Origin of the sequence: Streptosporangium sp. NPDC006930 (assembly GCF_040635605.1) — a bacterium.
In the GTDB taxonomy this organism is placed as follows: domain Bacteria; phylum Actinomycetota; class Actinomycetes; order Streptosporangiales; family Streptosporangiaceae; genus Streptosporangium.
The window spans coordinates 336,791-394,130 of sequence record NZ_JBEYID010000005.1 but is presented as its reverse complement, the minus strand read 5'-3'; the positions used below and the strand labels follow the sequence as shown (position 1 = coordinate 394,130).

Genomic DNA, 57,340 nt, shown 5'->3' with positions numbered 1-57,340 from the left:
GGAGCGGCTTCTCGTTAAGCCGCTCGCGCGACGTCGCGAAGGGCAAGCCCTGCCCTGAGAATGTTGGTCGCCGCGTTCACGTCGGCGTGTGCGGCATGCCCGCACGATACGCACCGGAACTCGGCTTGGGTGAGGCGGTTCTCCTTCGCAACGTGGCCGCAACGGGCGCAGGTGCGGGAGGTGTTGGCGGGGTTCACCGCGATCAGCTCTCGACCGGCGCTTTCAGCCTTGTCCGCGAGGATCGTCAGGAACACCCCCCAGCCCGCGTCCAAGATGCTCCGGTTCAGCCCGGCTTTCTGCGCGACATTGGTGCCGGGCGCCTGGAGCGTGCCCGACGCCGAGCGGGTCAGGTTCGCGATCCGCAGGTCCTCGCAGGCGATGACGTCGTGGTCGCGGACCAGCGTGAGGGCGGCCTTGTGCGCGCCGTCCAGGCGTTGACGGCGGACCTTGCCGTGCAGGGCGGCGACGCGGGCCACCGCCTTGCGGCGCCGCGTGGAGCCGCGTTTCTTGCGGGAGAGGTCGCGCTGGGCGGCGGCGAGACGGTCGGCGGAGGCGGCCAGGTGGCGCGGGTTGGCCAGGTGCTCACCCTCGCTGGTGGTGACCAGCGACGCCACCCCCAGATCGATCCCGACGGCAGTGCCGGTGGCGGGCAGGGGTTCGGCGGGCACATCGTCACACGACAAGATCACGTACCAGCGGGAGCCCTCCCGCTTGACGCCGATCGTCTTGACGGTGCCGCGCACGGCGCGGTGCCGGTGGACGCGGACGTGGCCGACGCCCTGCAGGCGGACGTAGGTGGCGGTGGGGTGTTCGGGCTGGGAGTCCCAGCGGCAGCCGTCGCCGTCTTTGGGCCATTCGACGGTGTTGAGGCGTCCGTTGCCCTTGAAGCGGGGAAAGCCCGGCGTGCGCCCGGCCTTGACGCGGGTGAAGAACGCCTGAAACGCCTTGTCCAGGCGGCGCAGGGTGGCCTGCTGGGAGGAGAACGACCACCGGCCCTGCCCTTCCGCGTCGTCGGCGCGGATGTGCTTGAGGTCGGCGGACTGGTCGCCGTAGCGGATGCTCACCTTCGCTTTGGCGTAGGCGGTGCGGCGGTGCTCCAGTGCGGCGTTGTACAAGGCACGGTGATCGTCCAGGCAGGCGGTCAGCGCGGCGGCCTGTTTGCTCGTGGGGCGCAGCAGGAACTTGAACGATCTGCGCACCACACCGCCCCCTGGCTCGAACCTTTGTTCCCACCGTATCGAATACCGGAAAGAGGAGACGCGGAATGCGTGAACCCGTCAGGCCACTACACGCTCGGGCCTTAGCGGCCCTCCCGCTCCCGATTCCCCTGTCGCCTGAAGACGACGGCCCCCTCGGGAGGAACTGATGGCCGTCGTTCTCGGTCCCAACCGCTACGGCAAGGCGGAGACCCGCCTGGTCCGCGTCGTCAGGGACGGCGGCGTCCACCACATCAAGGACGTCACCGTCGGCTCGGCGCTGTCGGGCGCGATGGAGGAGGTCCACCTCACCGGCGACAACGCCGCCGTCCTGCCGACCGACACGCAGAAGAACACCGTGTACGCCTTCGCCAGGAAGTACGGCGTGGCCGAGATCGAGGACTTCGCGATCCTGCTGGCCCGTCACTACGTGGAGTCGCAGCCCACCGTCCACCACGCCCGCGTGGAGATCGAGGAGCACTTCTGGGACCGCATCCCGGTCTCGGGGGAGGCCGAAGAGAAGGGCGGGCGGCACTCCTTCGTCCGCTCGGGAAGGGAGACGCGCACCTGCGTCGTCCACCACGACCGCGACGGCACCACCAGTGTGGTCTCCGGGCTGAGGGACCTGACGGTGCTCAACTCGACCGACTCGGAGTTCTCCGGCTTCATCCAGGACGAGTACACCACCCTCGCCCCCACCAAGGATCGCGTCCTGGCCACCGCCGTCTCGGCGCGCTGGCGGCACCTGCCGGGGGTGGCCGGGCAGGGGACGGCGTACGGGGAGTCGTACGACGAGGTGCACCGCCACCTGCTCGGGGCGTTCGCCGAGACCTACAGCCTGTCGCTGCAGCAGACCCTTTACGCGATGGGCGAGCGGGTACTGAACGCCAGAGAGGAGGTCTGCGAGGTGCGCCTGGCGATGCCCAACAAACACCACTTCCTGGTTGACCTCACCCCGTTCGGGCTGGACAACCCCAACGAGGTGTTCTACGCGGCCGACCGTCCCTACGGGCTGATCGAGGGCGACGTGCTCCGCGACGACGCCCCCGACGCCCGCTTCGCCTGGGAGTGACGACCATGGAATTCCTGCGACCCGCCACCTGGGCGGAGGCACTGGCCGCCAAGGCCGACCTGCCGGAGGCCGTGCCCATCCAGGGCGGCACCGACATGATGGTCGAGCTCAACTTCGACGTGCGCCGGCCCGCCGCGCTGCTCGACCTGAACCGGATCACCGAGCTCGCGGCGTGGAGCGAGGAGCCGGACGGCAGGCTCAGGATCGGCGCGGGCGTGACGTACGCCCGACTGATCGGCGAGCTGGGCGACCGGCTCCCCGGCCTGGCGCAGGCCTCCCGCACGGTCGGCTCGCCGCAGATTCGCAACCGCGGCACCGTGGGGGGCAACCTCGGCGCCGCCTCGCCCGCGGGGGACAGTCACCCGCCGCTCCTGGCCGGCGACGCGGTCGTGGAGGTCGAGTCCGAGGCCAGGGGGGTGCGGATGATTCCGGCCGACGAGTTCTACCTCGGGGTCAAGCGCAGCGCGCTGGAGGCCGACGAGCTGATCCGGGCGTTCTGGACGAGTCCCGCGAGCGGCCCCCAGTACTTCTCCAAGGTCGGCACCCGCAACGCCATGGTGATCGCGGTCTGCTCGTTCGCGATCGCGCTGCACCCCGGCGAGCGCCGGGTCGGCACCGGCATCGGCTCGGCCGCCCCGACCCCCCGCCGCGCCGTCGCCGCCGAGGAGTTCCTCGCCGCCGAGCTCGACTGGGAGGCCCGGCTCGACCCCGGGGTGCTGGAGCGTTTCGGGGAGCTGACGGCCGGGGCCGTCTCCCCGATCGACGACGTGCGCGGCACCGCCGACTACCGGCGCCACGCCATCGCGGTGATGGCGCGACGCACCCTCACCTGGGCGTGGAACGAGTTCCGCTCGGGACACTTCGAGAGGAGGGCCGGATGATGCGCGTCACCTTCACCGTCAACGGCCGCACGGAGGTCGCCGACGACGTCTGGGAGGGCGAGAGCCTCCTGTACGTCCTGCGCGAGCGCGTCGGCCTGCCCGGTTCCAAGAACGCGTGCGAGCAGGGCGAGTGCGGCTCCTGCACGGTCTACCTCGACGGGATCCCCGTCTGCGCGTGCCTGGTCGCGGCCGGGCAGGTCGAGGGACGTGAGGTCCGCACCGTCGAGGGGCTCGCCGACGGCGACCGGCTCGACCCGATCCAGGAGGCCTTCGTCGAGTGCGGCGCCGTCCAGTGCGGCTTCTGCACCCCCGGCCTCCTCGTACAGGCCCACGACCTGATCGAACGGGTCGCGCGGCCGTCCGACGCGGAGATCCGCGAGGCCCTGGCGGGCAACCTGTGCCGGTGCACCGGCTACGAGAAGATCCTCGACGCCGTGCGTCTGGCCGCGGCGCGGAAGGCGGAGGCCTCGTGAGCGCCACCCTGATCGAGAACGTCCACATCGCTCCGGTGGTGGGAGAGGAGATCCCCTCGGGGCACATCCACGTCGAGGGCGACAGGATCGTGGCCCTGGGCGCCGGCCCCGCGCCGGACGTCCCCGGGGCGGCCAGGATCGACGGCAGCGGCTGTCTCGCCACCCCCGGCCTGGTCAACACCCACCACCACCTCTACCAGTGGGCCTCCCAGGGGCTTGCCCAGGACGCCACCCTGTTCGAGTGGCTGACGGCGCTCTACCAGGTGTGGGCCGCGATGGACGCCGAGGTCGTCAGGGGCGCGGCGGGCGCGGGACTGGGTTATCTGGCCCTGTCGGGCTGCACCACCTCCAGCGACCACCACTACATCTTCCCCTCCGGGCGCGGGGACCTGTTCGCCGCGGAGATCGAGGCGGCGAGGCAGGTCGGCCTCCGCTTCCACCCCGCCCGGGGCTCGATGGACCGGGGCAGGTCGCAGGGAGGCCTGCCGCCGGACGTCGTGGTCGAGCGGCTGGACGAGATCCTCGAGGCGACGGCCGAGGCCGTCGACACCTACCACGACCCGTCCTTCTCCTCCATGCTGCGCGTCGCGGTCGCCCCCTGCTCGCCGTTCTCCGTCAGCGCCGACCTGATGACCGAGGCCGCCGCGCTGGCCAGGTCCAAGGGCGTGCGCCTGCACACCCACCTCGCCGAGACCCTCGACGAGGAGGAGCACTGCCTGCGACAGGTCGGGCAGCGCCCGGTCGACTACATGGAGAAGCTCGGCTGGCTCGGCCCTGACGTGTGGTTCGCCCACGCCGTCCACCTGAGCGACGGCGACATCGACGTCTTCGCCCAGACCGGTACGGGTTCGGCGCACTGCCCCAGCTCCAACGGCCGCCTCGGCGCCGGGATCGCCCGCGTCTCGGAGATGCTTCACCGGGGGGCGAACGTCGGCCTGGGCGTGGACGGCAGCGCCTCCGCCGAGCTGACCTCCCTCTCCGGCGAGATGCGCCAGGCCCTGCTGTTCCAGCGGGCCAGGTACGGGCCCACCGCGCTCACCGCGCGCCAGGCCCTGGAGATCGCGACCCTCGGAGGGGCGAGGAACCTGGGCCGTCAGGAGGAGCTCGGTTCCCTGGAGGCAGGCAAGCTCGCCGACATCGCCCTCTGGCGCACCGACGCCTTCGCCTCCGCGGTCGCCGACCCGGTCTGCGCCCTGGTGTTCGGCACCCGGCAGCCTCCGCTGGCCCGCCTGCTGGTCGGCGGCGAGACCGTCGTCGAGGACGACGAACTGCGTACCGTCGCCCAGGACGAGCTCGGCCGCGCGGGAGGCGAGGCGCACCGCCGTCTCATGCGCCTGGCCGAGGAGCAGGGCTTCACGGCGGCGAAGGAGGTCGGCGGATGAGACGGGCCACAGGGCCGGGCGTCGAGGGCGCGCGGGGACGGATGTGATGATGGTCCTCCGTCTCACCGGGGTCCGGCGTCCGCCTCCCGGCCGTTCACGCCGGCCGGGGAGGCACGCCCCCCGTCCGTCAGCAGGGAGCAGGGTTGTCTGAGTCTTCGGGACACGTCGTGATCGCCCCGGACAAGTTCAAGGGCTCGCTCACCGGCGCCGAGGTCGCCGCGCGGGTCGCGGCGGGCCTCGGGCCAGGCGTCGCCACGGTCGCGTTACCGGTGGCCGACGGCGGTGACGGCACCGTGGACGCGGTCGTGGCCTGCGGGTTCACCCGCGTCGAGGTCGAGGTCACCGGTCCCGTCGGTGACCCGGTCCTCGCCTCCTACGCCTGGCGCGACGCCTCCTCGGGGGAGGGCGCCCTCGCGGGAGGGGACGTGGCGACGGCGGTCGTCGAGCTGGCCGAGGCGTCAGGGCTGCGGCGGTTGCCGGTCGCCTCGGGGCGCGCGGTCACCGAGGGATCTCCCGCGCACGAGGGGGTGGAACTCGCCCCGCTCACCGCGACCAGCCACGGCACCGGCGAGCTGATCGCCCACGCGGTACGGCGCGGGGCGAGGCGGGTCGTGCTCGGCCTCGGCGGCAGCGCCTGCACCGACGGTGGCGCGGGCATGATGCGGGCGCTCGGCGTCCGTTTCCTGGATTCCGGCGGACGGGAACTCCCTTTCGGGGGAGCGGCCCTCCGCGACCTGGAAAAAATCGATATTTCCGGACTTATCGCGATTGATGATGTCGAGTTCGTCGTCGCCGGTGACGTGGACAACCCGCTGCTCGGCCCGCACGGCGCCGCCGCCGTGTACGGACCGCAGAAGGGCGCGAGCCCCGACGACGTGAAGCTGCTCGACCGGGCACTCGCCAGGCTCGCCGCCGTCGCCGCGCACACCCACGGCCTGGTCGGCGCCATCGAGCACGACGGTGTCGTCCGCTCGATGGGCGTGGCGGGGAGGCCGGGCGCGGGCGCCGCCGGGGGAGTGGGCTTCGCCGCGCTGGCCTTCCTCGCGGCCGACTTCCGCCCCGGCATCGACTACCTCCTGGAGCTGCTCGGCTTCCGCGACCGGCTCGAGGGCGCGCGCCTCGTCATCACCGGCGAGGGCTCGCTCGACGAGCAGACACTGCGCGGCAAGGCCCCCGCCGGGGTCGCGAGCGCCGCGGCCAAGGCGGGCGTCCCGGTCGTCGCGGTCTGCGGGCGCCGCACGCTGGGCGACGAGGAGCTGAACGCGGCGGGGATCACCGCCGCCTACGCGCTCACCGACATCGAGCCCGACCCGGCCGTGTGCATGGCCCAGGCGGGCCCGCTGCTGGAACGGCTCGCCCGCACGGTCGCGGAAAGGCACCTCTGACAGGCGGCTGACAGGCGGCTGACAGGCAGGTCACGGACGGCGAGGAACGGAGAGTGGATGAGCGCAGAGGTTGAGGAAGTGGCGGATCTGGTCATCCGGTCCCGCAGGGTCGTGCTGCCTCAGGGAGAGGGCCCGGCGGCGGTCGCGGTAAGAGGCGGGAAGATCGTCGGGGTGCACTCCCACGACGCCGGGCCGGACGCCGTCGAGCAGGTCGACCTCGGCGGCGTCGCGCTGCTGCCCGGCCTGGTCGACACCCATGTGCACGTCAACGAGCCGGGCCGTACCCACTGGGAGGGGTTCGCCTCCGCCACCCGGGCGGCCGCCGCGGGCGGGGTGACCACGATCGTGGACATGCCGCTCAACTCGCTGCCACCGACCGTGAACGCGGACGCCCTGGCCGTGAAGCGCGAGGCGGCGGACGGGCAGTGCGCGGTGGACGTCGCCTTCTGGGGCGGGGCGATCCCCGGAAACGTCGGAGACCTGCGGCCGCTGCACGAGGCGGGCGTGCGCGGGTTCAAGTGCTTCCTGTCCCCGTCGGGCGTGGACGAGTTCCCGCCGCTTGACGAGGACGGGCTGCGGGCCGCCATGGTGGAGATCGCCTCCTTTGACGGGCTGCTGGTCGTCCACGCCGAGGACCCCGCGCTGCTCGCCGACCCGGAAGGGCCGGGATACCCGGAGTTTCTCGGCTCCCGGCCCGGAGAGGCCGAGTGCCGCGCCGTCGAACGGGTCGCCGCGCTGGCGGGGGAGACCGGGGTGCGGGCGCACATCCTGCACGTGTCGTCCGCGCTGTGCCTGGAACCGCTGGCGAAGGCGAGGCGGGAGGGGGTGAGGCTCACCGCGGAGACCTGCCCGCACTACCTCACGCTGATGGCCGAGGAGGTGCCCGAGGGCGCCACCCAGTTCAAGTGCTGCCCGCCGATCCGCTCCTCGGCCAACCGTGACGAACTCTGGCGCGGCCTCGCCGACGGGGTGCTCGGCTGCGTCGTCTCCGACCACTCGCCGTCCACCCTCGACCTGAAGGTGCCCGACTTCGCCACCGCCTGGGGCGGGATCTCCTCCCTGCAGCTCGGCCTCACCGCCGTCTGGACCGAGGCGGCACGGCGCGGGCACGGCCTGGGCGACGTCGTGCGCTGGATGGCGGAACACCCGGCCGCGCTGGCCGGGCTGCGCGGTAAGGGCGCCATCGCCGTGGGCGCGGACGCCGACCTGGTCGCCTTCGACGCCGACGCCGTCCACACCGTGGACGTCTCCACCCTGCACCACAGGAACCCGGTCACTCCCTACCACGGCAGGACGCTGGTGGGCGAGGTCCGTACGACGTGGCTGCGCGGCCGGGTCGTGGGGAACGATCCCCAGGGCACCCTCCTGTAGGACGACGCCGCCAAGACGATCCCGGTCCGCGGTGAGACCGCTACGGCGGCCCGGCCGGTTCACCGTGAGAAAGGCCTCTCCTTGACCGAACCGACCAACGTGACCAACGCGACCGAGCCGACCAACGTGACCGAGCCCACCAACGCGACCAGCCCTGCCGAATTCACCGCGCTGCCCGACCTCGCCCTGCGCACCCTCGGCGGCGCGGTCGTCGCGGCCAACGACGAGTCCTTCGCCGAGAGGGAGAGCCTCATCAGGCCGGGCCGTCCCGGCTTCATGCCGCACACCTTCGGAGCCAAGGGCCAGGTCTACGACGGCTGGGAGACCCGCAGGCGACGCGAGCCCGGCCACGACTGGGCCCTGGTCAGGCTCGGCATGCCCGGCGTGGTGAGGGGCGTGGTGATCGACACCGCCTGGTTCAAGGGCAACTACCCGCCGTACGCCTCCGTCGAGGCCGTCGAGGTCGAGGGCTACCCGACGGTCGCCGAGCTGGAGGCGGCCGACTGGGTGGAGATCGTTCCCAGAAGTGGTCTCAAGGGGGACGCCGAGCACCTCTTCGCGGTGTCCGGCGAGCGCCGCTACACGCACGTGCGGCTGAACATGTTTCCCGACGGGGGCATCGCCCGTCTGCGGGTGCACGGCGAGGTCAGGCCCGACCTGTCCCTGTACGAAGGGTTCGGACTGGACCTGGCCGCCCTGGAGAACGGCGCGCTCGTCACCGCCTGCTCCAACGAGTTCTACTCCTCGCCCAACAACGCCATCTCACCGGGTCTCGCCCGTCACCAGGCCGAGGGCTGGGAGACCGCACGCCGCCGCGACGGTGGCAACGACTGGCTGGTGATCCGCCTGGCGGGCTCCGGCGTCGTCGGCCTCGCCGAGATCGACACCACCAACCTGGTGTTCAACGCCCCCGCCGAGGTCTCCATCACGGGCACCGCGGACGGCACCACCTGGTTCCCGCTGCTGCCCAGGACCCGCCTGCTGCCCGACACCCGGCACCGCTTCCGCATCCGGGACGCGCCCGCGGCCACGTACGCCAGGGTGGACATCTATCCCGACGGCGGCCTGGCCAGGGTCCGCCTGCACGGCTTCCTCACCGAGACCGATGGCTGACGCGGCCCCGGCGACGGATGACGCCCCCGGTCCACCTGCGCCCGTACGGCCTCCTTCGCGGGGGCCGTACAGGGGTCAGTACCAGATGGTGACCTGGGTGCCGGGCGGGACCGCCTGGCCGCCCGGCGGGATCTGGGCCAGGACCCGGCCCTTGCCCAGGGTGCGCTTCATCTTCACCGTGACCCCCGCGGCGCGCAGCTCGTCTCTCGCCGCCCGGTAGTCCTTGAAGACGATGTTCGGGATCACCACGACGTTGCCGCCGTTGTCTCCGTTCTCCCCGGGCGGGACCTCGCCGTCGCGCTCCCAGGGCCAGCGCCACTCGCTGCTGCACTGCGACAGGGTGAGCCGGACCACGGCGCCCTTGTCGATCTCGGCCTTGGGCTGCGGGTCCTGGGCGATGACGGTGCACGGCTGGGCCGAGTCGGTCTGCTCGACGAACTCGGGAGCGAACCCCGCCCCGCGCAGCACCCCATCGGCCTGGTCGCGAGGCATGCCCCTCACGTCCGGCATGAGCAGGCCCGCGCTCACGATCAGGTCGACCTTGCTGTTCTCCCTGACCGGGTTTCCCACGGCGGGGACGGTCCGCATCACCTGGCCGCGCGGCACGGTCTCGCTGGGCTGCTTCTTGACATCGTCGACGAGGAGTGAGGACTCGGCCAGCCTGCTCCTGGCCTGCGGTTCGGTCATCCCCACCACATTGGGCACCGCGACCCGCTTGGGACCGGCGGAGGCGATGAGGATCAGCTTGCTCCCCGGCTCGGCCTCGGTGCCGGCCACGGGCTCGGTGCGCAGCACGGTCCCCTTCGGGGCCTTCTCGTCGTGCTCGGCCTTGCCGGTCTCGACGGTGAAGCCGCGCTGCTTGGCCTCGCCGGTGGCGGCCGTGATGTTCTTGCCCACCAGGGTGGAGGGCACCACGATGGCGGTGTTCTGCGAGAACAGCCAGCCGGTCACCCCCACCGCGATCACCATGACCGCGGCGAGCCCGATCAGGAACCAGCGGGCGCCGGACCTCCTGCCTGCCTTGGGAGCGGTCGTGTGGTGGTCGTCGGCCGGGCCGGTGGGCAACTCCACGCGGGGCTGGATCAGCGTGTGGTTGGCCGGGGCGGGGGGCGTGGGCGCCGCCATCTCGTGGCCGTGCGGCGGGCCGACGGGCAGGGACGGCACCGGGCCGCTCTCCTTGGGCAGCATCCGGTGGGCCTCGACGGCGGCGACGAGCAGCGCGGTGGCGTCCACGGGGCGGTTCGCGGGATCGCGGGCCGTCGCCTTCGCCACCAGGGTGTCGAGCAGCGGGGGAGAGCCGGGCAGCAGTGCCGAGGGCACGGGAACCGTGTCGTGCACGTGCCGGTAGGCGACCGACATCGGGGTCTCGCCCTCGTAGGGCTGGCGGCCGGTCAGAAGCTCGAACAGCATGATGCCGGCCGCGTAGACGTCGCTGCGGGCGTCGGCGCCTCCCGCGGTCACCTGCTCGGGCGACATGTAGCCGATGGTGCCGATCATGACACCGGTGCGCGTCTGGTTGCTCGCCTCGATCGCGCGGGCCAGGCCGAAGTCGACGACCTTGACCCGGCCGTCGTCGGCGAGCAGCACGTTCTCCGGCTTGACGTCCCGGTGGATCAGGCCGGACTGGTGGGCGGCGCCCAGCGCGGCGAGGACCGGGATCATGACCTCCAGCGCCTCGCGGGCGGGCAGCCTGCCCCGGGCACGGAGCACGTCGCGCAGGGTCCGGCCCGGCACGTACTCCATCGAGAGATAGACGTTGTCGCCGTCGGTGCCCTGGTCGAACACGTGCACCACGTTGGGGTGCGACAGGCTGGCCACCGACTTGGCCTCGCCGATGAAGCGACGCACGAAGGCGGGGTCCTCGGCGAGCGAGCGGTGCATCACCTTGACGGCGACCGTGCGGTCGAGCCGGACGTCCAGGGCCAGATAGACGGTCGCCATTCCGCCCCGGGCGATCCGGGACTCGACGCGGTAACGCCCGTCGAGGAGTTTCCCGACCAGGGGGTCCGTAAGCGTCGTGTCCACGTGGCCGAGTTTACGGGCGATTTGGCGCGGGCAGGATCCCCGAATCCCAAACCGATGCCGAGACGTGGTGGTTTTCTATCGATGGACCGTCGGCGGCCTGTCGATCGAGGGAGAGGAGGCTTCCGCGTAGCGACGCCGGGGTATCCGCCCGGCCATACGCGCGGCCCGGCCTGCGGAGACGGCCGAGCGCATCGCCTGGGCCATCAGGGCGGGACGCTGTGCCCGGGTGACCGCCGTGGCCAGCAGGACCGCGTCGCAGCCGAGCTCCATGGCGAGTGCCGCGTCGCTGGCCGTGCCGATCCCGGCGTCCAGGATCACCGGCACGCTCGCGAACTCCACGATCAGCTCGATGTTGTGCGGGTTGCGGATGCCGAGTCCCGAGCCGATCGGCGCACCCAGCGGCATCACCGCCGCGCAGCCCACCTGCTCCAGTCTGCGTGCCAGTACGGGATCGTCGCCGATGTAGGGCAGCACCGTGAACCCGTCGGCGACCAGCCGCTCCGCCGCGTCGAAGGTCTCGATGGGGTCGGGCAGCAGAGTGCGCTCGTCGGCGATGACCTCCAGCTTGACCCAGTCGGTCTCCAGCGCCTCCCTGGCGAGCCTGGCGGTCAGCACGGCCTCACCGGAGGTGAAGCAACCCGCGGTGTTCGGCAGCACCTTGATGCCGCGCCGTCGCAGCACGTCGAGCACCGAACCCCGCGCGGACGGGTCGAGCCGCCGCATCGCGACGGTGGTCAGCTCGGTCCCGGAGGCGGCGAGCGCCTGGTCGAGGATCTCCAGGGACGGGGCGCCCCCGGTGCCCATGATGAGGCGGGAGGAGAACTTCTCGCCGCCGATGACCAGATCGTCCACCGGGTCCGTCGTCAACCGGCCGGCCTCCCTGGCGTCCGTCATAGACCTGTCGATCCCTCTCGCGTCCTTCGTCACCGGTCAGCCTCCCTGGACCGCGGTGAGCACCTCGACGCGGTCGGCCTCCACGAGCGCCGTGGAATCCCAGGCGCCGCGCGAGACGACCTCGTCGTTCACCGCGACGGCCACCCCGTTCCGTACCTCGGTCAGCCGCCGTACGGCCTGCGCGACGGTCGCACCCGGGGGCAACTCGTGCGCGGCGCCATTGATGGTCACGTTCATCTGTACTCCTGCGGTGTGTGCTCCCGGAGGCGGTGCTCCCATGGCGGAGGTTTTGGGGAATCGAGTTCCCGGGAACGGTGCTCCCGGTGGCGGTCCTGGGCGCCGCGATCACGGAAGCGGAGCGGCGAGCAGATCGCGGAGAGCCCGGCGTCCGTCTCGCCCGTCTCCTGCGAGCAGAGGTCGGCGGTGAGCGGCGCGAGCAGGACCCCGCCCCGGTGATGCCCGGTGGCCAGGTGGAGACCGGGCACGATCGTGGGGCCGATCAGCGGCAGGTTGTCCGGGGTGCCCGGACGCATGCCCGCAGTCATCTCGGCCACCTCCAGCTCGGTCACCCCGGGGACGAGCTCCCGCGCGTCGCGCAGCAGCTCCCACAGTCCACCGGCCGTGACGCGGGTGTCGAAGCCCATCTCCTCCTGGGTGGCGCCGAGGACCGTCTCGCCGTCGCCGCGCGGGACCAGGTAGACGTGCGAGCCGTGAACGACCCCGCGCACACACCGCCGCAGGATCGGCGCGGGGGAGCGCAGTCGCATGATCTGGCCCTTGACCGGCCGTACCGGGGGCAGCGCCTCCGGGGGCACCCCCTCCAGGGAGCCCGACCAGGCTCCGGCGGCGAGGACCACCAGGTCGGCTCCGACGGTCTCGCCGGTCGAGAGGCGTACCCCGGTGGCCCTTCCCGAGGCGGTGATCAGCTCGGCCGCGCGGGCGCGTACCAGGGCGCCGCCCGCGCGCTCCAGGGCCGCAAGGAGTGCCGCGGTGACCCTCCTGGGGTCCACCCAGGCGTCGCCGCCGGCCAGCAGGCCACCGCGGACCGCGGGGGCGAGCATGGGCTCCAGGCGGCGGCACTCGCGGCCGGTGAGCCGCTCGGCGGGCAGCCCCAGCCTGGAGACGAAGGCGGCGAGGTCGTCCAGCGCCGCCAGGTCGTCGGAGCCGAAGGCGACGTCGAGCGTGCCGTCGGTGCGGTAGTCGAGGTCGTGCCCGCTCGCGTCCGCCAGTTCGGCGGCGAAGGCGGGCCAGCGCTTCAGGGAGGCGAGCCCCAGCCGCAGCAGCGGCTCCTCGGTGTAGGTGACCTCGCTCACCGGGGCCAGCATGCCCGCCGCCGCGTACGAGGCGCCGGAGGCCGGCGCGGGGTCGGCGACCGCCACCCTGCGGCCCAGGACGGCGGCGCGCCACGCCACCGACAGGCCGATCACGCCGCCGCCCACGACGAGGAGGTCGAGATGGTCCGCCATACGTGCTCCGCTCCCTTCGCCGGCATGACCCGGATCAGGTTCGTGGCGGTCGAGGGCCCGCTCGCGGTCGTCTCCGGACCTCGCTCGCCGTGCCGTGCGGGGCGCTTCTCCTCGCACATCACCAGCTCGCAGGGGGTCCTTCCTCGTCCGCAGCCCTCCTCTCAGCCCGGTGCGTTCCGGGCTCCCGCGCGTCTTCTCCTCTCACCCTAAGGGCTGGGGCAACACGCTTAGCGCGTTAGATGTGAGGTAAATCCCGTTTTCGTTATCAACGACCGTTGGTAGGAGTACGGGGTTCCCGCTTATCGTCGGGAAGTGTGAATCATGTCGTGGTGGTTGGAGCCGGCCTCGCCGGTGTGCGCAGCGTGGAGGCGTTACGAGCCCGTGGGTTCGGCGGCAGGATCACCCTGATCGGAGAGGAGCGGCACCGGCCCTACGACCGCCCGCCCCTGTCCAAGGGAGTGCTGCTCGGCGAGACCGATTCCACGGTCGTCGACTCCGACCTCGACGCGCTTGAGATCGACTTTCGCGCGGGCGTGTCGGCCAAGGGTCTCCATCCCGGTGTGGTGGAGACCACCGAGGGCGAGATCGCCTACGACGGCCTGGTCGTCGCGACCGGTGCCCGCCCGATCAGGCTGCGCGGGGACGGCCCCCAGCACGTGGTGCGCACCATCGACGACGCGCTCCGGCTGCGCTCCCTGCTCGGCGAGGGAGTCAGGGTCGCCGTCATCGGCGCGGGCTGGATCGGCGCCGAGGTGGCGACCGCCGCCCGCAGGGCGGGCTGTGCCGTGACCGTCGTCGAGGCCGCCCGCACCCCGCTGGCCACCGCGCTCGGCGAGGTCGGTGCGTACACCGCCCCCTGGTACGCCGAGGCGGGCGTCGACCTGCGCCTGGGCACCATGGTCGCCTCCGTCGACCACGGGGGGCTCACTCTGGCGGACGGCTCCGCGGTGGAGGCCGACGTGGTCGTCACCGGAGTGGGCGTGCGGCCCGCGACCGAGTGGCTGGCCGGATCCGGCATCAGGCTCGACAACGGCGTGGTCACCGACGAGCACCTGCGCACCTCGCTGCCCGACGTGGTCGCCGTGGGCGACTGCGCCGCCTGGTGGTCGCGCCGCTACGGCATCCGCCTGCGCGTCGAGCACTGGGACACCGCCCTGGGCGCCCCGGACGTCGCGGTGGCCACACTCCTCGGCGACGCCGCGGTCTACGACCCGGTCCCCTATTTCTGGTCCGAGCAGTTCGGCCACATGGTCCAGTACGCCGGCCACCACGACGGTGCCAGGCTCATCCTGAGAGGCGATCCGGCGGCCGAAGGGAAGCCCAGGTGGGCGATCTGCTGGGTGACCGAGGACGACAGGCTCACGGCGGTGCTCTCGGTCAACCGCCCCCGCGATCTGGTCCAGGGGCGCCGCCTCATCGAGGGCGGACAGCGCCTCGACGTCGATCGCCTCACCGACCCTGCGATAGCGTTGCGCGATTGTACGGTGGCGTAACCTCGCCGCCGGGTGTTTGGCGAAGGGCTCGATGTGGTAGTGGTGGATTCGTGACGCTTTCTGTTGCGCAGATCGACCGGGAAACCGACCAGTTGGTGGGCGAGTGGCTCACCCTGACCGAGGTGGCCAGAAGGCTCAACCTGAGCGCCGGTCGCGCCAAGCAACTTCTCAAGGACCGTAAGCTCATCGGAGTGCGCAGGGGCGGCGGAGAGCCGCAGGTCCCCGCCGTGTTCCTCGTCGACGGAGACGTGATCAAGGGCCTTCCTGGGACCCTCACCGTGCTCCTGGACGCCGGATACGACGACGTCGAATCCCTTCGCTGGCTTTTCACTCCCGACGACACGCTGCCGGGCTCACCGGTGGACGCGATCGTGGCGGGCCGCCACACCGAGGTGAAGAGACGTGCCCAGGCCCTCGGTTTCTGACGCCCGCCTGTATCTCTGCACGGACGGGCGCCGAGACCGGGGAGACCTCGCGGACTTCCTCGACGCCGCCCTCGCGGGCGGGGTCGACATCGTGCAGCTGCGCGAGAAGGGCCTTGAGGCGCGCGAGGAGCTCGACCTCCTCGCCGTCTTCCGCGAGGCCTGCGACCGGCACGGCGCCCTCCTGGCCGTGAACGACAGGGCCGACATCGCGTACGCGATCCGTCCCGACGTGCTCCACCTCGGCCAGGATGATCTGCCGGTGCGGGTCGCGCGCGACATGCTCGGCGACGACATCCTCATCGGGCGTTCCACTCACGCCCCCGAGGAGGCGTCCGCTGCGGCCGTCGAGCCCGGAGTCGACTACTTCTGCTGCGGCCCGATCTGGCCGACCCCTACCAAACCGGGAAGGTCCGCCCCGGGCCCCGGCCTGCTCAGGCACGCCGCGGCCCTGGAGACCGACCGGCCATGGTTCGGCATCGGCGGCATCGACCTCGCCAACCTGGAGGAGGTCATGTCGTACGGCGTGCGCAGGGTCGTGGTCGTCCGGGCGATCACCGAGGCCGACGACCCCAAGGCGGTGGCGGCGGAGTTCAGGCGGAGGCTGGACGCTCCCGCCTGAGGCTTCCGCCGTCCCGGCGGCTCGCCGCCCGGCGGGGACCGTGCCCATGGCCGGGCGGATCGCCCTGTCGTCGGCCCGGTCCTGTTCGCCGCCTGTCGGGAGTCGGCTCTGCCGGGAGCCGCCCCGTCGTGAGCGGCATGCCGGGAGCCGCTCCGTCGTGAGCGACTACGCCGCGAGCCGTCCTGTCGTGAGCCGTTCCGTCGTGTGCCGGGTACGGTCAGGTCCGCCGGGAGGTGGCGGCCACCGCGAGGTCGGCCAGGGCCGCGCGGGCCTCGGGGAGGATCGGTGCGCCCTCCAGCGAGCCGAGGGCGTTCTCCAGATACCCCTTGATGAGGTCCTCGCACGCCACGAGGGCCCCCGTCTCCTCGATGATCTGACGCAGCCGGTCGATCCCCGTCTCGTCCAGGTCCGGGTCGCCGAGCGTGGTGCGCACCACCTGAGCCTGGGACTCCGAGGCCACGGCGAGCGTGCGGGCGATGAGCATCGTCCGCTTGCCCTCACGAAGATCGTCGCCAGCCGGTTTGCCGGTCTCGTCCGGGTCGCCGAACACGCCGAGGATGTCGTCGCGCAGCTGGAAGGCGATGCCCACCGACTGCCCGTACTCCTCGCAGAGCCGGTCGATCCAGGGCTCCCTGCCCCGGGCCGCCAGCACCAGGCCGAGCCTGAGCGGCTGCTCCACGGAATACTTGCCGCTCTTGAAGAGGGCGACCCGCAGCGCGCTTTCGAAGGTGCCCTCGCCGTGCGCCTGCTCCAGCAGGTCGAAGTACTGACCGCACATCAGCTCGGTGCGCATGTCGTCGTGGACCTTCTGCGCCGCCGCCAGAGAGGCGGCCGGCAGGCCACTGTTGCGCCACATCTCACCGGACCAGATGAGCATCAGGTTGCCCAGCAGGATGGCGGCCCCCTCGCCGAACTGTTCGGCCGAACCGTGCCAGCGGGCCTTCCTGTGCAGGTCCTCGAACCTGCGGTGCGCCGAGGGCATGCCCCGGCGCAGATCGCTGGCGTCCATCACGTCGTCGTGCACCAGAGCGCTGGCCTGGAGCAGCTCAAGCGAGGCCGCGGCGGAGAAGATGGCGGGCTCCTCACCCCCGCCCGCACCGTGCCAGCCCCAATAGCAGAAGGCGGGGCGCAGCCGCTTGCCGCCCGCGAGGAAATCCTCGGCCGCCGAGATGAGCGGCGCCAGCTCCGGAGCGCTGACCTGTGGGCGCTGTTGTTCGACGAATCGCCGAAGAGAACGATCCACCTCGGACCGGATCATGTCCAACGCGGCTGCAGAAGTGATCATCGAATACCTCCAGTGTGGAGACCCTGGGCTTCAGCTCTGGGGGGAAAACGCGGTACGGCGCCGTGCATCCCGGCGTCGTGACCGGCGGTGATGACACCCCGACCACCGTACGCATGATGGACAAGACCCTCTCCGCCGGCCCGGTGGAGAGGTGGCACGCCTGTGGAGCCGGTGTGGTGGGGCACGACACCTCCGGGTTCCTTGCGACTGAGGATGAGGCAGGGAACCCAATCTATGAAAATTGGAATCCCCGGCTTTGACGGCGTGAGGAGGTCAGGTAATGAGATTAACGGTCCAAGGGGACATTTCGATCTAGAGGGGTGGTTGTTTACGTGCTAATTGTGACAAGTCCGCTCCACGTCCGGCGGACATGATCTGATCGGGCGGCCGAGCGGCCGGGCAAGTATCCTTGACCCCATGGCTTTGGGTCGCGCGTCTGTCCTCCCTGATCGTGTCGCCACCGTCCGCGAACTCCTCGCTGCCGGTGCCCGCTCGTTCTCCTTCGAGTTCTCCCCCCCGAAGACCGACGAGGGGGAGCGTCAGCTCTGGCGCGCCGTCCGTGAGCTGGAGTCACTGCACCCCACCTTCGTGTCCGTCACCTACGGCGCCGGCGGCAGCACCCGCGACCGCACGGTCGACATCGTCGAGCGGATCGCCCGCGAGACCACGCTCACCCCGGTCGCCCACTTCACCGCCGTCAACCACTCCCTCCGCGAGCTGCGCCATCTGATCGGCCGCTTCGCGGGAGCGGGCGTGCGCAACATCCTCGCCGTGCGGGGCGACCCGCCCGGCGACGTGACGGGCGAGTGGGTGCGCCACCCCGAGGGCGTCCTGTACGCCGAGGAGCTGGTCCGGCTCATCCGGCAGTCCGGCGACTTCTGCGTGGGCGTGGCCGCCTTCCCGTACAAGCACCCCAGATCGGCCTCGATCGAGTCCGACACCGACTACTTCGTGCGCAAGTGCCGCGCGGGCGCCGACTACGCGATCACCCAGATGTTCTTCCGCGCCGAGGACTACCTGCGGTTGCGTGACCGGGTGGCCGCCGCCGGCTGTGACACGCCGATCATCCCCGGCATCATGCCCGTCACGCAGATGAGCACCATCGCCAGGTCCGAGCAGCTCTCCGGGGCGCCGTTCCCGCCGGAGGTGGCCGAGAGGTTCGCGGCCGTCGCCGACGACCCGGCCGCGGTGCGCAGCCTCGGCATCGAACACGCCGCCGAGCTCTGCCAGACCCTGCTCGACGAGGGCGCGCCGGGCATCCACTTCATCACCTTCAACCGCTCAAGCGCGACCCGGGAGGTCTTCCAGGCGCTCGACCACACGCCGGAGATCGCCCCGCTGCCGACCTGAGACCGCGGATCCTTCGGGGCGGCTCAGCCGCCCAGCGGCAGGGGGGTCCCGAGGATCGCGTAGCGCTCGTGCCCGCCGGGGAAGACGAACTGCGTGAGCAGGTCCACGAAGCCGACGCTGCGATAGAGGTGGCGTGCCGCGGTGGGCTGGTCGCGGGTCGACAGCACGGCGGTGCGCTCCAGGCGGCCCGCGCACATCCCCGTGATCATCGCCCGGCCGATGCCCTTGCCCTGGTAGTCGGGGCGGACGTGGATCTCGGCGAGCTCCAGCGCGTCGCCCAGCCAGCCGCGGGCGCCGCCCTCTCCGTACTTGTCCGCGAGGGCTCGCCTGACCACGTCGTGCCACCACTGGCCGGGAACCCCGTGGAAGCCGTAGGCGATGCCCACGGGGGTGCCGTCGGGGAGCTCGGCGAACAGGCAGGTGAAGGCGGGATGGGTGGCGTGGTTTCCCATGATGAGCCTGCGGCCGGCGACCTGGTCGGCCGGAGGGTTCATCGCCTCGGTGTAGACGCCGAGGACCGCGTCCAGCCGGAGCGTGAACTCGTCGGGGCCGATCCGTCGCAGTCCGATCACGCGTCGCACCCTAGCAGGGTGGACGTGGCACGGGTCACCGCGTGGCGAGGAAGGGTTATCCGGCGCTCACCAGGGAGTTTCCCGGCCTTTCCCACCCGCCTGCCGACCCGGTCACGAAGGGCCTGACCGGCTTCTCGCGACCGCGCCCGGAGCCGTGCGGTTCCGGGCGCGGTCGCGAGCGTCGTGTCGTGCGTACGGAGCACCGGCGTGCTCACCCGCGGCCCGCTCGGTGTGGGGCCGGTCGTGTCGCGCGTACGAGCTCGCCGGGCCGTGGGCGCGGAGGCCCGGTCGGGGGCACGAGCCCGTGGACACCGACTTCAAAAGCCGCGCGAAGCCGTTATTCGACCTCGACGGGGACCCCACCGGTGATGCGGACGAGCTCGTCGAAGGAGGTTGGGAAGACGGTGTGCGGGTGGCCGGCCGCGGCCCAGACGACCTCGTGTTTGGCCAGCCAGGTGTCGACCAGGGTTCTGACCGGGGCGGGGTGGCCGATCGGGGCGACGCCGCCGATGACCTGGCCGGTGGCCGCCCGCACGAAGGCGGGGGCGGCGCGTTTCACCTTCTCCGCTCCGGCCGTCCTGGCGATCAGGTCGGTGTCGACGCGGTGGGCGCCGCTGGTCAGCACCAGGAGCGGCTCACCGTCGGCGTCGAATACCAGGCTGTTGGCGATGGCGCCGACCTCGCAGCCGAGCTGCGCGGCCGCGGTGGCGGCGGTGGGGGTGGCCTCCGCGAAGATGACGATCTCGCCGGGGACGCCGTGCTCGCGCAGGACGGCGGCGACCTTCTCGATGTTCGGATGCAACTTTTCTGGCACGCGGCCACTCTAAACAGATTGACCGTTGATTGCCGTTTCATGACCGGCTGTCTGCACGGGGAAACCGTGCGCTATGGTCCCTTGACCCGATCCATAGTGATGTGAGGAGTTGATCGAAAATGGGGGTTGGACTGCGGCCGGGAGTGGCCGCGCTGATGACGGCGGGGGCCGTGCTCCTCTCTTCCGTGGGCGTCGCCCTTCCTGCCGGCGCCGCGGCGGCGGGGACGTTGGGTTCCCCGGCCGTCACGGCGGGGGTGACGGGCGCGTCCTCGTTCGTCGCGCCCGGCAAAACGCTCAAGCTCGGTGCGAAGGGCGCCGCGGTGAAGGTGCTCCAGACCCGGCTGACCGAGCTCGGCTACGCCCCGGGCAGGATCGACGGCCGCTACGGCGGGGCGACCCTGACGGCGATCTGGGCCTTCCAGAAGGTGAACGGCATCTCGCCGACCAGCACCGTGGCACGCAGGACCTGGGACGCTCTGGAGACCCCCCTGGCGCCGAAGGTGCTCGTTCCCAACGGCAAGCCGACCCGGGTGGAGGTCAACCTCGCCAAGCAGGTGATGGTCCTCTACGTGAACGGCACGGTGAAGCTGATCAGCCACACCTCCTCCGGCAGCGGGATCGCCTACTGCGAGACGGCCACCTGGGAGGGCAGGACCCAGCGGTTCTGCGGTGACGCGCGCACGCCGACCGGCGACTACAAGACCACCTGGCGCAGGGACGGCTGGCACAAGTCCTACCTGGGCCAGCTCTACAACCCGATCTTCTTCAACGGGGGCATCGCCTTCCACGGCGCGCTGTCGGTGCCGCTGGCGCCCGCCTCCCACGGTTGCGTACGACTGCCGATGCACGTGGCGGAGGTCCTTCCCGGGCTGCTCGGTACGGGAGTGCCGGTGCACGTCCGAGGCAGGTTCGTCCGGTAGGGGCGATCCGGCGGAACGCGAGCCGCCGGTCGTGCCCTCGCCGGGCGCGAGCAGGGGCCCCGGGAGACGGTGATCTCCCGGGGCCCTTTCGCGTGCTCCAGATGCCCGAAGGTCGAACCTTTGTTCGTCGTTTTACTTGACAGTATTAGTGATCGAATTTATGTTCGATGTGATGACACGGGGCTCGCGGCTCGTGTTCCAAGAGCGGCCGATCGGGTCCATGTCGTCGGCGAAGACGATCGGACCAGGTCAGGGTGGACGGGGAGAGGGGAAGCTCCTCGTCCGGTCGTCCGGCGGATTTGTCGGTGGGGTCTGCGAATGTGATACCACCGGCGAAAACGCCGGAGCCGCTTGCGACCAAGGAGGCTGAAGCGCTATGACCCCTCGGCTCGGCGATTCCGGTGGGCCCCGGCTGTCCCCCACGGTGCGGGCACACCTCACAGACGCGCGCGACTGCCTCGAAGAGGCCGCCGCCGCCAGGACCTCCGCCGCGCGTTACGTCGCGGCCCACCTCGCCGCGCTCAGGGCGGCCGCCGCCGTCCTGGCGGCCCGTCCCCGTCCGATGCAGGGTCGCAGGCGCAGGCTGCGCAGCGCCTGGGAGCTGCTGCCCGAGGCCGAGCCCCGCCTGGCCGAGTGGGCACCCTACTTCGAGACGAGCGCGGCCAAGCGGGCCGCCGCCGAGGCGGGCCTGACCCGCACGGTGTCCTCGCGAGACGCCGAGGAGCTCATCTCCGAGGCGGAGCGGTTCGTCACCACCGTGGAGAAGCTGCTCGGTGTCCCGAGCCAGCCCATGCTCCCGGGCCGGATCCCTCTAGCCGGTTAGAGCGGGAGCGGCCTCCCACCCGGGAGCGGCCGCCCGAGCTCATCGGCGCCGTCCCCGTACGTCCCGCCTCCACCGGTCCCGCCGGCGGACGCAGGGCGTACGGGGACGTTCTCGTGCCGTCGTTCCCTCGTGCCTCGTTCTCCCACGCTTTTCTCGCGCCGGTGTTCTCTCACGCCGCCGTGAAGCCGTTTTCGCGCCGCTGTTCCCTCGCGGCGCTCTTCCTCACGCCGCCGTGGAGTTCTGGCGGACGGCGCGGTGGCGCAGCAGGAGCATCGCGGCGTCGTCGCTCAGCGGCCTGCCCACGTGGTCGAGCAGGTCGGCGCGCAGGGCGTCCAGCGAGCCCTGGGGGTCCTCGCCCTCCAGCAGGTACGCCCGCTCCAGCAGCGGATAGAACTCGCCCGCGTCGTCGCGTGCCTCGATGACCCCGTCGGTGTAGAAGAGGACCTGATCGCCAGGCTCGAAGGGGATGTGGTGCGGCCGCGGCTCGACGGCCTTGAGGGCGCTCATACCCAGCGGGAGCGCCTCGTCCGGAGGGTCGGCGAACCAGACCCCGCCGTCGGCGTCGAGCACCAGGGGCGCCGGGTGGCCGCAGTTGATGACGGTGATGGTGGAATCGCCGCTGATCTCGGCCAGCACGGCGGTCACGAACTGCTCGCCGGACAGCTCGCGGCTCAGGGCGTTCTCCAGGCGGCCCACGACGCCCTGGAGCGTTCTCTCGTCGTGGGCCGCCTCACGGAAGGCCCCGAGCGCGACCGCGGCCGTCTCCACGGCCTCCAGGCCCTTGCCCTGGACGTCTCCCACGATGATCCTCACCCCGTGCGGGGTGGTGACGACCTCGTACAGGTCGCCGCCGATCCTGGCCTCCGCCGTGGCGGAGGTGTACGAGACGGCCACGCCGATGCCCGGTCCCGCGCGGCGGGGCACCGGGCGCAGCAACACCCGCTGGGCGGCCTCGGCCACCGAGCGCACGTCGGCGAGCTGGCGTTCGTGGCGCAGCCGTCCGGCGCTGGCCAGCACGCCGGCCACGGTGACGCCGAGGATGGCGATGAGGGTGATGTTGATGCGGGACGAGAGGATGTCGTTGTAGAGGCCGAGCGCGAAGCACAGCGCCAGGGCGACAACGCCGACCACCGTGGTGCGGGTCAGGTCGCAGGCCACGCTGGCGAAGGCCGGGCCGAGGGCGAGCAGCGGCAGAAGGCCGGACGTGGGGCCGGTGCCGAAGTCGATCGCGGCCACCACGGCCATCACGACGAACGGCAGGAGTTTCAGGGTGCTCTGGGTCCGGGTGGTGCCGATCGAGGTCAGCAGCCGCGGAAAGGCGCGCGTCCTGGTCGATCCCGGCTGCGCCGGGGCGGTGCGGAGACGGGTCTTGGAGGTCGATCGAGAGTGATCGATCCGATCATCCCCCCTGGCCATGTCCACCACACCTCGCTAAATGCGTGTCTGCCTTTTCCTACCACAATGGCTGTAGCCCGGGGCGGAACTAAGGACAGGTTCTGCTGAGAACGAGGGGCTCTGCGGGGTGGGTACGCCGGTTGCGGCGCACCCACGACCGGTCAGGGGTCGTCAGAAGGCTTCGACGGCTCGGCGGGCCTCCGGGTCCAGGACACCCCAGCCGATGAGCTCCTCGGTGAGCTCACTGGGGGACTTGTCGTAAATCACGGCGAGGGAGCGGAGATCCTCCTGGCGGATGGACAGCACCTTGCCGTTGTAGTCGCCACGCTGGCTCTGGATGGTGGCCGCGTAACGGGCGAGCGCGCCCGCCTTCTCCTTGGGGAGCTGGGCGAGACGCTCAAGGTCGATCACAAGCTTCGGTGTCGGGCCAAGAGGGCTCGGAGCGGAACCCCCCGGCAGCAACTCCGAGACCGGCACCCCGTAGAAATCAGCCAGTTCGGCAAGCTTCTGCACGGTGACGGCACGGTCGCCACGCTCGTAGGAGCCCACGACGACCGCCTTCCAGCGTCCCCGGGACTTCTCTTCGACTCCGTGCAGGGACAGGCCCTGCTGGGTGCGAATGGCGCGGAGTCTTGCACCCAGTGACTTGGCGTACTCAGACGGCATGGTGTGGCCCCCCGGCTCTGTTATGTAGTGCTCTCAACTTGATTGTGCTACCTCGCAACTTATGCCCCGTTCACCGGGTTGATGCCTGAGGCTGGCACCTTTGGTGACCGGTGCGTCAGGGTTCACCCGATAACGCCACGAGGTGTGGTTACGGACAGTGACGGTAAAGCTGTGGGCGCCTAAGGTCAAGCTGATTGGAAAAAAGATGTCGAATCCGATCCGGTGGGGTCCGCCTCAAACGCCGCACTTGTCCTACCCGACATGACGGAAACTCCGGTTTTTTCGGTGCTTTCGCCTGATTCCCGCATCTTATGGATGGTTTGCGGCAGCGGCGTCGCGGGGGGCGGTGACGGGCGTATGATCTTGAACGACGCGCCCTCCGGGGAACACCCGGTGCGACGGTCCCGCCCGTCGGAGACGGCGGCCTGCGGCGTGCCCGCGTGCCGGTCGCGGGCCCGCGAGCGCCGTCCCGGCTTCCCGCGGGGGAGGGTCAGATGCCCTCGCGTTCGAGCGGGCAGCTCATGCAGCGCGGGCCGCCCCGGCCCCGGCCGAGTTCGCTGCCCCGGATCGTGATGACCTCGATCCCGTTCTCGCGCAGGTGGTTGTTGGTGGTGGTGTTGCGCTCGTAGGCCACCACCACGCCGGGACGCAAAGCGAGCACGTTGCAGCCGTCGTCCCACTGCTCCCGCTCGGAGGAGTAGACGTCCTGCGTCGCGCTGAGGACCTTGATGTCGTCCAGCCCGATCGCCCGCGCGATGGCCCGGTGCATGTCCTCGGGAGGATGGTCAGTGATCTTGAGTTCCTTCTCGTTGTCGCCGGGTTCGACCGTGTAGGAGGGCAGCATGCCCAGTCCCGCGAACTTGGTGAAGACGCCGACGTCCACGTTGGTCATGACCGTGTCCAGGTGCATGAAGGCCCGTGCCTTCGGCATGTCCAGCGCGACGATTTTCGTCGCGGCACCTCGCCTGAACAGGCTTCGCGCGAGCATCTCGACCGCCTGGGGCTGCGTACGCTCGCTGATCCCCACCAGCACCGCGCCCCGGCCGATGACGAGCACGTCACCGCCCTCGATGGTGGCGGGAGCCGCGGGGGTGCCCGGCATCCAGACGTTGTAGCCGCCCTCCTCCGGACGGTCGTAGCCGGACGCGAAGGTCGGGTGGTAGCGGTAGATCGCCTCCATGTTGAGGGTCTCGCGGCGGCGTGCCTTCTTTCTCATCGCGTTGATCGAGACGCCGTCGTAGATCCAGCAGGAGGTGTCGCGGGTGAACAGGTGATTGGGCAGCGGGGGCAGGACGAAGTCGTCCGGCCTGAGCGTGTGGAAGGCGAGGCTCTTGGGATCGGTGCCCAGCTCCACCAGTTCGCGCTTGGTGATGCCCCCGGTGAGATAGCGCTTGAGCGTGACGGAGTCCATCGAGTCGAGCGCGTTGCGGATGGCGTCGACGGCCATCGGGCCGAAGTAACGCTCGTCGGCGATGCCGTCCAGGATGTGCTTGCGCGCCTCGGGGATCTCGACCGTCTCGTGGAGCAGGTCGGAGAGCATGTGGACGGTGACGCCCTGGTCGACCAGAAGCCTCTGCCACTCCTCGTGCTCCTCCACGGCGCGCTGGACCCACAGCACGTCGTCGAAGAGGAAGTCGTCCTTGTTCGACGGCGTGAGCCGTTTCAGGGCGAGTTCCGGCCTGTGCAGCAGGACCTGGTGGAGCCGGCCGACCTCGGAGTCGACGTGAAAGGTCATTTCTCTTCCTTAGCGGCTGGTTGACGGGGGTGGCCGGTGGCGGGCACGCCGGGACGGCCGCGTCCGGGAGGTGATCGTCATGCTTCGCCTTGGTGCGGATGTAAAGCGCATACCCGGAAGACCAAGGGGAAGTCAGCGAAGATCGTGATATTTATTCACTTTTGAGAAGATTGTCGAGCCGGACCCGCGCTGTTCGCGAAGCGGACCCCTGTTCGGGCGAACCGTCACCGAGCTGGTACCTTGAGGTCGTTGACTTCCTTTAAGACCCGTCCCGTGAGGCGGGAAAGGTGGTGTTCCTCCTTGGCAGAGGCCATTTCGCGTGCGCTACCGCACGCGCAGGGCGGCGCCCGCGCCGTCCTTGAACAGCCCGACATCAACCGGGCACTCATCCGCATCTCCCACGAGATCCTTGAGCGGACCAAGGGCGGCGAGAACGTCGTCCTGCTGGGCATTCCCACCCGCGGCGTCCACCTGGCCCGCCGCCTGGCCGCCCACATCAAGCAGTTCGAGGGCCGCTCGGTCCCCGTGGGCTCCCTCGACGTCACGATGTACCGCGACGACCTCCGGCTGCGTCCCGCCCGCGCGCTCGGCCGCACCGAGCTGCCCGCCGACGGCATCGACGGCAGGGTGGTCGTCCTCGTCGACGACGTCCTCTACTCGGGCCGCACCGTCCGCGCCGCACTCGACGCGCTCAACGACCTGGGCCGCCCGCAGGCCGTGCAGCTCGCCGCCCTGGTCGACCGGGGTCATCGCGAGCTGCCCATCCGACCCGACTACGTGGGCAAGAACCTGCCGACGTCGAAGTCCGAGAGCGTGAAGGTCTACCTGGAGGAGAACGACGGCAGCGACGCGGTCCTGCTGCTGAAGGGGGACGAGGGGTGAAGCGCCACCTGATCTCCGCGGCCGACCTGACCCGCGACGACGCCCTGCTCATCCTGGACACCGCCGACGAGCTGGCGAAGATCTCGGAACGTTCCATCAAGAAGCTCCCCACCCTGCGGGGACGCACGGTGGTGAACCTCTTCTTCGAGGACTCCACCCGGACCAGGATCTCCTTCGAGGCCGCGGCCAAGCGACTGTCGGCCGACGTCATCAACTTCTCCGCCAAGGGCTCCAGCGTCTCCAAGGGCGAGTCGCTCAAGGACACCGCGCTCACTCTGGAGGCGATGGGGGCCGACGCCGTCGTCATCCGCCACGGCGCCTCGGGCGCGCCGCACCGGCTGGCCGGCTGGGTGCGCGGCAGCGTCGTCAACGCCGGCGACGGCACCCACGAGCACCCCACCCAGGCCCTGCTCGACGCCTTCACCATGCGCCGCCGCCTGGGCCCGCTGGACGGCAGGAGGGTCACCATCGTCGGCGACGTGCTGCACAGCCGGGTGGCCCGCTCCAACGTGCTGCTGCTGGCCACGCTCGGCGCCGAGGTGACCCTGGTCGCCCCGCCGACCCTGTTCCCGGTCCAGGTCGGCTCCTGGCCGTGCGAGGTCTCCTACGACCTCGACGCGGTGCTGCCCAAGTCCGACGTGGTGATGATGCTGCGCGTGCAGCGCGAGCGCATGAACGCGGCGTTCTTCCCCACCGAGCGGGAGTACAGCCGCCGCTACGGGCTCGACCGCGACCGTGTCGCCAAGATGCCCGAGCACGCCATCGTGATGCACCCGGGCCCGATGAACCGGGGCATGGAGATCGCGGCCGAGGTGGCCGACTCGCCGCGCTCGACGATCGTCGAGCAGGTCGCCAACGGTGTGACCGCACGCATGGCCGTCCTGTACCTGCTGCTTGGCGGCGCCGACCTCCGAGGAGAGATCTGATGAACGACCGCATCGGGGCCACGCGTGACGGCATCGTCATCAGGGGCGCCAGGATCCTCGGCGGCGAGCCGGTCGACATCCTGGTCCGCGACGGCCTGCTGGTGGAGATCGGCCAGGGGTTGTCCGGTGGCGAGGTCGTGGAGGCCGAAGGGCTGATCGCCCTGCCCGGCCTGGTCGACCTGCACACCCACCTGCGCGAGCCGGGCCGCGAGGACGCGGAGACCGTCGACACCGGCACCCGCGCAGCCGCCCTCGGCGGCTACACCGCCGTGCACGCCATGGCCAACACCGAGCCGGTCGCCGACACGGCGGGCGTCGTCGAGCAGGTCTGGCGCCTGGGCCAGGAGGCGGGCCACTGCGACGTGCACCCCGTCGGCGCCGTCACCGTCGGCCTGGGCGGCGAGCGCCTCGCCGAGCTCGGCGCGATGGCCGACTCCACCGCGCGGGTCAGGGTCTTCTCCGACGACGGCAAGTGCGTCTCCGACGCGGTGCTCATGCGCCGCGCCCTGGAGTACGTCAAGGCGTTCGACGGCGTCGTCGCCCAGCACGCCCAGGAGCCGCGCCTGACCGCGGGCGCGCAGATGAACGAGGGCGCGGTCTCGGGGCGGCTCGGCCTCACCGGGTGGCCCGCGGTCGCCGAGGAGGCGATCATCGCCCGCGACTGCCTGCTCGCCGCCCATGTCGGCTCGCGCCTGCACATCTGCCACGTCTCCACGGCCGGTTCCGTGGAGATCATCCGCTGGGCCAAGTCCAAGGGCTGGGACGTCACCGCCGAGGTGACCCCGCACCACCTGCTCCTCACCGACGATCTCGTCGAGGACTCCCCGGTCGGCTCCTACAACCCGATCTACAAGGTGAACCCGCCGCTGCGCACGCGCGAGGACGTCGAGGCGCTGCGCGAGGCCCTGGCCGACGGCACGATCGACTGCGTGGCCACCGACCACGCCCCGCACCCGGTCGAGGACAAGGAGACCGAGTGGGCCGCCGCGGCGATGGGCATGATCGGCCTGGAGACGGCGCTGGCGGTGGTTCAGGAGGCGATGGTGGACACGGGTCTGCTCGACTGGGCGGGTGTCGCCGAGCGCATGTCCGTCGCCCCCGCCAGGATCGGCAGGCTCCAGGGCCAGGGGCGGCCGATCGAGGTCGGGGCCCCGGCCAACATCACCCTCTACGACCCTTCGGTGCGCGCCGCGGTCGACCCCGGGGGCTACGCTTCAAAAAGTCGTAACACGCCCTACGAGGGCCTCACCCTGCCGGGCCGTGTCGTGGCGACCCTCCTGCGCGGCAGGCCGACCGTCCTGGACGGAAAGCTCACGTGAGGGTCCTCGTCCGCCGAGCCCGGACCGTCGCGGGCGCCGCCCCGGACGGCTTCTCCCCTCCCTCGCCGAGGCGTGGGGGTTACTCCCGGGGACACGAGGGTGTCCCGTCCGGCGGCGGGGCGGCGACCCAACGTGCCGGATATTTCATACTTCGCGGAGCTGTAACCGAGATGATCGGGGTGTGTGAGTGACCGCAGTGCTAGTCCTGGAAGACGGGCGCGTCTTCCACGGGACCCCCTACGGCGCCGAGGGCGAGACCTTCGGCGAGATGGTCTTCAACACCGGGATGACCGGCTACCAGGAGACGCTGACCGACCCGTCGTACCACCGCCAGATCGTCGCGATGACCGCGCCCCACATCGGGAACACCGGGGTCAACGACGAGGACCCGGAGTCGTCGAGGGTGTGGGTGGCCGGATACGTGGTCCGTGAGCCCGCCCGGGTGGCCTCCAACTGGCGCTCCAACCGTTCCCTGGACGACTACCTCAAGGAGCAGGGCGTCGTCGGCATCGCCATCACCGGCACCCGCGCCCTCACCCGCCACCTGCGGGAGCGGGGGGCGATGCGGGCCGGGGTCTTCTCCGGCAAGGCCCTGGCGCCGGTCGAGGAGCTGCTGGAGCGGGTGCTGGGCAGCCCCGCGATGGAGGGCGCCGACCTGGCGGGCGAGGTCTCCACCTCGAAGCCGTACGTCGTGCCCGCGATCGGTCCCAAACGGTTCACCGTGGCCGCCGTCGACCTCGGTATCAAGGCGATGACGCCGCACCGGATGGCCGAGCGCGGCTGCGAGGTGCACGTGCTGCCCGCCTCCGTCACCGCCGAGGAGATCCTCGCGATCGGCCCCGACGGGGTGTTCTTCTCCAACGGTCCCGGCGACCCCGCCACCGCCGACGGCCCGGTCGAGGCGCTTCGCGGCGTCCTCGACGCGGGCGTGCCGTTCTTCGGCATCTGCTTCGGCAACCAGCTCTTCGGACGGGCGCTCGGGCTGGGCACCTACAAGCTGCGCTACGGCCACCGGGGCGTCAACCAGCCGGTGCAGCACCGGGGCACCGGCAAGGTGGAGATCTCCGCGCACAACCACGGCTTCGCGGTACGCGCACCGCTGGAGGGCGTGTTCGACACGCCGTACGGACCGGCGGAGGTCAGCCACGTCAACCTCAACGACGACTGCGTCGAGGGGCTGCGGCTGCTTGACCGCCCGGCGTTCAGCGTCCAGTACCACCCCGAGGCCGCGGCGGGCCCGCACGACTCGGCCGGCCTGTTCGACGACTTCTGCGCGTTGATGGCGGGCGGAGTGGCCGGCGAGGGACGAGTCGTCCGCGGAGCCGGCGAGGAGCCGGGCGCGACCATGAGCACGGAGCGGTTGAGGGGACGAGCGGGCGGAGTGGCCGGCGAGGGACGAGTCGTCCGCGGAGCCGGCGAGGAGCCGGGCGCGACCATGAGCACGGAGGGAAGCAAGGGTGCCTAAGCGTACGGACATCCAGTCGATCATGGTGATCGGCTCAGGGCCGATCGTGATCGGCCAGGCCTGCGAGTTCGACTATTCGGGCACCCAGGCCTGCCGAGTGCTGCGCGCCGAGGGCTTCCGCGTGATCCTCGTCAACAGCAACCCGGCGACGATCATGACCGACCCCGAGTTCGCCGACGCCACCTACGTCGAGCCCATCACCCCCGACATCGTCGAGAAGATCATCGCGAAGGAGCGGCCCGACGCGCTGCTGCCCACCCTGGGCGGGCAGACCGCGCTGAACGCCGCGATCTCCCTGTACGAGGCCGGGATCCTGGACCGCTACGACGTCGAGCTGATCGGCGCCGACGTCGACGCCATCCAGGCGGGCGAGAACCGCGAGCTTTTCAAGGGCATCGTGGCCAAGGTCGCCGCCGAGCGCGGCCTCAACGCCGAGTCGGCGCGCTCGTTCGTCTGCCACACCATGAACGAGTGCCTGGCCGCCGCGCACGAGCTGGGCTACCCGCTGGTGGTGCGTCCCTCCTTCACCATGGGCGGGGTGGGTTCCGGCTTCGCCCACGACGAGGAGGAGCTGCGCCGCATCGCCGGGGCGGGCCTCGACGCCTCGCCGACCACCGAGGTGCTCCTTGAGGAGTCCATCCTCGGCTGGAAGGAGTACGAGCTGGAGGTCATGCGCGACCGGGCCGACAACGTGGTGATCGTCTGCTCGATCGAGAACATCGACCCGATGGGCGTGCACACCGGCGACAGCGTCACCGTCGCCCCCGCGCTCACGCTGACCGACCGCGAGTACCAGAACATGCGCGACGTGGCCATCGCGGTCATCCGCGAGGTCGGCGTCGACACCGGCGGCTGCAACATCCAGTTCGCCGTCGACCCGCGCACCGGCCGCATGGTCGTCATCGAGATGAACCCTCGCGTCTCGCGCTCCTCGGCGCTCGCGTCCAAGGCCACCGGCTTCCCGATCGCGAAGATCGCCGCCAAGCTCGCCATCGGCTACACCCTGGACGAGATTCCCAACGACATCACGAAGGAGACCCCCGCGTCGTTCGAGCCCTCGCTCGACTACGTCGTGGTCAAGGTGCCGAGGTTCGCGTTCGAGAAGTTCGCCGGCGCCGATCGGACCCTCACCACCCACATGAAGTCGGTGGGCGAGGCGATGGCGATCGGCAGGTCCTTCCCAGAGGCCCTGCAGAAGGCGCTGCGCTCGCTGGAGAAGAAGGGCGCCTCCTTCACCTGGGCGGGGGAGCCCGGCCCCAAGGACGAGCTCCTGGCCGCCTGCCGCGTTCCGCACGACGGGCGCCTGTTCACCATGCAGCAGGCCATCCGCGCCGGAGCCACGATCGAGGAGCTGTCGGAGGCGACCTCCGTCGACCCCTGGTTCCTCGACCAGCTCTTCGCGATCGACGCGATGGCCGCCGAGCTGCGCGAGGCGCCACAGCTCACCGCCGAGGTGCTGACCGGGGCCAAGCGGTACGGGTTCAGCGACGCGCAGATCGCCGAGCTGTGCGACATGACCGAGCCGCGGGTGCGCGACCTGCGCCACGCGCTCGGCGTCCGCCCGGTCTACAACACCGTCGACACCTGCGCCGCCGAGTTCGCCGCGCAGACCCCCTACCTGTACTCCACCTACGACGAGGAGACCGAGGTCCCCTACGGGGAGCGTCCCAAGGTCCTCATCCTCGGCTCGGGACCCAACAGGATCGGCCAGGGCATCGAGTTCGACTACGCGTGCGTACACGCCTCCTTCGAGCTGTCGTCGGCCGGATACGAGACCGTCATGGTCAACTGCAACCCCGAGACGGTCTCCACCGACTACGACACCTCCGATCGCCTCTACTTCGAGCCGCTCACCCTGGAGGACGTCCTGGAGGTCGTCCACGCCGAGCAGCAGACCGGTCCCGTGGTGGGCGTCATCGTCCAGCTCGGCGGCCAGACCCCGCTCGGCCTGGCCCAGGCGCTCAAGGACGCCGGAGTCCCGATCGTCGGCACCTCGCCCGAGTCGATCCACCTCGCCGAGGAGCGCGGTGCGTTCGGCAGGGTGCTGGCCGAGGCGGGCCTGCCCGCGCCCAAGCACGGCGTCGCGGTGACGGAGGAGGAGGCGCTGGCCATCGCCGCGGAGATCGGCTACCCGGTGCTGGTGCGACCCTCCTACGTGCTGGGCGGCGCCGGCATGGCCATCGTCTACGACGACGACACCCTGACCTCCTACATGGCCAAGGCCGGCGCGGCGAGCGACCATCCGGTGCTGGTGGACAAGTTCCTCGACGAGGCCGTGGAGATCGACGTCGACGCCCTGTTCGACGGCGAGGAGCTCTACCTCGGCGGCGTGATGGAGCACATCGAGGAGGCCGGAATCCACTCCGGCGACTCGGCGTGCTCGCTGCCGCCGATGACGCTGGGTGGCTACGACATCAAGCGCATCCGCGCCGCCACCGAGGCGATCGCCCGAGGAGTGGGCGTGCGCGGCCTGCTCAACGTGCAGTACGCCATGTCCGCCAACATCCTGTACGTGCTGGAGGCCAACCCCCGCGCGAGCCGCACCGTCCCGTTCGTCTCCAAGGCCACGGCGGTGCCGCTGGCCAAGGCGGCGGCCAGGGTGATGATGGGCGCCACGGTGGCCGAGCTGCGCGCCGAGGGCCTGCTGCCCCCGACCGGCGACGGCGGCACCATGCCGCTGGACGCGCCCATCGCGGTCAAGGAGGCCGTGCTGCCGTTCAACCGCTTCCGCGGCGTGGACATCGTGCTCAGCCCCGAGATGCGCTCCACCGGCGAGGTGATGGGCATCGACGAGTTCTTCGGCACCGCCTACGCCAAGTCGCAGGCCGCCGCGTACGGCTCGCTGCCCACCAAGGGACGGGCGTTCGTCTCGGTGGCCAACCGCGACAAACGCGCCATGATCTTCCCGGTCAAGGCGCTCGCCGACCTCGGCTTCGAGATCCTCGCCACCGAGGGCACCGCCGAAGTGCTGCGCCGCAACGGCGTCCATGCCAAGATCGTGCGCAAGCACAGCGAGGGGACGGGCCCCGAAGGCGAGCAGACCATCGTCCGGCGCATCCTGGACGGGGAGGTGGACCTCATCGTCAACACCCCCTTCGGCAGTCCCGGCCAGGCGGGACCGCGCCTGGACGGCTACGAGATCCGCACCGCCGCGGTGCTGCGCGCCATCCCCTGCATCACCACCGTCCAGGGGCTCGCCGCGGCCGTACAGGGCATCCAGGCGATCGTCCGCGGCGACATCGGCGTACGGTCACTCCAGGAGCACGCGAAGCGTTTGCGGAGCGGTTGAGGAGCGGGCCGGTGCCTTAGCGGAGGTGAGGGAGACGCCTGTTACCCCGGTACAGGTGACCGGCACGGTGCTGACGACGCGCCGCGTCGACGCCTACCATGCGCTGACCGTGGTGGCGCCCGGCATCGCCGAGCGCTTCCGGCCCGGCCACTTCGTCGGGGTGGCCGTCGGCGGGGTCCGGACGTCGATGCTGACGCGCCGTGCCTTCTTCGTCCACGACGTCAAGCCCGACTACGGGGGTACGGTCGAGTTCGTCTTCTCCGTGCGGGGCCCCGGCACGGCCTGGCTCGCCGAGCGCCGCGCCCGCGACACCCTCGACCTGGTGGGCCCGCTCGGCCGCCCGTTCCCGCTGCCCAGGGACCCGGTGACCTGCGTCCTGGTCGGCGCCGAGCACGGTGCGGCGACGCTGTTCACCGTGGCCGACGTCCTCCAGGGGCGCGGCTGCCGCGTCGACTTCGTCCTCGGCGCGGTCTCCGCCGACCGGGTGTTCGGCGCCCTGCGCGCCAGGAGGATGGGGGAGACCACCACGCTCACCACCGAGGACGGCTCCCTGGGCATGCGCGGCAGGGTGACCGACGTGCTGCCGGGAGTGATCGCCGACGTGCGGGCCGACGCCGTCTACGCCTGCGGCCCGATGCCGGTGCTGCGCGGCGTCACCGCGGTCGCGGTCGAGTTCGACATCCCCGTCCAGGTGGCCGTCGAGGAGGGCATGGCGTGCGGGATCGGCGTGTGCATGACGTGCGTGCTGCCGGTGATCGGGGACGACGGTGTAACCCGGATGGTGCGCTCGTGCGTCGAAGGACCGGTCTTCAGGGGCGAGCGCGTCCGCTTCGACGACGTCGGCACGATCCCGTTCGACGCGCTGGGAGCACCCGGTGGGGGAACGCGGCATGCCGGTTGACATGCGGACGTACCTGGGGCACGTGGAGCTGGTCAACCCCGTCACCACGGCCGCCGGGTGCGCGGCGTCCGGCTCCGAGCTCGCCCAGTTCTTCGACCTGGCCAGGATCGGCGCGCTGACCACCCGGTCGATCACGATGGCCCCCAGAGCGGGCCGTCCGACCCCGAGGATGGCCGAGACGCCCTCGGGCATGCTCAACGCCGTCGGGCTCCAGGGACCGGGCGTGGACGCCTTCCTGGAGCGTGAGCTGCCCTGGCTGTCGCAGCGGGGCGTACGGACCGTGGTGTCCATCGGCGGCGGCACCGTGGCCGAGTACACCGCGCTGGCCCGCAGGCTCACCGACGCGCCCGGCGTCACCGCCGTGGAGGTCAACCTGTCGTGCCCCAACATCGAGGACCGCGGCCGGGTCTTCGCCCGCGACGGCGCCGCCTCCGCGGAGGTGATCGCCTCGGTGCGCTCGGTGATGCGGTACGACGTGCCGGTGGTGGCCAAGCTCTCCCCGGACGTCATGGACATCGTGAGCGTCGCCCGCGCGTGTGTGGACGGCGGCGCCGACGCGCTCTCGATGATCAACAACCCGCTCGGCATGAGCATCGACACCGAGGCGATGCGCCCCACGCTCGCGGCGGTCACCGGTGGCCTGTCGGGACCGGCCATCCGTCCGCTGGCCGTACGCTGCGTGTGGCAGGTCCACGCGGCCCTGCCCAGCGTGCCCATCATCGGCATGGGCGGCGTGCTGACCGGCAGGGACGCCTTCGAGCTCATCCTCGCCGGCGCCTGTGTCGTCGCCGTGGGGACGGCACTGTTCCACGACCCCTACGCCTGCCTGCGCATCCTCCGCGAGCTGGAGGAGCTTCTGGCGGCCCGGGGGTTCCACCGGCTGGCCGACGCGGTCGGACTGGCCCACCGCCCGCCGGGGGCGTCCACCCGGCACCGGATAGATCTTGAGGAGAGTTCCCTGTGAGGCCCGCACCCATCGCCGTCGCCCTGGACGCGCCAGACCTCGAGACCGCGGCCCACTGGGCGAGCCTGGTGACCCCGCATGTCACCACCGTCAAGGTCGGGCTGGAGCTCTATCTCCGCTACGGCCCCGACGTGATCGCCTCCGTCCGGGGGGCGAGCGGAGTGCAGGTCTTCCTCGACCTGAAGCTCCACGACATCCCCAACACCGTCGCGGGCGCCGCCAGGGCCGTTGCCAGGCTCAAGCCCGCCATCCTGACCGTCCACGCCGCCGGCGGCCCCGCGATGATCCGGGCGGCCGTGGAGGCGATGCCCCACACCCAGATCGCGGCGGTGACGCTGCTCACCTCGCTCTCGGAGGCCGACCTGGACCAGATGGGTGTCAAGGGCTCCTCCGAGGACGCCGTGCGCCGTCTGTCGGCGCTGGCCGTCGCCGCGGGCGCCCAGGCCCTCGTCTGCTCGCCACGCGAGGTCGCCGCGGTGCGCGCCGAGGTCGGGCCCGACATCACCCTCATCACCCCCGGTGTCCGCCCCGTAGGCGCCGAGAGCCAGGACCAGGCGAGAGTGGCCACTCCCGAGCAGGCTCTGGCCGACGGGGCCGACCTCCTCGTGATCGGCCGCCCGATCACCGGCTCCGCCGACCCCGGCGCGACGGCCGCGGGCATCGCCGCCGCCCTGCGGCGGGTTTCGGCCACCACGGGGCATCGCGCCTGAGGACGGCCGGCATTCCGTCGGGTGTTCGTGGGTGGGGACGATCCGGGATCTGCCGGGTGTTCGCGGGTGGGGTCGTTCGAAAGGCCGGCCGGGGTCGCGGTTGGATTCGGAGAGCGCCGGGCGTCGCGGACGAAGGTTTGGAAGCCATCGGGTGTCGCGGGTGGGGTTTGAGACCGCCGGGTGTCGCGGGTGGGGTTTGAGGCCGCCGGGCGTCGCGGACGGGGGTCCGCAGCCCTCGGGCGTCGCGGGTGGGGTAACGCCGGAAACCACCCGGCTCCCCGCGTGAGGCGATGCGGGAAACCGGCCGGTTTCGCGTGCCAGGGGGCGTGGGAGACCGTCGAACGTCGCGGGTGAGACAACCCCTGAAAACTCGGCGATGAGAGCAGTTTTGTCAACGGAAAGCGACATGGCAAGCACACAAAGTCACGAAGTAGATTTTCTAGGGGGATAAAGTGGCCTTGACGTTGCTTGAAGCGCCATGACCAGCTAGTTTCCCATCCCGTCCGAGTACATCGACAGGAAATTCGAGGTGACCCGGCGTGGCTCTTCCTCCCCTTACCCCTGAGCAGCGCGCCGCAGCCCTAGAGAAGGCTGCCAAGGCCCGCCGAGAGCGTGCCGAGGTGAAGAACCGCCTGAAGCACGGTGCGGTCTCTCTGGCTGAGGTGCTCAAAGACGGGCAGGCCGACGACGTCATCGGCAAGATGAAGGTTTCGGCTCTTCTGGAGTCGCTTCCCGGCGTGGGCAAGGTCCGCGCCAAGCAGCTCATGGAAAAGCTCGGCATCGCAGAGTCCCGCCGTGTGCGGGGTCTGGGTACGAACCAGCGAGCTTCGCTCGAGCGTGAGTTCGGCGGGGCCGAGAGCTAATCTCGGTTCATACGACCACGCTCGCCCCGCATGGGGGACGGCATCACGGGGGGTTTGGAGTGACCGCAACGTCGTGGTCCGACGAGAGTCGGACTCCGGAGGCAACCGCCGAGGGCGGGGCCGGTCGCTCCACATCCCCGGCCGTAGGTCCGGAGAGGGCGCGAGCCTTCCCCGGGCTCCCGGCAGGTAAGCGCCTGACGGTCCTGTCCGGGCCGTCGGGTGTCGGCAAGTCCACGGTCGTCGCCGAGCTTCGGCGGGCACACCCGCAGGTGTGGCTGTCGGTCTCGGTGACCACCAGGAAGCCCCGTCCGGGGGAGACCCACGGCGTCGAATACTTCTTCGCCGACGACGAGGAGTTCGACCGCCTCGCCGCCTCGGGCGAGCTGCTGGAATGGGCCGAGTTCGCCGGTAACCGGTACGGAACCCCGCGCGGCCCCGTGATCGAGAAGCTTGAGGCCGGGGTGCCCACACTGCTGGAGATCGACCTCCAGGGCGCCAGGCAGGTCCGCGCGACCATGCCCGAGGCCCTGCTCGTCTTCCTGGCGCCCCCGACGTGGGGTGAGCTGGAGAAGCGCCTGCGAGGCAGGGGCACCGAGCCCGAGGACGTCATCGCCCGCCGCCTGGCGGCCGGCCGGATCGAGATGGCGGCGGAGCAGGAGTTCGACCTGACGCTCGTCAACACGTCCGTCCAGGACGTATGCCATCGGCTGATAGCCTTGTTGGCTGATGCTCCCGAGGATTCGCGCCTCGGACGTTCACCTAGCTAGGGGAAATCACACGTGGCAACCAGCGCCGCCTACTCCGAAGGCATCACCAACCCGTCGATCGACGCCCTGCTCGACATCGTCGACAGCAAGTACAGTCTCGTGATCTTCGGCTCCAAGCGGGCGCGTCAGATCAACGCCTACTACTCCCAGTTGGGCGAGGGTCTGCTCGAGTACGTGGGCCCGCTCGTCGAGACCCACGCGCAGGAGAAGCCGCTGTCCATCGCGCTGCGCGAGGTCAGCGAGGGCCTGCTCACCTCCGAGCCGATCGAGGGCTGAAGCCACCTCGATGCGGACCCCCGAAGAAGCCGGGCCTCCTGACAGGCCCAGGGTCGTCCTCGGCGTGAGCGCGGGCATCGCCGCCTACAAGGCGTGTGAGCTGCTGCGCCTGTTCACCGAGTCGGGCCACGACGTGCGCGTCGTCCCGACCAGGGAGGCTCTCCGCTTCGTCGGCGAGCCGACCTGGGCCGCGCTGTCCGGCAACCCGGTCACGACCGATGTCTGGGAGTCCGTGCACGAGGTTCCGCACGTCCGCATCGGGCAGGGCGCCGACCTGGTGGTCGTCGCGCCGGCCACCGCCGACGTGCTCGCCAAGGCCGCCCACGGGCTGGCGGGCGACCTGCTGACCAACACCCTGCTCACCGCGCGCTGCCCGGTGGTGTTCGCCCCCGCGATGCACACCGAGATGTGGGAGCACCCCGCGACCCGCGCCAACGTGGCCACGCTCCGCGAGCGCGGCTCGATCGTCGTCGATCCCGCCGTGGGCCGCCTGACAGGCGCCGACACCGGCCCCGGCCGGCTGCCGGACCCCAAGGAGATCTTCGAGGTCTGCCGCCGTGTCATCGCCGGGCGTCCGGCCGATCTCGCCGGTCGCCGTCTGGTGATCTCCGCCGGGGGCACCCGCGAGGCCATCGACCCGGTCCGTTTCATCGGCAACCGCTCCTCGGGCCTGCAGGGTTACGCGCTGGCCCGCACGGCCGTCGCCCGAGGGGCCGAGGTCACCCTGGTGGCCGCCAACGTCGCCCTGCCCGATCCGGCGGGAGCCAGGGTCGTCCGGGTCGAGTCGGCCCTGGAGCTGCGTGACGCGGTGCTGGAGGCGGTGGAGGGCGCCGACGCCGTGGTGATGGCCGCCGCTGTCGCCGACTTCCGGCCCTCGGTACGGAGCGGATCGAAGATCAAGAAGACCGCCGGCGAGCCTGACGCCATTTATCTAGTGAAAAATCCAGACATTCTGGCGGAGTTGGGTGAGCGGCGCCGCGAGGGCCTCAAGCCGTACCCGCGAGTGATCGCGGGGTTCGCGGCCGAGACCGACGACGTCCTTGCCAACGGGCGGGCCAAGCTCGCCCGCAAGGGCTGCGATCTCCTCGTCGTCAATCAGGTCGGTGACGGCCTCGCCTTCGGCACGCCCGACAACGCGGCCGTTGTTCTGGTCGCGGACGGAGAGCAGGTCGACATCCCGCGTGGGCCCAAGGAGTCCCTCGCCGACACGGTCTGGGACCTTGTCGCCGCGCGCCTGCTCTGACCCGCGCCTCGGACGCCGACCGATACCAGGCGGCCATCTTGTCGCCGCGCGCCTGCTCTAACCCCTTGCCGTAGACCACCTCCCGGCGGATACTTCGTCCGAGATGACCTGCGATGTCGCGCCTGGGAGGGGTTTCGATCATGCCGGTCGCCGCCGCCGTGAGGGCTCGATGCCGGGCGCTGCTCCCCCCGGGTGAGGAGATCCACTACGTCCTGCCGGCGCTGTCGGTGGGAAACCCGTGCATGGCGACCTTCCTCATCGTGGTCACCGATCGCACCATCTGCGTGATCTCCACCAAGTTCTTCGATCGTGACGCGCCGACCTCGGTGTACGCCACCCACTCCCGTCGCACCCGGCTCGGCCCGCTGGAGTTCTCCATGGGCGCGGCGATCGAGCTTGGCGGGATGGTGTTCGAGATCGACGAGGAGTACGCCGCGGTGGTCGCCGCCGCTGACGCCGAGGTCTTCGCCCCCGAGACGTTACCTCCCGATCCGCTGCCCGATTTATGAGCACAGCGGGGTTTTGGCGTACTTCGTCCTTGCGTTGCGGTCGAGCGCACCTCACTGTGGCGGTCAGGGACGTTTCAAACCCGGATCCCCACGGGACAGGGCTCTTTTCCGTATGTGACCGAGACTTTAGAGTGACATGATCTGAGACGATTTCGCGGCTCCACATCAGGTGGGGCTAGAATTCGCCGGAGCGCTACTGGTGTCCGCCGACGCCAGAGCCCCCAGACGCCAGCAGCCGCTGCATGAGGAGCCACTGACTTGTCCCGTCGCCTTTTCACCTCCGAGTCGGTCACAGAAGGCCACCCGGACAAGATCGCCGACCAGATCAGTGACGCGATTCTCGACGCCATGCTCAAGGGTGACCCCAGGAGCCGCGTCGCGGTCGAGACGCTGATCACCACCGGTCAGGTCCACGTCGCCGGAGAGGTGACGACGGAGACCTATGTCGACATCCCCGGCCTCATCCGGGAGAAGATCCTCGAGATCGGCTACGACGCCTCGCACAAGGGCTTCGACGGCGCCTCCTGTGGCGTGTCGGTGTCCATCGGCGCGCAGTCGCCCGACATCGCGCAGGGCGTCGACGACGCCTACGAGAACCGTGAGGGCGAGGCCGGCGACGACCTCGACCGCCAGGGCGCCGGTGACCAGGGCCTCATGTTCGGCTACGCCTGCCGCGAGACCCCCGAGCTGATGCCGCTGCCGATCCAGCTGGCGCACCGTCTCGCCGAGCGTCTGTCGCAGGTCCGCAAGAACGGCACGGTGCCCTACCTGCGCCCCGACGGCAAGACCCAGGTCACCGTCGAGTACGAGGGCGACACGCCCGTCCGGCTCGACACCGTGGTGGTCTCCACCCAGCACGCGGCCGAGATCGACCTCAAGGAGATGCTCGCTCCCGACATCAAGGAGCACGTGGTCGACCCGGTCCTCGCCGGCCTGGAGATCGCCACCGAGGGTTACCGCCTCCTGGTCAACCCGACCGGCCGCTTCGAGATCGGCGGCCCCATGGGCGACGCCGGCCTGACCGGCCGCAAGATCATCGTTGACACCTACGGCGGCATGTCCCGCCACGGTGGCGGCGCCTTCTCCGGCAAGGACCCGTCCAAGGTCGACCGCTCGGCCGCCTACGCCATGCGCTGGGTCGCGAAGAACATCGTGGCCGCCGGTCTCGCCGACCGGGCCGAGGTCCAGGTCGCCTACGCCATCGGCAAGGCACACCCGGTGGGCGTGTTCATCGAGACCTTCGGCACCGAGAAGACCGACGTCGAGAAGATCCAGCAGGCCGTGCTCGAGGTCTTCGACCTGCGTCCGGCCGCGATCATCCGCGACCTCGATCTGCTCCGCCCGATCTACTCGGGCACCTCCGCGTACGGTCACTTCGGCCGCGAGGGCTTCTCCTGGGAGTCCACCGACCGCGCCGACGCCCTGCGCGCCGCCGCCGGTCTCTGACCCGCACGTTTCAAGACGGCCCCCGCGAACTCCTTCGCGGGGGCCGTTCGCGTTCCCGGCCCCTGTCCCGCCCGGCGGGATACCGGGAACTGGACACCAGGATCGCCGTACTGGCGGCGGACCCTGGAGAGGACGGTCCGGTCACGTTGCTGTGAGCGCTCCCCGTGACGCCGTGGAACGCCGGGCGGTGGAGATCGTCTACACCCATGCCCTTCGTGCGCTCGACGCCATGCATCTCGCCACCGCGGAGTTGGCGGCCGTGCCGCTTCTGGAGGAGCCGAGGGACAAGCTCGGCTTCGCCGGCCGTGACACCGCGCAGAGCGAGGCCGCCGCGGCACTTGGTTTCACCTCCGTCTAGAAGACCAGGGAACGCTGCCCGAGGGGACATCACAGCAAGGTCTTAAGCGGGCTTTTAGCGCCCAGAGGCCACCCCAACCCGATAGCAAATCATGTCCAAGAGGTGTCGCCTAACGTCTTCTGGACACTAGACCGGGAGCGTCCCGGTATCGAGACGCGTACGCAATACGCACCTCGGTTCCTCCCGGCTTTCCATGGCGAAGTATCAAGGAGCATCTCATGCAGATCGGATATGCAGTCCCGCAGTACGGCGCCTTCGCCGACCCCGATTTCATCCGGCAGGCCGGCGCGGATCTGGAGGCCATGGGTTACAGCAGCCTGTGGGCGGGTGATCGGATCATGTTGCCGCTCGCACCCAGCGATCCCTACCCGGGAGGAGACGGCGAGATCCCTCCGGCCTTCGCGACGTTCTTCGACCCGCTGACCGCATTGACGCTGGCCGCCGTCAGTACTCGGGAGGTCCGGCTGGGAACCAGCACGCTCAACGCGCTGTGGCAACCGCCGGTCTTGCTCGCCCGCATGCTGACCTCGCTCGACCTGCTCAGCCACGGACGGCTGGACGTCGGCATCGGTCTCGGATGGCTGCGTGACGAATACACCGCGACCGGGGTGCCCTGGCAGGGGAGGGGAGACCGGCTCGAAGAGACGCTCGACGTGATGGAGGCCGTCTGGAGCAGTGAGGTCGTCGAGCACAAGGGCACGCTTTGGACCGTGCCGCCGTCGCACATCGACCTCAAGCCCTTCCAGCGGCCGCGCCCCCCGATCCTGCTCGCCGGTTACACGCCCTCGTCCATGGAGAGGATCGGCAGGCGAGCCGACGGCTGGCTGAGCGCGGCGATACCCATGCCCTATCTGGCCTCCCTGTGGGATGTGGCGCTGCAGGCCGCGGCACGCGTCGACCGGGACCCGTCGGCCCTGCGAATGGTGGTACGCGTCAATCCGAAGATCACCGATTCTCCCGCGCCCGACGACCAGGTACCGCACGCCGGAACCGTGCGGCAGATCGGTGACTACCTGCTGACCCTCGCCCAGTTCGGTGCCCACGAGGCATTCGTCGACCTGCAGACGACGACGTCCTCGCGCGATCAGTTCCTGGACGTCGCGCATGAGCTCATCACCAGGCTGCACGCCGGCTGAGCTCGCGCGCCCAGCCCACGCTCGGCACCGTGGCACCGCAGGCGCATCCGCCCACCGGCGCCGTCCCTCCCTCGTCAGGCCGGTTTCGACAAGACGCCGGAGAGCTGTCTGGCAGAACTCCGTCCGCGCGGTCCGCCCTGTGGATCCGGAGCCTCCGACCGGCTGAAGATCCGAACTCCGAGCAGGCCCGAGTGCTCATGACGGCCCGCTCGTCATGAGCACTCGGGGGATGCGGAGTACTTCTCGCTGGTGAACTGGGCCCAGACGGCGTGGCCGTGGGACCGGGTGCCCTGGCAGCCGACCCGGGAGGCGAGGGCGACGACCAGGGGAAGTCCCCGGCCGCCCTCGCGGAGAAGGGTGGGGTGAAGGAGGGTGGGAACGGCACCCTGGCCGGAGTCGTAGACCGTCACGCGAGTGACCTCGGGCCTGCGGACGACCTCGACGACGAACGTGCCGTACGGTCGCCCGCTCGCGGTGTGGCGGATCGCGTTGGCGGCGAGCTCGGCGACGACCTGCTCCGCGTCCTGGCCGAACGGGGAGTCGACCAGGAGAAACCGGACGAAGCGTCGAGCCTCGGGAACCTGGTGGGGATGGCCGGGGAAGGTCCGCCGCCAGGTCATGCCGCCGGGGCTGAGTCGTACCATCGCCTCGATGAGTTCTGGGGCCACGCCGTCGTGGGCAGTGGTCATGCGCGCTCTCCTGCTTTCCTGGTCAGGGGAAAATCGTCAGCAGAACAGTGGCCCGGCGCCCCCGTGCGGTAGCCCTCCGTGACGCCGCCGATCGGATACTCCGCGCACAGCGGCACTGACCTGCGAGAACGCCGCATCCGGCGGTCGAGGATCCCCACTTCTCCCGCGGGCTGTCATTCTCCGTGACCGCAGGCATACGATCCGTGTGTGTTCGGGGAAGGGAGTCGAGGATGCCCGGAGAGGGATACCGGATCCTGCTGGGATGCAGGAGGCGCAGCGAGGCGCTGCGGGCCTGCCGCCTCACGTTCGACCAGATCGCCGGGGTGTTCGCCCTCGATCACCAGGTCAGCCCGTTGCGCCTGTACCGCTACGCCCACGGTCGCACGGCGGGCGACGTGGTGGCCGCCTACAACGACCTCGACCCCGCGGGCACCGCGACCCTGCGTGCCGCGCGCTTCTACGACTACGAGGCCTGGCCGCAGGCCGGGCGGCGTCCCGGTGCCGGGGCGATCGCCATCTTCGCCCGCATCTACCAGACCACCGCCCGCCGCCTGGTCACCGACGAGGTCTACGCCTCCTACGGGGTGCGCGACCGCGACCTGATCGACCAGACGGATCACCGTCACCTCGACGCGCACTACCGCCGCGAGGTGTCCGCACCGGCCATCCCGGGCACCAAGGGAACGAAGGCACTTCCCCCACTCGTTCCCGCGCCCGCCCGCTGTGCCGACCTGCTGCGCGCGGTCGGCGCAGAGGAGGCCGACGTGAAACGCCGCGAACTGCTCTTCGAACTCGCCCTGCTCCTGGGCGGGACACCGGCCCTGGGCCTGCTGCGCCACCTCACCCCACCGGAACGGGAACGCCTGGCAGTCGCCGCTCGGCACCAACACCCGATCGACGCGGCCACCATCAACGTGCTGGAGCGACTCACCGCCCGGCTGTGGGCCATGGACGAGGCGTCCGGCCCTCAGCGGGTCCTGCCGATAGCCGAAGCCAAGCGCGCGTTGGTCGACGACCTGCTGAAACGGGGCTCTCTCACCTCACCCCTGCGCGAGCGGCTGCTGCGCCTTTACTGGAGCCTGAGCCACATGACGGGCTGGTGCCACTTTGATTTGAGGGAGTACGCCGTTGCCGCTCGTCGGTACGCCGAAGGACTGACAGCGGCCCACGAACTGCGTGCTCCTGCCCTTCTTGCCCACCTGCACGGGCTGTCGGCCTACATGGCGCTTTATGAGAAGAAGCCCACGGTGGCCATGGACCACGTCTTCGCCGCTGAAGGCTGGGCCAGGGAGAGCGGCAACCCCCTACAGCAGGCGGCGACCTCCATCCAGGTGGCTCGGGTGATCTCCAGCACCAGGCGCGACCACGGCGGACTCCGACTCCTCGATCGCGCCACCGATCTGGCGGGTGCGAAGCCAAGTGATCCGGATCTCCGCCACCTGTTCTGGCTCAACCAGGATCGCGTCGCTTCCTACGGCGTGTTCTGTCTCATCGAACTCAAGCAACCAGACCGGGCGATAACCGAAGCCGAGCGGCGGCTTGCCAGGATGGGGGCCGATTCTGTGCGAGAGCGAGGCATCCTGCAACTGGAATACGCAACCGCCTTGATCCAGAAGCGCGAGATTCCCGAGGCTGTCGCGGTGATCGGTCAGGCCACGAACATCATCACGACTCACAGCTCCGAGAGGCTCGCGAAGTCCGTCCGACAGGTGCGCGCCCGACTTCAGCCGTGGGCAGAGAGCAGACATGTTCGAGATCTGGATGAGCGACTACGTTCTCTGGCCATCGTGAGTGATGTTAAGGAATTCCGTCTGGAAATTTCATAACTCTCGGACATCATGGGAGCTAAGTGATGTCGGCTGACGTGGATGGTGAGATTCGTGGCGCACCCTGCCTTCGCTCGTATCGGGTCAGCTATGGTCGCTGCCTTGGGAGTCCTGACCCTGGGGGCGTGCTCCTCCGATCCTCCGGGGCCGACGGCGGCGCAGGCCGAGATGACACTGAAGGCGGACATCGACTGGTTGATGAATCTGATTCAAGCGAAAGATGTCACAGTGACAAATGAAGGTGGCAGGAACATTCCTTGCGGGGAAGGTAAATCCAAGCGGACATATGGAATTACTGGAGTGAGCACATCCAGTGTGGATGATCCGGTAGGTACGCTCAATCTATTGGCCGGTGGGCTGATCAAGCGAGGCTATAAAGTCGCTTCTGCTGATCCGGTGGCGCCGCGTGACGAGCTGGTTAAGAAAGAGTCGTACGTTAAAGTGGTGACCACTTCGCCCAAAGAAAAAAACTTCGTCCTCTCCGGGGAAACCGAGTGCCTAAGAACCTCTTGATACTGTCGTCATCCCCATGGCGCGGGGTTATCCCTGGTTTTTCCCTTTGCGCCGGTGAAGAGGAGGTCGATCTCTGCTGCGGCTTCTCCGGCTGTGCTTTTGTCTCCACTTCCCGAGCCGTTGCTGATCAGCCAGTTGGCAAGATTCTTCAGCGCCTTCGGATCCTTCGCCAGCGTGCCGAAGGGGAGGAGGTTCCCATTGGCTCCGGTGATGGGTGGATCGCCGAAGGCGGGGTCGCTGGGAGGCACCTTGTACGAAAACCCGTAGCGCTTCAGTTCGTGAAATATCCAGTATTCGCTGCCCAAGGTGGCCAGGCGATTGCTTTCCTTGAGTTTGTCCAGGCGGGTTCCTTCGATGTCCTTGTACGAGTCGATGGTCTCGGTCGCGGTCTTGCTGATCATCAACCAGATCAGCTCGTCGGCCCCGTCCATCTCTACGAGAGGGCCCGAGAGGTCCAGCAACGCGGCACCCCCCTCTCCGATGCCGAACCCTACGAGGTCGACGCTCAGGCCCAAGAGGAAGAAGATCCGGTCCCGCACCTTTTGATCGTACTCATCCATTTTCCCTTGGACTTCGTTCGCGGCGGCGATCTGCATTCCTGCCAAATAGCCCAATCCCATGAAAGCGCGCCCCACGTATTCGGTGCTCTTTCCCTGGTCCTTTGCTGCGGCCGAGTCCATGAGATGTCTGGAGAACTTCCCCATCCCTTCCGTGAATGGCTTCATTTGCTCTACGGAGTCAGCAAAGGTCTTCATGAACCGATAAGTGTCGCCTGGACTGAGAACGAACTTCGGCTTGAGTCCCAGAATGAGCGTGTCTGTCTTGTCGAAAACACTGTCCTTGGTTCGGTTGGCGTCCCGAAAGCTGGCGCCCTCGATCATTTCGGCGGGGTAGGCGCCCGCGAGCATCGACATGAAGATTCTCGCGCCCTGCGCCACCTCCATCGGCTGCCCCTCCGGATTGCGGAAGTCCGCCTCTGTTCGGAGGTTGCCCATGGTCGTCATGGTGTTGAAGGCGAATCGCACCGCCTCGGGGCCCGGGGAGCGCTTCTCGAAGACGCCGGCTCCGGCGGCGAGCATCCGGCCGAACTCCGCCTCCGGGTCGAAGGCGATCGTGTCGTGCTCGTTGGTGTAGAGCGAGACCTCCCGGTTGAGTGCGGAGAACAGATCCCTGCGATCTTCGGGAGAGATGCCGTTGAACAATGCCCTGGCCGTTTCCGGATTGTTGGCCAGAGCGGACAGGAAGTGGCTCAGGTCGGCGGCCTGGCGGGTGAAGGCCCCGGCACCGGGGGATTTCTGGGTGCGGGGACGGATCACCTCGGCGAGCCAGGTGAAGGGGAAGCTGCCGTGGCCGAGCACCAGACCCAGGTTGGCCGCCTGTATCTTCCCGAGGTTCTCCGGCTCCCAGGACGGGCCGAGTGTTTTCGGGCGCCGGGCCACCGCCGTGGCGAGGGCTTCTCCCATGGTCTTCCAGTGTTTTTTGCCGGATTCTCCGTGGTAGTCGTTCAGTTTCCTGAGCGCGGTGGCCGCGCCCTTCGGGCCGAGAGTGGCGAAGAATCCCGCGGCGAAGTCGGGGTCCTGCCGCCTCTCGGCGAGTTGGTCGAAGATCCCGTCGTAGATGTTCTTGGAGGAGTGGGGAGTCGGGTGTCCCTGGGCGGCGAGGGTCTCCGCGAGTTTCCTGCCCTCGTTGGTGGCGAGAGCACATCTCGCCAGGGTCTTCTCGTCGAAGGCGATGAGTCCTTCGCGCCCCGGTCCCGGCGTGAGGCCCGGCAGACCAGGACCGGCCAGGCTCGGCGCCCAGTTCGTCAGGAGGTCGGGCTCCTGGATCAGCTGGTTGCGTCTGCGTAGTCGCGGGATCTCCTGATCCAGCCAGTCTTCGATCTCGCGGATCGGCAACGCCGCGGACCGGTCGGCGTCCACCGAGGAAAGCAATCGGAGGATCGCCGGGAGCTGCTCGCCCACCACTTTTCGCGCATGCTCCAGTGAGGCGATGAATCGTTCCATTAGCTCTGGATTGATTCCCGAGTATTCATCCGAAGATGACCCGTTTTCTGATGGAACAGGCGAGCTCGGTCCCATATCAAAGGTCTCCTGCCGAAGGCGCTCCACGTTTACTCTAAGCACCCGGATCGCAGCCGGATAGGAGTTCGATCGCCTGGGAGCGTGCGGGAGCGCTGGACGGGATGCGGGGGCAAGGGGCATCGGCTTCGGTTCTCCCCGCATCGGTTCCGACGCGGTGCGCGACGTTGGCTGGGAAGGCGGTGCGCGGCGACGGCCGAAAAATCCGGGAAGAACCGGAAAGAAGGAGAGGACAGCGAGGAGAGGGGATGCGCGACGACGGCCCGGGGAAAACCCCGGTACCCGGGGGAGCGTGCGTCGGATTTCCGCCTAATCTCTGCCTTATGTCCTCACCGTCTTCTCGCCTGCTGTTGCGCAACGCGCGACTGGGTCCCGGTGGCCCGTTGCGCCATGTCCTGATCGTCGGCGGCCGGGTCGCGGAGGTGGCCGTGGAGCCGCCCCCCTGCGACGAGTCGGTCGACGCCGGGGGTGCCACCCTCCTGCCGGGCCTGTGGGACGCGCACGTGCACTCCGTACAGTGGGCGCAGGCCCGGCGCAGGATCGATCTGACCTCGGCGCGGTCGGCGCGGGAGGCGGTCGACCTCGTCGTCTCGTGGGCCGACACATCCGGTACGCCTATCGCGTCCGGCGGGTCCGGTGCGTCCGGGTTCACGGTCGGCTACGGCTTTCGCGATGGCCTGTGGCCGGACACGCCGCACAAGTCGATGTTCCAGGCGGCGGCACCCGACCGTCCGATCGTGCTGGTGAGCAACGATCTGCACACCGCCTGGTTCAGCCCGGCCGCGCTGGCGGTGGTCGGCAGGGGCGGGCATCCGACGGGGGTGCTGCGCGAGCGCGACTGCTACGACGCGATGGCGGAGATGCCCCCGCCGCCGCAGGACGAGTTGGATCGCTGGGTGGCCGAGGCCACCACCGCGGCCGCGGCGAGGGGCGTCGTGGGCGTGCTGGACTTCGAGTTCGCCGACAACGTCACCGACTGGACCCGGCGGGTGGGGACGCAGCGGATCGACGTCCGGGTCGGCTGCTCGATCCCGGTGAACCGGCTGGAGGAGGCGATCGGCCGCGGGCTGCGTACCGGCGAGCCCGTCGCCGGTGCGGGGGGCCTGCTGGAGGTCGGACCGGTCAAGACGTTCGTGGACGGGTCGCTGAACACCAGGACCGCCTACTGCGAGGACCCGTACCCCGGCGGCGAGGCGCGTGGGCTGCTGGAGACGGCGCCCGAGGAGTTGTACGGCGTGATGGTCCTGGCGGCCGGGCACGGGATCGACCCGGCGGTGCACGCGATCGGCGATCTGGCGGTGGGCATCGCGCTGGACGCGTTCGAGCGGGTCGGCTGCCCGGGGAGGATCGAGCACGCGCAGCTCGTCCGCCCCGAGGACTTCGGGAGGTTCGCCAGACCGGGGCTGGTCGCGGGCGTGCAGCCCGCCCACGCGCCGGACGACCGCGACGTGGCCGACCTGCACTGGCGGGGACGGACCGGCAGGGCCTTCGCCTACGCCGACCTGCTGGCGGCCGGAGCGGTCGTCGAGCTGGGCTCCGACGCCCCGGTGGCACCGCTCGACCCGTGGGACGGGATCGCCTCCGCCGTGGCCAGGACCGACGACGAGCGGCCGCCGTGGCACCCGGAGCAGGCGATCCCGCTGCCGGTGGCGCTCGCGGCGGCCGCCAGAGGACGTACGGGGGTGCGTCCGGGCGACCCCGCCGACCTGGTGATCACTGAGTACGATCCGGCCGGGCTGGACGGGGACGGCCTGCGGCACATGCCGATCCTCGGCACCCTGCTCGGTGGCCGCTGGACCCACCGCCGTTCCATTTGACCGGCCTTGCGGGCGATCGCGCCGGGTTCGCCTCTCGCCGTCAGCGGCTCGGGACCGGGTTGCCGCAGGTACGGGGACCTGGCCGTCAGAGGCACGGGACCGGCCCGTCCTCCCGCCGTCGTCTGGAGGGGGTGCCCGGGTCTGGTAGGACAGGTGGGTGACCCACGCCAGCCCCTCGCCGGACGACGACGCCCTGCTGCCGCTCGACGCGGTCCGTGCGCGGCACGTGCCGGGCGGTCCCACGAGGGCGCGGGGTGGCCGCGCCGGGACCGTGAGGGCCGCCAGGGTGGTCAGGGCCGCAGGGACGGCCAAAGCCTCCGGGGTGGTCGAGCCGGTGAGAGGGGTGCCGGAGCCGGCCGCCGAGCTGCCGGTCGCGAGGGTCCTCGTCGACACGCCGCTGCCGCACCTCGACCGGTTGTTCGACTATCTCGTCCCCGCCCCCCTGGACGCCGCCGCCGTGCCGGGGACCCGGGTCCGCATCCGGTTCGCGGGCAAGCTCGTCGACGGGTTCCTGCTGGAGCGGGTGGAGACCACCGAGCACGAGGGCAAACTGACCCGCCTGGAGCGGGTCGTCTCAGCCGAGCCCGTGCTCACCCCGGAGATCGCCGCGCTGGCCCGGGCCGTGGCCGACCACTACGCCGGGACCATGGCCGACGTCCTGCGCCTCGCCATCCCGCCCCGCCACGCGAGGGTCGAGGCCGAGACCCCCACCCCGGCCGCCCAGGATCCGGTGCGGGGAGAGGGGCCCGGGCCATGGGCGGACTACTCGGAGGGGGAGGCGTTCCTGGCGGCCCTGGCGAAGGGGGGCGCCCCCCGCGCGGTGTGGACGGCCCTGCCGGGCACCGGGGAGAGCGGGCCCACGTGGCCGGAGGCGGTCGCGGTTGCCGTACGGGAGACCCTGGGCGGGGGCAGGGGAGCCCTCGTGGTGCTTCCCGACGGTAAGGACGTGGGTCTGCTCGACGCGGCCCTGAGCGCCGTTCTGGAGCCCGGCGCGCACGTGGCCCTCACGGCCGACCTCGGACCCGCCGAGCGCTACCGGCGATGGCTGCGGGTGTCCAGGGGGCAGGTGCGGGTCGCGGTCGGGACGAGGGGAGCGGCGTTCGCCCCGGTCAGGGATCTCGGGCTCGCGGTCATCTGGGACGACGGCGACGACCTGCACTCCGAGCGGCTCGCCCCCTACCCCCACGCCAGGGAGGTTCTCGCCCTGCGTGCCCACCGGGCGCGAGCGGGCCTGCTCATCGGGGGATACGCCCGCACGGCGGAGGCGACCAGGCTCATCGCGGCGGGCTGGGCCGGGCCCATCGTCGCGACCCGCGCGACGGTGAGGGCGAGGGCGCCGAGGGTCCGTCCGGCGGGGGAGGACTCGGAGCTGGCCAGGGACGAGGCGGCGAGGGCCGCCCGGCTGCCCAGCCTCGCCTGGCGGGCCCTGCGTGCCGGGCTGGAGAGTGGTCCCGTGCTGGTGCAGGTCCCCCGCCGGGGCTACCTGCCCGCGCTGGCCTGCCAGAGCTGCCGGGCGACCGCCCGCTGCGGGCACTGCGGCGGCCCGTTCGCGCTGCGCGGCGGCCACGTGGCCCCGTACTGCCGCTGGTGCGGCCGGATCGCGGGTGACTGGCGCTGCGCGTCCTGCGGCGGCGCCCGGGTGCGGGCCCTGGTGGTCGGTGCCCGCCGCACGGCCGAGGAGCTGGGGAGGGCCTTCCCTTCGGTAAAGGTCAAGACGTCGGGCAGGGACGGGGTGCTCGCCACGGTCGGCGCGGGCCGCGCCCTGGTGGTGGCCACCCCGGGCGCCGAGCCGGTGCCCGAGGGAGGGTACGCGGCGGCGGTGCTGCTGGACGGCTGGGCGCTGCTCGGCAGGCCCGATCTGCGCGCCGCGGAGGAGACGCTGCGCCGGTGGATGAACGCGGCGGCCCTGCTGCGGGCCTCGGCCGAACTGGTCGTGCTGGCCGACTCCTCACTCGCCGCCGTACAGGCTCTGCTGCGCTGGGATCCGGTGAACCACGCCGAGAGAGAACTGGCCGACAGGACAGAACTCGGTTTCCCCCCCGCGGTGAAAATGGCGACGCTCACCGGGTCTCCGGCGGCGGTGCGGGAAATGATCGGCGAGATGACCCTGCCGGTGGGGGCGCAGGTGCTCGGCCCCGTTCCCGTGGCCTCTCCCAAGGGGGATCAAGTGCGGGAACGTGCCATGGTGCGGATCGCGCGAGACTCGGGAGCGGCGCTGGCCGCGGCGCTGAAAGGGGCCGCCGGAGTACGCTCCGCGCGCAAGGCGGCGGAGGTGGTCAAGGTGTGCATAGACCCCCTAGATGTGATTTGAGTTGTTTCCCCGATTCGCGGTGCTGGCAGTAAGCCGTTAATTTTCCCCTGTGTCGATCGAATGGGTGAATCGGGCCGTAGACGACCTGCGCGCGTGGGGGCGTGCGCACAGCCTTGACGTTGACGTGGACGAGGTGCGGCTGCTCTGCGACTACGCGAGTGACTATCTGGACGTGAACGAGCTGGGTGACTTCACCCCTGTCACCTTCGAGGAACTGCTGCTCAACATCTATCCGCGCAAGGTCATCGCCCCCCCGGAGAGCGCCCCGGAGACCGTCGCCGCCGCCCGCACCCTGGTCGACTTCCTGCTCGCCACCGAGGAGATCGGCGGCAAGATGGCCGTCCGGATGAGGAGCGTCCTCGACCGGATCGAACCCGAGATGCCCATCGCACTCGCCGACACCTCCCGGTTCGGCATGGCCAAGAGCCTCTTCAGCGCGATCGGCGCCGACTCGCTGGAGCAGGACGCCGGGAGCGCGATCCTCTCCGTCTCCGCGGTGCGCGAGGAGCCCGCCGTCGAGCACTGTGACTGTCCCGGCTGCTCGCCCCTTCCCCCCGTACGCCTGGCGCCCCGCGAGACACTCGTCCAGAGCGCCCTGCGGGTGCCGCTGGTCACCGACGCGCGCAGGCTGGTCCAGTGGATGCTCGCCGGCGGCCGCACCCCGACCCTCAAGGGCCGCCTGCGGGTCCGTGACGCCGGCGAGGCGGCCGCCCAGCTCTCGGTGGCCGACCCGGGGCTGCTGTGGGAGCTCGCGGTCCACACCGGCCTGGTCCAGGTCGAGGGCAGCGCGATCTTCGACGGCGAGGACTTCGATCCGCTCGAAATCTGGGCCGCCACGGTCGAGTTCGTCGTCGAGAAGGACACCGGCGGCGCCGTGACGGGCGACGTCTCCCTCGACGAGGAGCTCTACGGTCTGTGCGACATGCTCTACCGCCTCCAGGCGCCCGTGCCGATCCCCCTCGTCGGGGAGTATCTGGAGGAGATCGGCCTGGTCGAGGGCGGCGAGATCGACGTTCCCGAGGCCGTCAGGCGGCTCGCGTACTGCGGGATGGCCGAGCCGGGTGACGAGCTGCTCGAACTCACTCCGCTGGCCCTGTGGGGACTGCGCGAGCTCTACACCGACCTGGGCGTCGAGGCACCCGAGGCGGCCGATCTGACCACCGCCGACGCGCCCGAGCTCATCGAGGGGCTGCTTTCCGGAATGCCCGCCGAGATGGCCGAGGCCGATATCGGGGGCTGGCTGGAGAACAGGACACCGGCGCAGGCGGTCACCGAGTTGTTCGGTTCCGTCTCCGGCGCGCCGTCGGTCGCGAGGGGCATCGCGGTGACGATCGTCGACCGTCTCGGCCCCGACGCGGAAGAGGCGGTGCGCGCCTTCCTGGAGGAGCCCGAGCTGCGCCCGCACGCCATCCACTGGCTGAGTTCGCGCGGCCTGGCGGCTCCCACGCTCACCCAGGAGGAGATGCTCTGGATGAGCGTGGACATGCTCGCCCTGGCCATGCCCGCCGCCGAGGAGGATCCGGAGACGTTCGCCGAGAACATGTCCGCCTCAGGCCCTCCGCCACACGTGATCGAGGAGATGTGGAGGGTCGACCATCCGGAGGTCGTCGACGTCCTTGAGCTGCTCGGACGCTCTCTCAGAGATCACGGAGCGGCCAAGGCGGCCCGCAAGGCGGCCTTCAAGGCACGTTCCCGCGCCATCGGCTGAGCCGTGTATGCGTGAGGCGCGAGTGCAGTAAGTTTCACGAGTGGCAAAGAGCGGGAACAGTGGGAACGTCTTCGACATCGGCGAACTGCGCAGGCTGGTCGACGAGCTGGGAACGGCGCCACGCGAGCTGCGGGCGGCCGTTCTTGAGGAGTCCGTCGCCACCACGGGCCGAGGTCGCCCCCCACGTGGCGACGCGCTGAGCTTTCCCCCGGTCGACCTCGCCACCGACGAGGAGCTGGCCGCGCACGTCCCGCACGTCCCGCTGGTGATCGACGCACAGCGTGTGGCCGTCTGGACCGGCACCCGCCGGGTGACCCCCGAGGGCCTGCTGCCCGACCCGTTCACGCCGTGCGCCGAGCTCGGACTGCCGGGCCCCGCGCGGTTGCACCTGCTCTGGGTGGTCGCCGTCAACACCGGCATGCTCCGCATCTCCCGTGGCGAGGTGACGCCCGGCCCGCTCGTGCTCTCCTCCGACCTGCCGCCCCGGGCGCTGCTGGGATTCTGGGACGGCGTGGTCATGGACGTCCTCGACCGTGCCGACGACGACCTGACCGGTTCCCCGGTGATCGACGACCATCTGGCCGAGATGCTCGCCACGCTGTACGCCGTGCGCGAGGGGCTGTCCACCGCGACCCTGGTGAAGGGCATCCTGCAGTCGCACCAGGTGGCCTGCGGTGCCCGCCAGGTGGAGATGCGGGTGCTGACAGGCGCGCTTCCCGCCCAGCTGGAGTCGGCCCTGTCGCTTCTGAGCTACTGCGGACTGGTGGAGACCTCGCGGTCAGGACGGCCGAGGCTGACCCCGCTGGGCATGTGGGCCGTCCGCCAGGATCTGATGCGGGAGGGCCACGACGCGCCGACGGGCGCGGAGGTCGCCGTCTTCACCGACCTGGGCGCGGCGGAGCTGGTCGAGGCGATCATGAAGGGTTCCGCCGCGCCCAGCGCCGTCACCGTGTGGCTGGAGTCCCGCCACCCCGAGGCCGCCGCCCGCGAGCTGGTCAAGGTCGCCGCCTCGGGTACGGCCGGCCGCCGTGGCGCCGTGGGCACGATCCTGGAGGAGCTCGGCCCCGAGGCCGAGGTCCCGCTCAGGGAGGCGCTCTCCGAGCCCGCCATGTGGCGCTACGCCGCCTCCTGGCTGCACATCCGCCACCTGTCCGCGCCCGCCCTCACGCCCGCCGACAACACCTGGCTCGCGGTCGACTCGCTCGCCTCGCTGCTCGAGCGCGGCGACGCCTCGGAGGCGATCTGTGAGTTCGACGCCCTAGAACCCGGTGAGGACCTCGTCCGGGTGATCGAGGAGATGGCGCTGGTGGACCACCCGGACACCTTCGCCGTCCTGGATCTGCTGGGTTCTCGCCACGGTGACGCGGCGGTGGCCAAGTCCGCCCGCAAGGCGGCGATGAAGGCCCGCTCCCGCTGAGTGGAAGGCCCGGGGGAGGCGGCCGTCGCCCTTAGACTGGGCGCATCCCATGAAGTGTGAGGAGACCCCTGTTGTCCATTCAGCCGATCCGTCTTTTCGGCGATCCGGTGCTGCGCACTCCCGCCGACCCGGTCAAGGACTTCGACAAGGAGCTGCGCAAGCTCGTCAAGGACCTCACCGACACGATGATGGACGCGCCGGGAGCCGGGCTGGCCGCGCCGCAGATCGGGGTCGGCCTGCGCGTCTTCACCTACTACGTGGACGACCAGCTCGGGCATCTGATCAACCCCAACCTCGACCTGTCGGAGGACAAGGACGAGGAGGGCGAGGAGGGCTGCCTGTCGTTCCCCGGCCTGTCCTTCCCCACGCCCAGGTCGATACGGGCCGTGGCGACCGGTTTCAACATGCACGGCGAGCCGGTGACCCTGGAGGGCACCGACCTGATGGCCCGCTGCTTCCAGCATGAGACCGATCACCTGGACGGCGTGCTGTTCATCGACCGGATGGACGCCAAGCAGCGCAAACTCGCGATGAAGGCGATCCGCGAGGCCGACTGGAGCGGGCTGTCGGCCCCCACGTTCAAGTTCTCCCCGCACGCCACCCAAGGGAAGGCTCTGTAGGAACCTTGCGACTGGTCTTCGCCGGAACTCCGGACACCGCCCTGCCCTCGCTGCGGGCACTGATCGACTCGCCTCGCCACGACGTCGTCGCCGTCGTCACGCGCCCGGACGCCCAGTCGGGCAGGGGCCGCAAGGTCCAGCCGAGCCCCGTCGCCGAGCTCGCCGAGGAGGCGGGCATCGAGGTGCTCAGGCCGCCCAAGGCGGGCGGCCCGGAGTTTCTCGACCGGCTCACCGAGCTCGCCCCCGACTGCTGTCCGGTGGTCGCCTACGGTGCGCTCCTGCCGCAGGCCACCCTGGACATCCCTCGGTACGGCTGGGTCAACCTGCACTTCTCGCTGTTGCCGGCCTGGCGCGGCGCGGCGCCGGTGCAGCACGCCGTGCTCCACGGCGACGAGATCACCGGTGCGGCCACCTTCCAGATCGTCAAGGAGCTGGACGCGGGGCCGGTCTACGGCGTGGTGACCGAGGAGATCCGCCCCACCGACACCAGCGGGGAGCTGCTCGCCCGGCTCGCCGAGTCCGGTGCGGGGCTGCTGGCGGCCACCCTCGACGGGATCGAGGAGGGCAAGCTGGAGGCCGTGGCACAGCCCGCGGAGGGGGTGAGCCTCGCCCCGAAGATCAGCGTCGACGACGCGAGGGTCGACTGGTCCGCCCCCGCGATGCGGGTCGACCGCCTGGTCCGCGCCTGTACCCCCGCCCCGGGCGCGTGGACCGAGTTCCGCGGCGGGCGGATCAAGCTGGGTCCCGTGCGACCGGTTCCCGACGCCTCCGGCCTGGCCCCCGGCCAGATCGTGGCGTCCAAGAACTCCGTCCTGGTCGGCACCGCCACCTACCCGGTCGAGCTGGGCGAGGTGCAGCCGCAGGGCAAGCGCCTGATGGGCGCGGGGGAGTGGGCCCGCGGCGTGCGGCCCACCGACGAGGATCGGCTGGCCTGAAGATCATGAGCAGTGGTAACGGCCGTAACGTCCCGCGCGGCGGGGGTCACGGCCCGGCGGGCGGTTCACGCGGCGCCGGAGGCAGGGGCAGAGGCGGGCGCCCGCCCAAGCCGGTCCGCGACGAGGCGCGCAACGCCGCGTACGACCTGATGCGCGCCGTCGACGAGCGGGACGCCTACGCCAACCTGCTGATGCCCGCGCTGCTGCGCGAGCGCCGCCTTTCCGGGCGCGACGCGGGCCTGGCCACCGAGCTGGCCTACGGCACCCTGCGCGGCCTCGGCACCTACGACGAGGTCATCGCGGCCTGCAGCGACCGGGCGCCCGAGGACGTCGACCCGCCGCTGCTCGACGCCGTCCGCCTGGGCGTGCACCAGCTGCTCAGGACGCGGGTTCCCCCGCACGCCGCCGTCGGCACCACGGTCGACCTGGTGCGGCTGCGCGTGGGCATCGGCGCGTCGAAGTACGCCAACGCCGTGCTGCGCAAGGTCTCCACCCGCTCCCTGGAGCAGTGGATCCCGATCGTGGCGCCCGACCCGGCCGAGGACCCCGTGGGTCACCTGGCGGTGGCCCACAGCCACCCGAGGTGGATCGTCGACGCCCTGCGCGACGCGGTGGGCGGTGACTTCGACGAGACGGCCGCCCTGCTCGCGGCCGACAACGAGCGTCCCAAGGTGACCCTCGTCGCCCGCCCGGGCCGCTCCTCGGTCGCCGAGCTTCTCGACGCGGGTGCGGAACCCGCCAGATACTCCCCGTACGCGGCCTATCTGGCCGAGGGCGACCCCGGTGCGGTCCTCGCCGTGGCCGAGTCGCGCGCGGCCGTGCAGGACGAGGCGAGCCAGCTCGTCGCGCTCGCTTTGACGCGGGTCCCGCTGGAGGGCTCCGACTCCCGCTGGCTCGACCTGTGCGCGGGTCCCGGTGGCAAGGCGGGCCTGCTCGACGCCATCGCGACCCAGCAGGGCGAGGCGCGCCTGCTCGCCGCCGAGCTGCAGTATCACCGGGCGCGGCTGGTGTGGCAGA

The 57,340-nt window shown here is 70.6% G+C and carries 51 protein-coding genes (1 of these 51 only partly in view); 38 read left to right on the top strand and 13 right to left on the bottom strand.

Annotation, left to right across the window (positions count from 1 at the left end):
• Positions 1-14: 14 nt before the first annotated feature.
• The gene (locus ABZ664_RS12450) at positions 15-1,199 is read right to left on the bottom strand and encodes a transposase (protein ID WP_362507209.1); all 1,185 of its coding nucleotides are present in this window, start codon (positions 1,197-1,199) and stop codon (positions 15-17) included.
• Positions 1,200-1,365: 166 nt separating this feature from the next.
• On the opposite strand from ABZ664_RS12450, the gene pucL reads away from it, so the two are divergent.
• From pucL to alc, 7 genes are all read left to right on the top strand, one after another.
• The gene (gene pucL / locus ABZ664_RS12445; RefSeq protein WP_362507206.1) at positions 1,366-2,268 is read left to right on the top strand and encodes a factor-independent urate hydroxylase; all 903 of its coding nucleotides are present in this window, start codon (positions 1,366-1,368) and stop codon (positions 2,266-2,268) included.
• A gap of 5 nt (positions 2,269-2,273) precedes the next feature.
• Positions 2,274-3,149, top strand: coding sequence for an FAD binding domain-containing protein (locus ABZ664_RS12440; protein ID WP_362507203.1), 876 nt, complete (start codon positions 2,274-2,276; stop codon positions 3,147-3,149).
• A complete protein-coding gene (locus tag ABZ664_RS12435) occupies positions 3,149-3,622 on the top strand; it encodes a (2Fe-2S)-binding protein (RefSeq protein WP_362507312.1) in 474 nt (157 codons plus the stop codon). Before ABZ664_RS12440 ends, ABZ664_RS12435 begins: the two co-directional genes overlap by 1 nt.
• Complete coding sequence (locus ABZ664_RS12430) at positions 3,619-5,004, top strand: 8-oxoguanine deaminase (RefSeq protein ID WP_362507200.1); 1,386 nt, start codon at positions 3,619-3,621, stop codon at positions 5,002-5,004. Before ABZ664_RS12435 ends, ABZ664_RS12430 begins: the two co-directional genes overlap by 4 nt.
• 143 nt (positions 5,005-5,147) lie before the next feature.
• Positions 5,148-6,389, top strand: coding sequence for a glycerate kinase (locus tag ABZ664_RS12425; RefSeq protein WP_362507197.1), 1,242 nt, complete (start codon positions 5,148-5,150; stop codon positions 6,387-6,389).
• Between the two features lie 57 nt (positions 6,390-6,446).
• On the top strand, positions 6,447-7,760 hold the full coding sequence (gene allB, locus ABZ664_RS12420) for an allantoinase AllB (RefSeq protein WP_362507194.1): 1,314 nt from the start codon (positions 6,447-6,449) through the stop codon (positions 7,758-7,760).
• 81 nt (positions 7,761-7,841) lie between these two features.
• A complete protein-coding gene (gene alc, locus ABZ664_RS12415) occupies positions 7,842-8,873 on the top strand; it encodes an allantoicase (RefSeq protein ID WP_362507191.1) in 1,032 nt (343 codons plus the stop codon).
• Between the two features lie 75 nt (positions 8,874-8,948).
• Here alc and pknB read toward each other — a convergent pair whose 3' ends face one another.
• From pknB to thiO, 4 genes are all read right to left on the bottom strand, one after another.
• Positions 8,949-10,898: a Stk1 family PASTA domain-containing Ser/Thr kinase gene (gene pknB / locus ABZ664_RS12410; RefSeq protein ID WP_362507188.1), complete on the bottom strand. Its 1,950-nt coding sequence runs from the start codon at positions 10,896-10,898 to the stop codon at positions 8,949-8,951.
• Between the two features lie 75 nt (positions 10,899-10,973).
• The gene (locus ABZ664_RS12405; RefSeq protein WP_362507185.1) at positions 10,974-11,792 is read right to left on the bottom strand and encodes a thiazole synthase; all 819 of its coding nucleotides are present in this window, start codon (positions 11,790-11,792) and stop codon (positions 10,974-10,976) included.
• 36 nt (positions 11,793-11,828) lie between these two features.
• On the bottom strand, positions 11,829-12,029 hold the full coding sequence (gene thiS, locus ABZ664_RS12400) for a sulfur carrier protein ThiS (protein ID WP_362507182.1): 201 nt from the start codon (positions 12,027-12,029) through the stop codon (positions 11,829-11,831).
• Entirely contained in the window at positions 12,026-13,258 is a 1,233-nt protein-coding gene (thiO, locus tag ABZ664_RS12395; protein ID WP_362507179.1) for a glycine oxidase ThiO, read from the bottom strand. Before thiO ends, thiS begins: the two co-directional genes overlap by 4 nt.
• 314 nt (positions 13,259-13,572) lie before the next feature.
• Between thiO and ABZ664_RS12390 the strand changes: the two genes are divergently transcribed.
• The 3 genes from ABZ664_RS12390 to thiE are packed head-to-tail and all read left to right on the top strand — an operon-like array spanning position 13,573 to position 15,795.
• Positions 13,573-14,751 carry an FAD-dependent oxidoreductase gene (locus tag ABZ664_RS12390; protein WP_362507176.1) on the top strand — a complete coding sequence of 393 codons (1,179 nt, stop codon included), beginning with the start codon at positions 13,573-13,575 and terminating at the stop codon, positions 14,749-14,751.
• A gap of 50 nt (positions 14,752-14,801) precedes the next feature.
• Positions 14,802-15,176, top strand: coding sequence for an Rv2175c family DNA-binding protein (locus ABZ664_RS12385; protein WP_362507173.1), 375 nt, complete (start codon positions 14,802-14,804; stop codon positions 15,174-15,176).
• On the top strand, positions 15,154-15,795 hold the full coding sequence (gene thiE / locus ABZ664_RS12380; RefSeq protein WP_362507170.1) for a thiamine phosphate synthase: 642 nt from the start codon (positions 15,154-15,156) through the stop codon (positions 15,793-15,795). Before ABZ664_RS12385 ends, thiE begins: the two co-directional genes overlap by 23 nt.
• A gap of 217 nt (positions 15,796-16,012) precedes the next feature.
• On the opposite strand, the gene ABZ664_RS12375 is transcribed toward thiE, so the two are convergent.
• Positions 16,013-17,080: a polyprenyl synthetase family protein gene (locus ABZ664_RS12375; RefSeq protein ID WP_362507167.1), complete on the bottom strand. Its 1,068-nt coding sequence runs from the start codon at positions 17,078-17,080 to the stop codon at positions 16,013-16,015.
• A gap of 417 nt (positions 17,081-17,497) precedes the next feature.
• Between ABZ664_RS12375 and metF the strand changes: the two genes are divergently transcribed.
• Positions 17,498-18,430 carry a methylenetetrahydrofolate reductase [NAD(P)H] gene (metF, locus tag ABZ664_RS12370; RefSeq protein WP_362507164.1) on the top strand — a complete coding sequence of 311 codons (933 nt, stop codon included), beginning with the start codon at positions 17,498-17,500 and terminating at the stop codon, positions 18,428-18,430.
• 23 nt (positions 18,431-18,453) lie between these two features.
• On the opposite strand, the gene ABZ664_RS12365 is transcribed toward metF, so the two are convergent.
• Together ABZ664_RS12365 and ABZ664_RS12360 are read right to left on the bottom strand one after the other, a co-directional pair.
• Positions 18,454-19,002 carry a GNAT family N-acetyltransferase gene (locus ABZ664_RS12365; RefSeq protein ID WP_362507161.1) on the bottom strand — a complete coding sequence of 183 codons (549 nt, stop codon included), beginning with the start codon at positions 19,000-19,002 and terminating at the stop codon, positions 18,454-18,456.
• Positions 19,003-19,339: 337 nt separating this feature from the next.
• Positions 19,340-19,816, bottom strand: a complete 477-nt coding sequence (locus ABZ664_RS12360; protein WP_362507158.1) for a YbaK/EbsC family protein — start codon at positions 19,814-19,816, stop codon at positions 19,340-19,342.
• A gap of 119 nt (positions 19,817-19,935) precedes the next feature.
• Here ABZ664_RS12360 and ABZ664_RS12355 point away from each other — a divergent pair, with 119 nt between their 5' ends.
• Both ABZ664_RS12355 and ABZ664_RS12350 read left to right on the top strand, forming a co-directional pair.
• A complete protein-coding gene (locus ABZ664_RS12355; protein ID WP_362507155.1) occupies positions 19,936-20,736 on the top strand; it encodes a L,D-transpeptidase family protein in 801 nt (266 codons plus the stop codon).
• A 376-nt stretch (positions 20,737-21,112) separates the two neighbouring features.
• Positions 21,113-21,559 (top strand): SAV_6107 family HEPN domain-containing protein, encoded by a 447-nt coding sequence (locus tag ABZ664_RS12350; protein ID WP_362507152.1) that lies wholly within the window; start codon positions 21,113-21,115, stop codon positions 21,557-21,559.
• 222 nt (positions 21,560-21,781) lie between these two features.
• Here ABZ664_RS12350 and ABZ664_RS12345 read toward each other — a convergent pair whose 3' ends face one another.
• The 3 genes from ABZ664_RS12345 to ABZ664_RS12335 all read right to left on the bottom strand — a co-directional run bounded on the left by ABZ664_RS12345 (position 21,782) and on the right by ABZ664_RS12335 (position 25,355).
• The gene (locus ABZ664_RS12345; RefSeq protein WP_362507149.1) at positions 21,782-22,975 is read right to left on the bottom strand and encodes a PP2C family protein-serine/threonine phosphatase; all 1,194 of its coding nucleotides are present in this window, start codon (positions 22,973-22,975) and stop codon (positions 21,782-21,784) included.
• Between the two features lie 150 nt (positions 22,976-23,125).
• The gene (locus ABZ664_RS12340) at positions 23,126-23,620 is read right to left on the bottom strand and encodes a transcriptional regulator (RefSeq protein WP_350948034.1); all 495 of its coding nucleotides are present in this window, start codon (positions 23,618-23,620) and stop codon (positions 23,126-23,128) included.
• Between the two features lie 490 nt (positions 23,621-24,110).
• Positions 24,111-25,355, bottom strand: coding sequence for an arginine deiminase (locus tag ABZ664_RS12335; RefSeq protein ID WP_362507146.1), 1,245 nt, complete (start codon positions 25,353-25,355; stop codon positions 24,111-24,113).
• A 300-nt stretch (positions 25,356-25,655) separates the two neighbouring features.
• On the opposite strand from ABZ664_RS12335, the gene pyrR reads away from it, so the two are divergent.
• The 16 genes from pyrR (at position 25,656) to ABZ664_RS12255 (ending at position 42,409) form a co-directional block, all read left to right on the top strand.
• The gene (pyrR, locus tag ABZ664_RS12330) at positions 25,656-26,237 is read left to right on the top strand and encodes a bifunctional pyr operon transcriptional regulator/uracil phosphoribosyltransferase PyrR (protein ID WP_362507143.1); all 582 of its coding nucleotides are present in this window, start codon (positions 25,656-25,658) and stop codon (positions 26,235-26,237) included.
• Positions 26,234-27,163: an aspartate carbamoyltransferase catalytic subunit gene (locus tag ABZ664_RS12325; protein WP_350948037.1), complete on the top strand. Its 930-nt coding sequence runs from the start codon at positions 26,234-26,236 to the stop codon at positions 27,161-27,163. Before pyrR ends, ABZ664_RS12325 begins: the two co-directional genes overlap by 4 nt.
• On the top strand, positions 27,163-28,482 hold the full coding sequence (locus ABZ664_RS12320) for a dihydroorotase (protein WP_362507139.1): 1,320 nt from the start codon (positions 27,163-27,165) through the stop codon (positions 28,480-28,482). Before ABZ664_RS12325 ends, ABZ664_RS12320 begins: the two co-directional genes overlap by 1 nt.
• Positions 28,483-28,669: 187 nt before the next feature.
• Positions 28,670-29,947, top strand: coding sequence for a glutamine-hydrolyzing carbamoyl-phosphate synthase small subunit (gene carA / locus ABZ664_RS12315; protein WP_362507137.1), 1,278 nt, complete (start codon positions 28,670-28,672; stop codon positions 29,945-29,947).
• The gene (gene carB, locus ABZ664_RS12310; RefSeq protein WP_362507134.1) at positions 29,940-33,236 is read left to right on the top strand and encodes a carbamoyl-phosphate synthase large subunit; all 3,297 of its coding nucleotides are present in this window, start codon (positions 29,940-29,942) and stop codon (positions 33,234-33,236) included. The genes carA and carB overlap by 8 nt, the downstream gene beginning before the upstream one ends.
• A 55-nt stretch (positions 33,237-33,291) precedes the next feature.
• Entirely contained in the window at positions 33,292-34,137 is an 846-nt protein-coding gene (locus ABZ664_RS12305; RefSeq protein ID WP_362507131.1) for a dihydroorotate dehydrogenase electron transfer subunit, read from the top strand.
• Positions 34,127-35,101, top strand: coding sequence for a dihydroorotate dehydrogenase (locus ABZ664_RS12300; RefSeq protein ID WP_350948042.1), 975 nt, complete (start codon positions 34,127-34,129; stop codon positions 35,099-35,101). The genes ABZ664_RS12305 and ABZ664_RS12300 overlap by 11 nt, the downstream gene beginning before the upstream one ends.
• Positions 35,098-35,811 (top strand): orotidine-5'-phosphate decarboxylase, encoded by a 714-nt coding sequence (pyrF, locus tag ABZ664_RS12295; protein WP_362507126.1) that lies wholly within the window; start codon positions 35,098-35,100, stop codon positions 35,809-35,811. The genes ABZ664_RS12300 and pyrF overlap by 4 nt, the downstream gene beginning before the upstream one ends.
• 539 nt (positions 35,812-36,350) lie before the next feature.
• Positions 36,351-36,674 carry an integration host factor, actinobacterial type gene (mihF, locus tag ABZ664_RS12290; RefSeq protein ID WP_350948044.1) on the top strand — a complete coding sequence of 108 codons (324 nt, stop codon included), beginning with the start codon at positions 36,351-36,353 and terminating at the stop codon, positions 36,672-36,674.
• Between the two features lie 194 nt (positions 36,675-36,868).
• Positions 36,869-37,441, top strand: coding sequence for a guanylate kinase (gene gmk / locus ABZ664_RS12285; RefSeq protein WP_362507309.1), 573 nt, complete (start codon positions 36,869-36,871; stop codon positions 37,439-37,441).
• 12 nt (positions 37,442-37,453) lie between these two features.
• Positions 37,454-37,717 carry a DNA-directed RNA polymerase subunit omega gene (gene rpoZ / locus ABZ664_RS12280; protein ID WP_030909981.1) on the top strand — a complete coding sequence of 88 codons (264 nt, stop codon included), beginning with the start codon at positions 37,454-37,456 and terminating at the stop codon, positions 37,715-37,717.
• Between the two features lie 10 nt (positions 37,718-37,727).
• Positions 37,728-38,960: a bifunctional phosphopantothenoylcysteine decarboxylase/phosphopantothenate--cysteine ligase CoaBC gene (gene coaBC / locus ABZ664_RS12275; RefSeq protein WP_362507121.1), complete on the top strand. Its 1,233-nt coding sequence runs from the start codon at positions 37,728-37,730 to the stop codon at positions 38,958-38,960.
• Positions 38,961-39,073: 113 nt separating this feature from the next.
• Positions 39,074-39,469, top strand: coding sequence for a hypothetical protein (locus tag ABZ664_RS12270; protein WP_362507118.1), 396 nt, complete (start codon positions 39,074-39,076; stop codon positions 39,467-39,469).
• 258 nt (positions 39,470-39,727) lie between these two features.
• A complete protein-coding gene (gene metK, locus ABZ664_RS12265) occupies positions 39,728-40,915 on the top strand; it encodes a methionine adenosyltransferase (protein WP_362507115.1) in 1,188 nt (395 codons plus the stop codon).
• 151 nt (positions 40,916-41,066) lie between these two features.
• Entirely contained in the window at positions 41,067-41,273 is a 207-nt protein-coding gene (locus tag ABZ664_RS12260) for a hypothetical protein (RefSeq protein WP_362507112.1), read from the top strand.
• Positions 41,274-41,491: 218 nt separating this feature from the next.
• The gene (locus ABZ664_RS12255) at positions 41,492-42,409 is read left to right on the top strand and encodes a TIGR03619 family F420-dependent LLM class oxidoreductase (protein ID WP_362507109.1); all 918 of its coding nucleotides are present in this window, start codon (positions 41,492-41,494) and stop codon (positions 42,407-42,409) included.
• Between the two features lie 212 nt (positions 42,410-42,621).
• Here the strand turns inward: ABZ664_RS12255 and ABZ664_RS12250 are convergent, their stop codons facing one another.
• A complete protein-coding gene (locus ABZ664_RS12250) occupies positions 42,622-43,098 on the bottom strand; it encodes an ATP-binding protein (protein WP_362507106.1) in 477 nt (158 codons plus the stop codon).
• Between the two features lie 230 nt (positions 43,099-43,328).
• On the opposite strand from ABZ664_RS12250, the gene ABZ664_RS12245 reads away from it, so the two are divergent.
• Together ABZ664_RS12245 and ABZ664_RS12240 are read left to right on the top strand one after the other, a co-directional pair.
• Positions 43,329-44,924: a hypothetical protein gene (locus tag ABZ664_RS12245; protein WP_362507103.1), complete on the top strand. Its 1,596-nt coding sequence runs from the start codon at positions 43,329-43,331 to the stop codon at positions 44,922-44,924.
• Positions 44,925-45,014: 90 nt separating this feature from the next.
• Positions 45,015-45,437 (top strand): hypothetical protein, encoded by a 423-nt coding sequence (locus ABZ664_RS12240; protein WP_362507100.1) that lies wholly within the window; start codon positions 45,015-45,017, stop codon positions 45,435-45,437.
• Positions 45,438-45,445: 8 nt separating this feature from the next.
• Here ABZ664_RS12240 and ABZ664_RS12235 read toward each other — a convergent pair whose 3' ends face one another.
• Positions 45,446-47,440: a hypothetical protein gene (locus ABZ664_RS12235; protein WP_362507096.1), complete on the bottom strand. Its 1,995-nt coding sequence runs from the start codon at positions 47,438-47,440 to the stop codon at positions 45,446-45,448.
• Positions 47,441-47,838: 398 nt separating this feature from the next.
• On the opposite strand from ABZ664_RS12235, the gene ABZ664_RS12230 reads away from it, so the two are divergent.
• The 7 genes from ABZ664_RS12230 to ABZ664_RS12200 form a co-directional block, all read left to right on the top strand.
• A complete protein-coding gene (locus tag ABZ664_RS12230) occupies positions 47,839-49,332 on the top strand; it encodes an amidohydrolase family protein (protein WP_362507093.1) in 1,494 nt (497 codons plus the stop codon).
• 322 nt (positions 49,333-49,654) lie between these two features.
• Positions 49,655-51,643 (top strand): primosomal protein N', encoded by a 1,989-nt coding sequence (locus ABZ664_RS12225; RefSeq protein WP_362507306.1) that lies wholly within the window; start codon positions 49,655-49,657, stop codon positions 51,641-51,643.
• Positions 51,644-51,692: 49 nt separating this feature from the next.
• The gene (locus ABZ664_RS12220) at positions 51,693-53,351 is read left to right on the top strand and encodes a hypothetical protein (protein WP_362507089.1); all 1,659 of its coding nucleotides are present in this window, start codon (positions 51,693-51,695) and stop codon (positions 53,349-53,351) included.
• A 40-nt stretch (positions 53,352-53,391) separates the two neighbouring features.
• Entirely contained in the window at positions 53,392-54,768 is a 1,377-nt protein-coding gene (locus tag ABZ664_RS12215) for a hypothetical protein (RefSeq protein ID WP_362507086.1), read from the top strand.
• Positions 54,769-54,839: 71 nt separating this feature from the next.
• On the top strand, positions 54,840-55,388 hold the full coding sequence (gene def, locus ABZ664_RS12210; RefSeq protein WP_350948063.1) for a peptide deformylase: 549 nt from the start codon (positions 54,840-54,842) through the stop codon (positions 55,386-55,388).
• Between the two features lie 5 nt (positions 55,389-55,393).
• Positions 55,394-56,323 carry a methionyl-tRNA formyltransferase gene (fmt, locus tag ABZ664_RS12205; protein WP_362507083.1) on the top strand — a complete coding sequence of 310 codons (930 nt, stop codon included), beginning with the start codon at positions 55,394-55,396 and terminating at the stop codon, positions 56,321-56,323.
• A gap of 5 nt (positions 56,324-56,328) precedes the next feature.
• Positions 56,329-57,340: the 5' portion of a transcription antitermination factor NusB gene (locus tag ABZ664_RS12200; protein WP_362507080.1), read on the top strand. The gene runs 431 nt beyond the window's last position; only the first 1,012 of its 1,443 coding nucleotides appear in the window; it begins with the start codon at positions 56,329-56,331; the stop codon falls past the right edge of the window.

Bases quoted from the DNA above. Each gene is read 5' to 3' on its own strand.
- ABZ664_RS12375 (WP_362507167.1), bottom strand. From the start codon at position 17,080: ATGATCACTTCTGCAGCCGCGTTGGACATGATCCGGTCCGAGGTGGAT.
- allB (WP_362507194.1), top strand. From the start codon at position 6,447: ATGAGCGCAGAGGTTGAGGAAGTGGCGGATCTGGTCATCCGGTCCCGC.
- metF (WP_362507164.1), top strand. From the start codon at position 17,498: ATGGCTTTGGGTCGCGCGTCTGTCCTCCCTGATCGTGTCGCCACCGTC.
- thiS (WP_362507182.1), bottom strand. From the start codon at position 12,029: ATGAACGTGACCATCAATGGCGCCGCGCACGAGTTGCCCCCGGGTGCG.
- ABZ664_RS12435 (WP_362507312.1), top strand. From the start codon at position 3,149: ATGCGCGTCACCTTCACCGTCAACGGCCGCACGGAGGTCGCCGACGAC.
- ABZ664_RS12240 (WP_362507100.1), top strand. From the start codon at position 45,015: ATGGTCGCTGCCTTGGGAGTCCTGACCCTGGGGGCGTGCTCCTCCGAT.
- ABZ664_RS12355 (WP_362507155.1), top strand. From the start codon at position 19,936: ATGGGGGTTGGACTGCGGCCGGGAGTGGCCGCGCTGATGACGGCGGGG.
- ABZ664_RS12230 (WP_362507093.1), top strand. From the start codon at position 47,839: ATGTCCTCACCGTCTTCTCGCCTGCTGTTGCGCAACGCGCGACTGGGT.
- pucL (WP_362507206.1), top strand. From the start codon at position 1,366: ATGGCCGTCGTTCTCGGTCCCAACCGCTACGGCAAGGCGGAGACCCGC.
- ABZ664_RS12250 (WP_362507106.1), bottom strand. From the start codon at position 43,098: ATGACCACTGCCCACGACGGCGTGGCCCCAGAACTCATCGAGGCGATG.
- ABZ664_RS12345 (WP_362507149.1), bottom strand. From the start codon at position 22,975: ATGGCCAGGGGGGATGATCGGATCGATCACTCTCGATCGACCTCCAAG.
- ABZ664_RS12340 (WP_350948034.1), bottom strand. From the start codon at position 23,620: ATGCCGTCTGAGTACGCCAAGTCACTGGGTGCAAGACTCCGCGCCATT.
- ABZ664_RS12350 (WP_362507152.1), top strand. From the start codon at position 21,113: ATGACCCCTCGGCTCGGCGATTCCGGTGGGCCCCGGCTGTCCCCCACG.
- coaBC (WP_362507121.1), top strand. From the start codon at position 37,728: ATGCGGACCCCCGAAGAAGCCGGGCCTCCTGACAGGCCCAGGGTCGTC.
- ABZ664_RS12320 (WP_362507139.1), top strand. From the start codon at position 27,163: ATGAACGACCGCATCGGGGCCACGCGTGACGGCATCGTCATCAGGGGC.
- ABZ664_RS12300 (WP_350948042.1), top strand. From the start codon at position 34,127: ATGCCGGTTGACATGCGGACGTACCTGGGGCACGTGGAGCTGGTCAAC.
- thiO (WP_362507179.1), bottom strand. From the start codon at position 13,258: ATGGCGGACCATCTCGACCTCCTCGTCGTGGGCGGCGGCGTGATCGGC.
- ABZ664_RS12245 (WP_362507103.1), top strand. From the start codon at position 43,329: ATGCCCGGAGAGGGATACCGGATCCTGCTGGGATGCAGGAGGCGCAGC.
- ABZ664_RS12405 (WP_362507185.1), bottom strand. From the start codon at position 11,792: ATGACGGACGCCAGGGAGGCCGGCCGGTTGACGACGGACCCGGTGGAC.
- ABZ664_RS12335 (WP_362507146.1), bottom strand. From the start codon at position 25,355: ATGACCTTTCACGTCGACTCCGAGGTCGGCCGGCTCCACCAGGTCCTG.
- ABZ664_RS12270 (WP_362507118.1), top strand. From the start codon at position 39,074: ATGTCGCGCCTGGGAGGGGTTTCGATCATGCCGGTCGCCGCCGCCGTG.
- ABZ664_RS12440 (WP_362507203.1), top strand. From the start codon at position 2,274: ATGGAATTCCTGCGACCCGCCACCTGGGCGGAGGCACTGGCCGCCAAG.
- ABZ664_RS12235 (WP_362507096.1), bottom strand. From the start codon at position 47,440: ATGGAACGATTCATCGCCTCACTGGAGCATGCGCGAAAAGTGGTGGGC.
- ABZ664_RS12255 (WP_362507109.1), top strand. From the start codon at position 41,492: ATGCAGATCGGATATGCAGTCCCGCAGTACGGCGCCTTCGCCGACCCC.